The following is a 57,671-nucleotide window of genomic DNA, read 5'->3' as shown; positions in this document are numbered from 1 at the left end:
CGAATCGGCATAACGTTCATCAACGTTGATCTTCACATGCAATATCACGCATCAAGTGGCCCAAAATTTTTCGTCATTTTTCGGATAATTCAAATTGAATTTCATTTCAAAAAATCAAGTTATCTCAAAATTCCTATCAGACTATGGCGCTTTGCTTTTATTGCTAAGCATAGTCGGTACATGGTTGACTGTTGATTTTTATCAGGAGCGCGAGCAAATTATCGAAGAGTCAAAGAAGCTTGCAATCAACAAGAGTCAGTTGGTTGGCAGTTCTGTCGGTGAGTTGTTTCTTGTCACAGATTACGTGCTGCGCGACATCATTGGCAGACTCGATGTCGTTAAAGATTTGCAGTTAACTAGCAAGGATAATGAAAGAAATATTCGCCTGACCGCAATTCTTTCGGAGAAACTCGAAACGGTCACAGGCCTCAGGGATTTCGCGGTATTGGATCGTGATTGCCGCATTGTGGCGACTGCAAAATCACCTTTCATCGGCGTTAACACCGGCCAACATTTTTGTGGAGGTGTGAAGGTGAGTCCGGGGCAAAGTACTCATATAAAGTATTTATCCGCTGAACAATCGATTTCAGGTCGGTCTGCTGTGTTGATGTCGCGTATCCTGGGGTCTGCCGACGGGGTCTTTCTTGGCGGTGTTGTGGCGGTGGTCGATCTGGCATTGGCACAAAAATGGATTGAAGCAATACATACCGAAGCAAATGATGTACTCGCCATTATGGATGCGGATGGCCTGCTGCTGGCAAACAAGCCGGCACAACCCGATGCGATAGGGAAACCTGTTCCCGTGCCAATGGCGCAGTTTTTTTACAGCCGGATTAATGACCCCACTTCATTCATCAATAATTCCCCCTACGATGGTCGCCGACGAATTACCGGGGTGAGTAAAGTGGAGCGCTTTCCGTTCATCACGATTGTTGGCTTTGACTATGACCGTGTGTTGAAGGCTTGGCGTTACAGAATGTGGCAGTTTGCCACTGGATTTCTGCTCTTGTGTATTTTCGCTGTAATCGCTTTGCGCGCGCATCACGAGGCATTGTGTCAACGCGAGAGAATGCGAAAACTTGCCACCACAGATGCACTAACGAATATTGCAAACCGTCGTCACATCATGGATATCGGGAACAGAGAATTTACCCGGGCGAGACGTTATACGCATTCGCTTTCAGTATTGATGCTGGATATTGATAAATTTAAGTTTATTAATGATCGTTGGGGGCATCCGGTTGGTGACCGGGTAATAAAAGAGTTGGCAAACTTGCTGACTATTACCGCCAGAGATCAAGATGTCAGCGGACGTTTGGGGGGCGAGGAATTTACGGTGATACTGCCGCATACTGATACAAGTGGCGCGAAAATCATTGCCGAACGCTTGCGTGTCGTCGTCGCTGAAGCGCAGGGCGTAAATCTGGATGACAATACCATTGTCCGTTTTACAGCCAGTATTGGCGTCGCTACATTGAATGTTGAAGATACATCTTTTGATATGTTATTGCAGCGGGCTGACAGGGCTTTATACAAAGCAAAAGAAAATGGGCGTAATCGCGTAGAAAGCGATAACTGATTTTGTTTCACTGGATGAGCTGATCGTGGCAACGGGTAGGTAAGTCGGTTTTGCTTTGTCCGTGGTGTTTTTGTTTATCAAACAGAGGAGAGGGTGTAGGATGCTGCACGTCGCCTGATGATTGCTTGCCATTGGCTGCAATCGGCATAACACGGTGTTGACAACACGTCGGTTTACCATGAAAACATTCAGCGTTTATTCCATCATAAAACAACTCGTCTTTTTTAGTTTTGCGGCCACTTTAAGCTCATGTGCCAGTTGGCATTCGGCAGATATCGCTGCGCTGCAAACGGAAAATGACGTGCTTGCCAAGCTGGGCAATCCTACCCATGTGTATCAGGATGGGCAAACCCATTTACTTGAGTACATGCGTGGTCGCAGAGCGCAGGCGACGCACATGGTCAGAGTTGCTGCCGACGGCAAAGTGCTTTCGTATGAACAAGTGCTGACAGACCAGAAGTTTGCCGAAATCAAACCGGGCGTATCTGATAAGGCGGCTGTGTTGAGAATGCTGGGCGCACCGTATGAAAATGTGTATTACTCCAGAGTCGGGCTGGAAGCGTGGTCGTATCCATACAAGGAAAGTGGTGTGTGGAATTCACTGATGGCAGTCTATTTCGATCACTCTGGCATTGTGCGCAAACTGGAAAATGGCTCAGATCCTGTGTTCGAGCCGCGTGAACACCGGCGTTTCTGATGGCGTTTGGTCAGCGGCAGTATTAAGCGGGGCCGCGTCATCCGCATGTGTATCGACTTTAATCGACGGTAAGCGTGCCGGATCGTTCAGTAAGCAAACGGCTTAGTTCGTCGGCTGGTAACGGATGGCTGAGTAGGTAGCCTTGCACTTCATCGCATCCATATTCGTTCAGACAGGCCAGTTGTTCTTTGGTTTCAACACCCTCGGCGATGACCGTCAGTTGCAGGTTGTGTCCGAGCTGAATGATGGTCTTGACAATGGCCGCACCATCGGCACTGGTCAGCATATCGCGCACAAACGACTGATCAATTTTCAGCTTATCGACGGCCAACTGCTTCAGGTAAGAGAGACTGGAGTAGCCAGTTCCAAAGTCATCGATCGATAATTTGACACCCAGATTTTTTAATCCGTGCAGGATGTTTATGGTGGCGCCGACATCTTGCAATAAAATCGATTCCGTCAGTTCCAGTTCAAGTTGATGCGGTGGCAAGCCAGACTTTGTGAGTGCATTGGCAACCACATCCAGAATTTTGCCACGTTTGAACTGTAATGCCGACAGATTGACCGCGACGACCGGAGCGTCAGGATAGTCGCGTAACCAACTGGCGGCCTGACGGCATGCTTCGTTCAGTACCCATTCGCCGATAGGCACGATGTGACCACTGCGCTCTGCCAGGCTGATGAATTTGCCTGGCGAAATTAAGCCATCCACCGGATGTTGCCAGCGCAGCAGCGCTTCTGCACCGATGATTTTTCCGCTATGAATGTCGGACTGTGGCTGATAATGAATGCGGAATTCCTGATTGCGTAATGCATGTACCAATCCACCGGTCAGCCTGATCTGTTCTGTCAGGCCAGAATTCATCTCATGCGAGAAAAAGCAATAGGTGTTACGTCCAGCTTCTTTGGCGCTGTCGACAGCTGCATGGGTATGTTTGAGCAGCGTGTCGAAATCTTTCCCATCTTCAGGATATAAGCCGATACCGATAGAGCATGAAATATTCAGCGTATTGCCGTCGATATCAACAGGATCGATAAAAATATCGCTGATGGTATTCGCCATTCCAGCCACGCCGATTGCATCGCGTTTGCCAGTCAGAAGAACGACAAACTCATCGCCGCTCAGCCTGCTGATGGTAGCGGTTTCTGGTACGCACTGACGCAGTCGTTCCACGACTTTAATCAACACACGATCTCCGGTTGCGTAGCCGAGGCTGTCGTTGATGTGTTTAAAGTGATCAAGATCGAGATACAGCAGCGAGACCATTGTGTTTTCATTGTCAGCGATCATTGCCGCATGTTCGAAACGGTCTTGCAGCAGTGTCCGGTTTGGCAGGTGTGTCAAGGAGTCGAAGTTGGCCAGGAAATCCAGTTTCAACTTGGCTTCGGCGTGCGCGGCGCGGGTACGCAAGTTGATAATGCCAAACGCGAGATCGTTCGCGAGTTCCATCAGCAGCCTGATTTCTTCTGCATCGAAAGCGTTTGCTTCGCTGGAGTAGAGGGTGAGGGCGCCAATGGTATGTTCGTTATGAATCAACGGTAAACCTATGCTTGACCGGTAGCCGCGTTGTATCGCTGCCGTGCGCCATGGCCGCATTCTTTCGTCGGTTAATACATTTTGAATTGTCGTCGGTTCACCGGTTCTGATCGCAGAACCGACCGGCCCGCTGCCGAGTGCGTTGCCGCCCCAGGAAATATTGATGCCATCGAGATAGCCATTCTCGTAACCAGACTGTGCCACAGGCTTCACAGTCCGTGCATCGTCATATTCAGCATATCCGACCCACGCCATCAGATAGCCGCCACTTTCGACGCACAAGCGACTGATTTCATTGAGCAAGGTATGCTCGTCTTCAGCCCGTACGAGCGCCATGTTACAGTCGCTGAGCAAGCGCAAATCGCGATTGAGCCGTTTCAATGCCAGTTCGCTGAGTTTGCTGGCGGTGACGTCCTGCACTGTGCCGATTAAGTGCAGGACGTGTCCATCTTCCTGATAAAAAGGTTTACCACGCTCGTTGACGTATTTTATCTGCCCGTCTTTTAATAGTAAGCGACGGGTAATTTCATACGCGGTCTTGTTTTCAATGGCGTCGTTGTAACGGCGACTGAGCAAGACCCGGTCATCGGGGTGCGTCGCATCGACGAAAGAATGAGCTGAAGGCGTAAAAGTGTCGGGAGTCACTTCGTAAATACGGTACACCTCGTCGGACCAGATCACTTCGCCGGTGCTCCGGTTGATATCCCAGTTACCAATCTGCGCAAGTTGCTGGGCAATTTTCAGATTCACCTCGCTCTGACGCAGTTCTGCTTGCGCTGATTGGTGCTGATCTGTGATTTGTTTTAATTTGCTTTGCATTTCTGCCAGGCGGGCAAGCACGGAACCTTGCAGGCTTTCAGTCACAGCCAATGGTTTGCTGAAGTCGCCGTTGCCGATACGTGTAATCTCTTCATGGACCTCGCTAACCGAGCCGCCCATAATGACCCTGAGGGCGCGTGAGGTGCGGTAGAGCATCAGTAGTGATAGCACTGCCAGACCAATAAAGAGAATCCTGATTAACAATGCACGATGTTCTGCGTTGCTGACTGCGTTATTGGTTCGCGCTGTCATCAAACCATAAAAATCATCGATGGGCTTCATGATCGCTGCTTTAGCGTTCAGGTAAGCAAAATCGTGCAACATCTGACTTGCTTTTTCTTTGCCATTCTCAGATTGGCGCAATTGCATTGCTTCTCGTTCAGTTTGTGTCAAACGGTCTGAAAAAACCTTCGCTTTTGACAAAACACTGAGTTCTTGCTCGGTAAAACCTGCTTCTCGCATCAATTCCAGAAGTGGCTTCGTCTGTTTGCTTTCCGCTGTCGGTGGTGTTCCTGTCGCGAGCACCAGATCCCAATAGATGCCCCCATAGTTCACTGGTCTTGGTTTTTTACCATCACGGATATCCAGTATGTCCTGATAGTACTGCGACTGCCGGCGATCACCAGAAACAACATAAAGTTGCGCCATGCGTGTCAGGTCATCAGAAGACTGACGTAACTCATCGGCCAGAAGAAATGAGTTCAGTCGCTGTTCGTTCGCTGCATCGATTGTTTTTTCTGCGATGACGGACAGAGTGAACGTGCAGACCAAGATGACCAGTAACGACAGTGTGTACCAGATGTGGCGTTTAAACGAATTTGAATTGACAGTGGATGGCATAGGCAATCAGTTGATGTCGATTCGATAAAAAACTCAGGATTCGATGAAAATTTGATACCGGAAGGTTGTCGTAAATTTACGTTAAGTAGGAATAGTAGTGGAATCAGAGGGTAAAAAACTAAGGTACGGATATTTTTTTGCTGGAAGCCGGAGTCATGATAAATGATGGGGGGAAATCATTAATATTAATTTAATAATTTCAACTTTGCTCAATCCCGGGGTTTTTTATTTATTTCAGGGACGACGTAGTTGTGAAGTGATTTTGCAGGAAATATGCAGAAACTTCATTTCTGATGTGCGATTGCGGAGGGGGCGTGGATAAAAAAATAGCCCGCATTAGCGGGCTTAAATCCAAACCTTGACGGTGTTGGAGGAGACAGATGTAACTATACTGCACTGCAATAAATACGTAAAATCAAATATTTAGATAATAATCATTCATAAAATGCATAACTACCTGGTTCACGTTACTTTTCAGGCTGGTATGACAATCGATTGCGTCCGTTTGCCAGAATGAAAGCCGGCCGGTGGCGGTGCGAAGCGAAGTGCTCGTCCGCAATGAGCAATTCATTCTGATCAACGCTGTCAAAAATGATCAGAATCGCTTGTTTTCCTGCAAACAAAGAAATAAAGAAATGCTTGATTGCAAGTCAGGTTTTCTTTTAATGTGTAAAGCAAGACCATCATTTGGCGTATTGGCTTAATTTTAAGGATTTATCATGCTCGGCGTTACTGATTACGGCTCGTTTGTCATCGCATTTATTGTGTTACTGATTATTCCCGGGCCTGGTAATCTGGCGTTGATCACCTCGACCAGCAAAGGTGGTATCAAAGGCGGTCTGGCGGCAACGCTTGGTGTGATATTTGGCGATCAGGTCTTGCTCTGGATGGCAGTGGCTGGTGTTGCTGCAGTGCTGCATTCGTATCCGGCTGCTTTTCAGGCCGTGCAGTGGTTAGGTGCGGCGTACTTGATCTGGCTGGGATGCAAGATGTTGCTAGCCAAACCGGGTGTCGCGCCGGTGTTAAACATCAAGCCTCATCATTACATGCAACAGGCGCTGATGATTACCTTGCTCAATCCCAAAGCCATCGTGTTTTATATGGCTTTTTTCCCCTTATTTGTGGATCCGGTGCGCCATCAGGGGCTTATCACGTTTGGGTTTATGGCCACGACCATCGCGATTCTGACGTTCATTTATGGTTTGATTGCGGTGTTGCTGACACATTTTCTGGCGGAGCGCCTGCGTGCTAATCCTACAGTGACCCGTGTATTGGAAAAACTGGCAGGTTTATCACTGATCGGTTTTGGCCTGAAACTTGTTTCTTCGCGTTAGACTTTGTGTCTGCGTAAAAAAGCCTGCGAGATGCGGGCTTTTTTTATGCGGAAAATTTAGCCGCTTTTACTGAAATTTATTCCAGCGCAACATGCGTTCATCGGACGCTTCTTTCAGCAAGTGACGGGCGCTGAGTTTATCGGGATCGTGGTGCTTTTTATCCCCTTCCAGTTCCATCGCAAGAGCTTGTATCGCCGGAGGAAAATCGCCTTCCGCTGAGCGTTCCAGCCATGTCCTGGCTTGTACGGGATCTTTGGCGATGCCGTCGCCATCGGCGTAGGCATTCGACAGCAGGAACATTGCCTGGGCATTGCCCTGATCGCTGGCGACTTTTAACCAGTGCACCGATTTTTGCAGATCAAGCGGTGTGCCTTCGCCGTATTTTGCCATGCGTGCCAGCATGAAACTTGCCTTGGCATTGTTTTTCGTTGCTGCTGCTTCGTACCATTTCCATGCAACCTCCAGGTTTTGGGGAAGTCCAAGTTTGGCTTTGTAGTTCGCTTCAGCAAACGCGAATTGCGCTTCGGTATCGCCAGCTTTTGCTGCTTTTTCCATCCATTGCGCTGCTTCTGCCTGTTTGTCCTGTTGTACTGCAAGGGCTAAGCCGAGTTCTCTTTGTGCTGTGACTATTCCCTGATTCGCCCATACTCTGAGAGTTTTAATGGAATCCGGGTGTTGCGCTTGTATCGCGTGCATGCCTGTCGATTCAATTTCCGCGGTGCCGGGATGGGTGTTGACGCCAGGTGTGCAAGCAATGAAAAGGCAGGTGGTGCAGGTGAGGGCAGCACGGGTGATGATGTTTTTCATGGTATTCATATTATAAAAACCTGCCCCTGTTGCCAGGAGCAGGTTTACCGCTGAAATAACTACTTACAACTTTTTAATGCGGATTGCCTTGCGATTATTTGCTCAGGTCAATGGCATATTTGGCGAAACCGTTGGCATCGAGTGCGCCTTCGGATTTCACCAGGCTCAGGCCAGAATTGCCGGCGATGGCCAGTTTGCCAGGTGCTGAACGCAGAATGACGGGACCAGCAGTCGTGGCTTTAACGAAACTCCAGCTTTTGCCCGAGCCATTTTTTGCCAGAGTCAGTTTGCCTTGTTTTTTCACGTAATCGCTGACCACGGCCTGATTTGCGTCAGGTGATTTGATGATGGTTTTGCTACCGTCAATACCCGGGACATTACCACCGCCTGCTGCACGATAGTCGTTAGTGGCTACGATGAAATCATCAGTGTCGGCAATAGGCTTACCTGCGTATGTCAGATTCACGATGCGGCTGCCAACGGCTTTCGTTACATCAATCTGATAGGTCAGCGCATTGTTTTCGGCATAGAACACATCGTAGTTATAGATGGTTCCATACGATGGCACCAGATCTTGCTCTGTGGTCAGGGCTGGATTGATTTGCGCGAACTGTTTTGCGACGGTTTCCAGCCATGCTTTCAGATCTGAACCTTTGATCTTGACTGCCTGGATATTATTGTTGCCGTACAGGTAAAGGTCGCCAGGATTACGCACTTGTAAGCCGACTGGTGCTGTTGATGTCGCGGTTGGTGCGACATCGGTAAAGTCTGTCGCACCATTGCGGCCAGCCTTAAACGGCGCGCTGCAGGAGATGACAGGGATCGTTTTGTAGCTGGCGATGGTCGCGTCAGTTGAGTTGGTAATGAAATTTTTGACGTAATCGATTTGTGCCTGATTCACGATTTGAATCGCACTGACGTCGCCGACCAAAGCAAAATAGGCAGACATTTCAAAGTCGGTTGTCGTTCCCAGAGGCTGAGTTGCGTAAGACAATGCCGCTTTATGCTCAGTATCGACCAGCGGAGCAACAGATGCATCGGCATCAACGATCGTGGTGCCATCTTTGTATTTAAAGCCGCGCGCTTCGACGTTTGTCTGATCTTTTTGTACTACCCATTTACCACCTTGGTATTTCAATACCATCTGGATGATACCGAGGCGACGTCCCCAGCTTTGCGCCATCACGGTAGGTACGCCATTAACCAGACCTTTGACGGTATCCACTTGACTTGCTGGCAGCGCAGCTAAGGACGCATCGATCGCAGGGCCGTTGGTTTCTTTGGCTTTTGGGAAGATCAGATGAGAGTGGCCTACCATCAGAGCATCAATGCCGGTGTTGGTCAGATGCAGGCTGGCATTTTCCATTTTTGGGCTATAGGCTGAAGCATCCAGACCGCCGTGAGATAAAGCGACAACCAGATCAGCACCTTTTGTGCGCATTTCAGGAATGTATTTGTTCGCTGTTTCGACCGCACCATTTACCATGACTTTACCCGCCAGGTATTTTTGATCCCAGTCCATGATCTGCGGTGGAACAAAGCCCATGATGCCGACATTCAGCGTAACACTCAGCGGTGAGCCGTCTGGTGTCGTTGCATTGAATTTTTTAGGAATGATGGAGTAAGGATTGAAGATCGGTTTTTGGCTACTGATACCAACCACGTTGGCGAGAACCACAGGGAAGCTTGGTGCGCCGCAGTTGACTGGTTTTGTAACGTCACTCAGACCAAAATCTGTGTTGGTGATCTGGCTGAGGAAATTCAAACCATAGTTGAATTCGTGATTACCGACACCGGCACCATCATATTTCAGCGCGTTCATCACTTTATGGATGGCCATCGTGCCACTGCAAGGAACTGGTGAGGCCACAGCTTGATAATCACCGAGCAATGTACCCTGAATCACGTCACCATCGTCCAGCAATACGGTATTTGGATTTTCTGCGCGTGCCGAATTGATCAGCGCGGCAGTCCGCTCAAGACCGAGGCTGGTATCCGCTTTTAAACCGTAGTAGTCATAACTCAGAATGTTTTGATGTAAATCGGTCGTTTCAAGTAACGCGACTTTTAAAACAGTTCCCTCAGGAATCACGCTGACAGTATTTGAGCTGGTGCCGCAGGCTGTTAAGGCTAATGCTGTAAGCGGCGGTAGCCAATGGATTGTTTTCATGTTGTCTTTCTCAATTTTAGGTTCAGAAACGGTTGCCAGCGATTGCGCAATCGATTGCTAATTTCATTAAAAAATATAAATTTTTATTCTTTGTCTTCATTCCCAAAAGACCTGAGGATTATCAGTGGTGAATATGTCAATGATATGACAGTGCAATATTTTCTTTTTATTAATGCACAGTTGTTTCTGAAAATTAAGTAAAAACGTGTTCTGATTCGGTCTGTTTTCGCGCTGTCCAGACGTGAGCAGGTGTTTGGAAATATAATTCGGTTCTGCAAACAAGATGTTGTTAAAGCGTTTTGCTTTAATGGTGTTGTCTTGAAGTAATTCCTTATTCAGTTTCTGACCAATCACATGCCAACCTTCTTCGTGTTTTCTGTTTCCGCATTTCAGTTACGATTTTCACAGTTCAAAAAATACACAGCGCTCTTTGCCTCGGTGTCCGCATTGAGTCTGATGAGTGCTTGTATGAGTACGCAGCCATCGGTGGTGCCGACGCCAGTGACGGCGATTCCTGTTGCTAAGGTAAACCGGCCGGTCAGAATAGGTCTGGCGCTGGGTGGTGGCGCGGCGCGCGGGTTTGCCCATATTGGCGTTATTAAAGCGCTGGAATCGCAGGGGATACAGGCCGACATCGTGGTTGGTACCAGCGCTGGCAGTGTTGTCGGGGCGATGTACGCTGCCGGTAATAATGGTTTTGCGCTGCAGAAGATGGCACTGGAAATGGACGAGGCAACGATTTCTGACTGGTCTTTACCCTTGTTTGCCAAATCCAGCGGTGTGCTGAAAGGGGATGCTTTACAAGCCTATGTGAATCGCATGGTGCATCAGACGCCGATTGAAAAACTTAAAAAGCCGTTTGGTGCGGTGGCGACCGATCTGTCCAGCGGGCAAGCCGTTTTATTTCAGCGCGGGAATACTGGCACGGCGGTGCGCGCATCGTCTGCGGTGCCCGCGGTGTTTCAACCAGTACGCATCAATGACCGGCAGTATGTTGATGGTGGTTTAGTGGCTCCTGTGCCGGTACGTTTTGCCAGAGATATGGGGGCCGATCTGGTGATTGCCGTCAATATCTCTCAACAACCTGAAGCGCAAAACGGCAACAGTACAATCGACATTTTGTTGCAGACAGTGACGATCATGGGGCAGAGTATTAATCAGTTCGAGCTGAAACAGGCGGATGTTGTGATTCGCCCTGAACTGCCAAGCATGAAGGGCAGTGATTTTGCTGGTCGTAATCTGGCGATATTGGCGGGTGAGCGGGCTGCGATGGCAGTGATGCCTGAATTGAAGCAAAAATTAAAGGCGATGCAGGAACGCTGATTAAAAAGGTATTGACCGGTAAATATACTCCCGGGGAGTATTTTACAAAGCCTGGTGTTGACGCTGACGCCAGGCTTTTTTATTTGAAAATCAGGGGGAGTATATGCAGGGAGTTGAAATGCTAACTATTGCTTGGTGTCGTTGTCGTTAATGCGGCGGGCGCCGTTGAAACGATTTTTCCAGTAGGCAATATCCATGCTTTCAATCCGCACCTGACCACCAGCGGAAGGGGAGTGTATAAATTTATTGTCCCCGAGGTAGATGCCGACGTGGGAAAAGCCGCGGCGCAGCGTGTTGTAAAACACCAGATCACCAGGCTGAAGATCTTTCTGATCGATATTTTCGCCAACGCGACTGATTTCTGCGGCGGTACGGGGCAGGTTGGCACCTAAGGCATCTTTGAATACCAGGCGTACAAAGCCGCTGCAATCGAGACCGTTTTCCGGCGTGCTGCCACCACGTTTGTAGCGTATGCCCATGAAGTCCATCGCTTTCATGGTCAGATCAGAGGCGCGTTGTTTGATTTCTTGCAGTTTGCTGAACGCAGTTGATGATTCTGGGAAGGGATTGTCGCTTGCCTGAGCCTGATGGCAGACGGATAGTTGCAATGCTGCTGCGACGAGCACTAATGTGGCATTTCTTTTTAGTCTGGAAACGTTTATTAGCATCTTGACACTTATTGAAGAAAACTGGTCAACTTTAAGCGAAGTCTTCAATAATGTAAACCTTTGGGGTGTCATTTCATGGATTGCCCCTTTTTAGAAGTGAAAATTGAAAAACACTTTTTACTCCAATGAAATTAGGCATCGCGTACAATCCCCGCTCTACTAAATACGGAGCTGACTATGCAAACCAAACCTATTCTGACGCTGGATGATGTCAAAAAAATCGCGGCAGCAGCCGAGGCAGAAGCCAAAGCAAATAACTGGGCGGTGGTGATCGCGATTGTTGACGATGGCGGGCATCTGATGTGGCTGCAGCGACTGGATGGCGTGGCGCCTGTTTCTGCACACATTGCTCCAGCCAAGGCAGCGACGGCGGCATTAGGTAAGCGTGAGTCTAAGATTTATGAAGACCTGATCAATAACGGACGCTATTCGTTCCTCAGCGCACCGCTGATTGAGGGGATGCTCGAAGGTGGTGTGCCTATTTTTGTTGATGGCCATTGCGTTGGTGCTGTTGGTGTTTCCGGCGTGAAGTCTCAAGAAGATGCGCAAATTGCCAAAGCAGGGATTGCCGCCTTAGGTTTGTAAGTGTTTATCTTCCCGTGTTTTTATTCATGGATGCTTAGTGGGTAAGTTGAAACACGGGAATTCAGGGGTTTGCAAGGGTTTATGATTTGCCTGAGAGGTGGTTTTGAGCTATAATTCGAGGGTTTAACTAATTCGAAATCTCGCCGTAGCGCCTACCCAAATTCTCATCGCTCCATTCTTATTGACAGGCCGCTCGTTACGTTCGGCATGAGATAACGCAACTTGGGGCGTCGCAGCGGCGGTAACAATACAGGAGTTGCCCTTGCTGCCCATTCCGCAGTCCCTTCTTCGTTCCGGTCAGGACACCGCCATACTTGCTCTTGCCGATGGAACTATTTTCACTGGATATTCTATTGGCGCTGCCGGTCATACTCTTGGTGAAGTTGTTTTCAACACTTCCATGACTGGCTATCAGGAAATCCTTACCGATCCCAGTTACAGTTCTCAAATTGTCACCCTGACGTATCCGCATATTGGTAACACCGGTGTTAATCCTGAAGACGTTGAGTCAGACAAAATCCATGCCGCTGGTCTGATTATTAAAGATTTACCGCAACTGGTTTCCAATTTCCGTTCCGAACAATCCCTTTCTGCTTACCTCCAGTCTCAAAACATCGTTGCTATTGCCGGTATTGATACCCGCAAGCTGACACGTATCTTGCGTGAAAAAGGTGCGCAGGGTGGTGCGATTCTGGTAGGAACTGATGCTGAAAAAGCGATCGCGCTGGCGAAATCGTTCCCAGGTCTGTCTGGCATGGATCTGGCGAAAGTCGTTTCTGCCAAGCAGGCTTATGATTGGACTGAAGCAGAGTGGGTGCTGGGTCAGGGTTATGGCCAGTTGAAAGATCCGAAGTTTCATGTGGTTGCTTTCGACTTTGGCGTCAAGCGCAATATTCTGCGCATGCTGGCAGAACGCGGCTGCAAGGTTACCGTATTGCCAGCGCAATCCACGGCTGCTGAAGTGCTGGCGCTGAATCCTGACGGCGTGTTTTTGTCGAATGGTCCTGGTGACCCTGAGCCTTGCGATTATGCAATTGCTGCTGCCAAAGAGTTGATCGAGAAGGGCATTCCGACCTTTGGTATTTGCCTGGGTCATCAAATCATGGCGCTCGCCTCCGGTGCGAAGACTTTGAAAATGAAATTCGGCCATCATGGTGCCAACCACCCGGTGCAGGATCTGGATACCAAACAGGTATTGATCACGTCACAGAATCATGGTTTTGCCGTTGATGCCGCCTCTTTGCCAGCAAATTGCCGTGTTACGCACGTGTCTTTGTTTGATGGTTCCCTGCAAGGCTTTGCGCGTACTGATAAACCAGCTTTCTGTTTCCAGGGGCATCCTGAGGCGTCTCCGGGACCGCATGATATTGCGTACCTGTTTGATCGCTTTATCACATTGATGACCACGGCAAAGACAGGAGAATAATAAAAATGCCAAAACGTAACGACATAAAAAGTATTTTGATTATCGGCGCTGGCCCTATCATCATCGGTCAGGCTTGCGAATTCGATTATTCCGGTGCACAGGCTTGCAAGGCTTTGCGCGAAGAGGGTTATAAAGTCATTCTGGTTAACAGTAATCCTGCCACCATCATGACTGATCCGGAAATGGCCGATGTGACTTACATCGAACCTATTACCTGGCAAGTGGTTGAACGCATCATCGCTAAAGAAAAACCGGATGCGATCCTGCCGACCATGGGTGGTCAGACCGCACTGAATTGCGCGCTGGACTTATGGCGTAATGGCGTGCTCGACAAGTATAAAGTCGAACTGATCGGCGCAACTCCTGAGGCGATCGATAAAGCGGAAGATCGACTGAAATTCAAAAATGCGATGACCAAAATTGGTCTTGGTTCAGCACGTTCCGGCGTCGCACACTCGATGGAAGAAGCTTGGGCAGTGCAAAAGGATGTCGGCTTTCCGGTCATTATCCGTCCTTCGTTCACGATGGGTGGTACGGGTGGTGGCATCGCCTACAATCCGGAAGAATTCGAGACTATCTGCAAACGCGGTCTGGAAGCGTCGCCTACCAATGAATTGCTGATCGAGGAATCGCTGATAGGCTGGAAAGAGTATGAGATGGAAGTCGTGCGCGACAAGGCCGACAACTGCATCATCGTCTGCTCCATCGAAAATCTGGACCCTATGGGTGTGCATACCGGCGACTCCATTACTGTGGCGCCAGCGCAGACACTGACCGATAAAGAATACCAGATCATGCGTAATGCCTCGTTGGCGGTGTTGCGTGAAATCGGTGTGGATACTGGTGGCTCCAACGTCCAGTTCTCGGTTAATCCGGCTGATGGCCGCATGATCGTTATTGAGATGAATCCGCGTGTATCCCGTTCATCTGCATTGGCATCCAAGGCAACTGGTTTCCCTATCGCGAAAATCGCGGCCAAATTGGCAGTCGGTTTTACGCTCGATGAGTTGCGCAATGAAATTACTGGTGGTGCTACGCCAGCTTCTTTCGAGCCTTCGATTGATTACGTCGTCACCAAAATTCCACGTTTCGCATTTGAAAAATTCCCGCAGGCAGATAATCGCCTGACGACACAGATGAAATCTGTCGGTGAAGTGATGGCGATCGGTCGCACCTTCCAGGAATCGTTCCAGAAAGCGTTGCGCGGCTTGGAGGTCGGCGTCGATGGCATGAATGAAAAAACCCAGGATCGTGAGACTCTTGAAAAAGAACTTGGTGAGCCTGGTCCAGACCGTATCTGGTATGTTGGTGATGCTTTTGCCCAGGGTTTTACTATGGAAGAAGTGCATCAGCTGACGCATATCGACCCATGGTTCCTGGTGCAGATTAAGGATATCGTCGACATCGAATTATGGCTGGACGAACAGTCACTCGACAGCGTTGATAAAGCCCTGATGCTGCAACTGAAGCAAAAAGGTTTCTCTGACCGTCGCCTGGCAAAACTGCTGAAAACAACCGATACTGCGATTCGTGAAAAACGCCGTGCTCTGGGTGTGCGTCCAGTGTATAAGCGCGTTGATACTTGCGCCGGTGAGTTCGCCACGAATACCGCCTACATGTATTCGACTTATGAAGAAGAGTGCGAATCGAATCCGACTGATAAGAAGAAAATCATGGTGCTGGGCGGTGGCCCTAACCGTATCGGTCAGGGTATTGAATTCGATTATTGCTGCGTCCACGCTGCATTTGCGATGCGCGAAGATGGCTATGAAACCATCATGGTCAACTGCAATCCTGAAACAGTTTCGACAGACTATGACACGTCTGACCGTCTGTATTTTGAGCCGTTGACGCTGGAAGATGTACTGGAAATCGTCGACAAAGAAAAGCCAGTTGGCGTGATCGTGCAATACGGTGGTCAGACACCTTTGAAGCTGGCACTGGATTTGGAAGCGAATGGCGTTCCTATCGTCGGCACCTCGCCTGACATGATTGACGCTGCTGAAGATCGCGAACGTTTCCAGAAAATGCTGCAGGAATTGGGCTTGCGTCAGCCGCCTAATCGTACTGCGCGTACTGAGGCTGATGCGCTGGCGCTGGCACAGGAAATTGGTTACCCACTGGTGGTGCGTCCATCGTATGTGTTGGGTGGTCGTGCGATGGAAATCGTGCATGAACAACGTGATCTTGAGCGTTACATGCGTGAAGCCGTAAAAGTATCACACGACTCTCCGGTATTGCTGGATCGCTTCCTGAACGATGCAATCGAAGTTGACGTTGATTGCTTATCTGATGGTCAGCGTACATTCATCGGTGGTGTGATGGAGCATATCGAACAGGCTGGTGTGCATTCCGGTGACTCTGCGTGCTCCTTACCACCATATTCTCTGTCGCAAGAAACTATTGCTGAACTCAAACGTCAGACTGCGCTGATGGCCAAGGGCTTGAATGTCGTCGGCTTGATGAATGTGCAGTTTGCGATCCAAAAACAAGACGGTAAGGATGTTGTTTTCGTTCTTGAGGTGAATCCACGTGCTTCCCGCACTGTTCCTTACGTATCTAAATCAACAGGCTTGCAACTGGCGAAAATCGCTGCGCGTTGCATGGTCGGTCAGTCTCTGGATTCTCAGGGCATCGGCGCTGAAGTTGTGCCGCCATACTTCAGTGTTAAAGAAGCCGTATTCCCATTCGTGAAATTCCCGGGTGTTGATACTATTCTTGGCCCAGAAATGAAGTCGACTGGTGAAGTCATGGGTGTTGGTAAAACATTTGGTGAAGCTTTTGTAAAATCCCAGTTGGGTGCCGGTGTTAAGTTGCCTACCTCAGGCAAGGTTTTCCTCAGCGTGAAAAATAGCGATAAGCCGCGTGCAGTAAAAGTAGCAAAAGACCTGGTTGAGCTTGGTTTCTCTGTTGTCGCCACTCGTGGTACTGCTGCTGCGATTGCTGCTGAGGGTGTTGCAGTTTCCATCGTCAATAAAGTGGTTGAAGGGCGGCCGCACGTTGTTGATATGATCAAAAACAATGAAATTGCGATGGTCATTAACACAGTTGAAGAAAAACGGAATGCGATTACTGATTCACGTGCGATTCGTACCTCAGCACTGATTGCGCGTGCGACGACGTTCACAACGATTGCGGGCGCTGAAGCTGCAGTCGAAGGGATGCATCATTTGAATGAATTGCATGTTTATGATTTACAAGGTTTGCATAAGACCTTAAACTGATAAAAATTACAGTGTTGGGGCTCTGTGTTCTAATACTGCATCTTCGATACAGAGGTCACAAAAGATATCGCTTACGTGATGTCGGATGTGGCCTCTGTATTTTTACTTTTAAAAGTGTGAACGATATGAGTACAGTACCTATTACCAAGTTCGGTGCAGAGTTGTTGAAGCAAGAGTTACACAACCTGAAGACAAAAGAGCGCCCAGATGTGATTAACGCAATTGCGGAAGCGCGGGCGCAAGGGGACTTGTCTGAAAATGCCGAGTACGATGCTGCCAAAGAACGTCAGGCTTTTATTGAAGGTAGGATTGCTGAGTTGGAAGGTAAGCTGGGATCAGCGCAAATTATTGACCCGTCTACTTTGGATGCAGAGGGGCGCGTCGTCTTTGGTGCGACCGTACATCTGGAAGATCTTGAAACAGAACAGAAGGTCAGTTATCAGATCGTCGGAGAAGATGAGGCCGATATTAAATTAAGTAAAGTATCAATTACATCACCGATAGCCCGTGCTTTGATTGGTAAGTATTCTGGTGATGTCGTTGGCGTACAGGCGCCAGCGGGTGTACGTGAGTACGAAATTTTAGAAGTCAATTATATCTGATGGTCTTACCCGGTCTCATGCATGACCGGGTTATCTCTGCAGGGTAGATAATCCACCCTGTGCCATCATTTACCTAAGGCTGATTTTTTCGCGCTGGCTTGACGAGGTTTTGCACGTTTAACATTGCCACCTTGGGTGACGCGCTCATTACCCTTTACCATTACTTTTGAAACCGTTGGTTTTTTTGTGCCGCTTGGGCTAGGTTTGACGATAGTTACTTCACGTAAGCCTCTGCCCTTTTTAACCAGCTTGGTCTCTTTTACGCCTTCTAATTTAGGGCGGTAAATAACCAGCAACTTGCCTATGTGTTGGATAGGTGCAGCATTCAGTTCTGTGCAAATCGTATCGTACATTGCGCTACGTGCTTCGCGGTCATCACCGAAAACGCGTACTTTGATTAAGCCATGTGCATTCAGTCCTGCATCAATTTCTTTCAGAACTGCTGGTGACAGTCCGGCGTCGCCGATCAAGACGATAGGTTTTAGTCCGTGAGCTTCGGATCGGAGTTCGCTTCTTTCGGCGGGTGTAAGTTTTAACATAAATTTTCCTTGTGCATTTTATTTTTGGTGCACGATAAATACATCGCCTGGCTCAGCCAGGCTAAACACAGTTTCTTTTAAAAGCAGTATTTTACGCGAATGGCTAAGAATAAATTCAATCAAAATTGGGTTCACGATCATATTAATGATCCTTATGTGAAACTTGCACAAAAAGAGGGCTATCGCGCGCGTGCCGTTTATAAGCTAAAAGAAATAGATGAGGCTGAAAAACTGATTCGTCCTGGCCAGGTTGTCGTCGACTTAGGTGCGACTCCGGGAAGTTGGTCGCAATATGTGAGAAATAAACTCGCCGGAAAAGATGGTGGCGGCATTAATGGGGAAATCTTCGCGCTTGATCTGCTGCCGATGGAGCCTATCGCTGATGTCCAGTTCATACAAGGCGACTTCCGGGAGGATGACGTGCTGGATCAGTTGGAGAGCAGGTTGGTTGGCAGGAAAGTTGATTTGGTTTTATCGGATATGGCGCCAAATTTATCTGGTAATTCAACTGTGGATGCCGCCAGGGTTGAGTACATCATCGAATTAGCGGTCGCTTTCGCTAAGGCGCATCTGAAGCCCGGCGGTTCTTTGCTGGTCAAATGTTTTCATGGACCCAGTTACAATAATATTGTGAATATATTCAAGGACGAGTTTAAGGTTGTCATGAATAAAAAACCGAAGGCAAGTAAAGATAAATCTTCCGAAATATTTTTGTTGGGAAAAGGCTTAAAGCATCCTGATTGAGTATTTTCCTCTTGATAATCCTCAATATCGCCAGCATATGCTGGCTAGCAAGCTCTACCTATTGGGGGTAGAATGACTGATTACAGTGTCAAATGGCGTATGTTGCGTCCAAGGAGTTCTCGTGAATAATATGTTTTCAAAAGCAGCTATATGGGTAGTAGTCGCCTTAGTGCTTTTCACACTTTTCAAGCAGTTTGAGGGGAAAAGTATCGGTGCTGGTATGGCTTCTGTGCCTTATTCCGAGTTTTTGGAAGAGGTCAAAGCAAAGCATATTAAAGAGGCGACAATTGACGATGCTAATCGCACAGTCACCGCTGTCACTACAGATGGAAAGAAAATCAAATCCCAATTAACGATTTTTGATCGCGGTTTGGTTGGTGATCTGGTCAATAATGGCATTAAATTTGATAACAAACCGCCAGAGGAGCAATCTTTCCTCTCGCAAGTGTTCATCTCCTGGTTCCCTATGCTTTTGTTGATTGGTGTATGGATTTTTTTCATGCGTCAGATGCAGGGCGGCGGCAAGGGGGGGGCATTTTCCTTTGGTAAGTCAAAAGCACGTATGCTTGACGACACAAATAACAATGTGACGTTCAGTGATGTTGCTGGCTGTGATGAGGCTAAAGAAGAAGTCACTGAAGTTGTTGATTTCCTGCGCGATCCCACAAAATTTCAGAAGTTAGGTGGACGTATTCCGCGTGGCATTCTGATGGTGGGACCTCCAGGTACTGGTAAGACCTTATTAGCTCGCGCGATTGCTGGCGAAGCTAAGGTGCCATTCTTTACCATTTCTGGTTCTGATTTCGTCGAAATGTTTGTCGGTGTAGGTGCGTCACGTGTTCGCGATATGTTTGAAAATGCGAAGAAACATGCGCCTTGCATTATCTTTATTGATGAAATTGATGCTGTTGGTCGTCATCGCGGTGCTGGCATGGGCGGTGGTAATGATGAGCGTGAACAAACCCTGAACCAGATGCTCGTTGAGATGGACGGTTTTGAGGCAAATTCCGGTGTGATTGTGATTGCTGCAACCAACCGCGCTGACGTACTCGACAAGGCTTTATTGCGTCCGGGTCGCTTTGATCGTCAGGTTTCTGTTGGCTTGCCGGATATTCGTGGTCGCGAACAAATTTTGAATGTTCACATGCGTAAGGTGCCTATCAGTAGTGATGTAAAGGCAGATATCCTTGCACGTGGTACCCCAGGTATGTCCGGCGCTGATCTTGCAAATCTGGTCAATGAAGCGGCGTTGTTTGCTGCGCGCCGGAACAAGCGTCTGGTTGAAATGATCGACTTTGAAGACGCTAAAGATAAGATTTTCATGGGGCCAGAGCGTAAGTCTATGGTGATGCGTGAAGATGAACGTCGGAACACCGCCTATCATGAATCTGGACATGCAGTTGTTGCTAAGCTCATGCCGAAAGCCGATCCTGTCCATAAAGTAACGATTATGCCGCGCGGGTTTGCATTGGGTTTGACCTGGCAGTTACCAGAACATGATCAGATCAGCGGCTATAAAGATAAAATGCTGGAAGAAATCTCTATATTGTTCGGTGGTCGTATTGCTGAGGAGATTTTTGTTGGTCAGATGTCGACTGGGGCTTCTAACGATTTTTCACGTGCGACTAAGCTGGCGCGTTCGATGGTGACTCGTTTTGGTATGTCTGACAGCATGGGGGTGATGGTATATGAAGACAGCCAGCAGGAAGGTTATTTCGGCGGCTCTTCTAAAACTATTTCCGAAGCTACCCAGCAAAAAGTAGATGCTGAAATTCGTTCTATTCTTGATACACAATATGCTCTGGCGCGTAAGTTGTTAGAGGAAAATAGAGAAAAGGTCGAAATGATGACCAAAGCTTTGCTGGACTGGGAAACGATTGATGCTGATCAGGTGAATGACATCATGAATGGTCTTGAGCCGCGCCCACCTAAGATCGGTCAGTCTGCTGGTCGTTCGTCTTCGGATAGTACATCGGGAGGTGTTTCTCCTAACGCGGCGGCACCTGCCTGACCTATTGAGTTTTAACGCTATCCAATTAAAAAGGTGAGGAGAAATCCTCGCCTTTATTTTTATGAACAAATTTTTTCAGTGCGGACGTTATCGTTTTCCGCTTCAGGGTAATAAAGTAAAGCCGTTGGTGATGGGGATATTAAATATCACTCCCGACTCGTTTTCTGATGGTGGACGCTATTTATCTTTAGACGGTGCGCTTTCTCGTGCGGAACAGATGATCAATGATGGCGTTGATATCATTGATATCGGAGGCGAATCAACCCGTCCGGGTTCGGCTCCTCTGTCTTTGGATGAAGAGTTAAGTAGAGTGATGCCCGCTATTTTTGCATTACGCGATTGTGGTAAGCCCTTATCTATCGATACGTATAAACCTGAAGTGATGCGTGAAGCATTGCTTGCCGGTGCAGACATGATCAATGACATCAAGGGCTTTAATTCACACGATGCTATTAACGCAGTTGCAGGTACGGATGCAGGCTTATGTGTGATGCACATGCAGAATTTGCCGGCGAATATGCAAAGTCGCCCTGATTATCATGACGTAGTCACGGACGTAGAAGGTTTTTTAAGGCATCGTGTTGATGCTTTATTGAGCGCCGGAATAAAGCCAGAAAATATTTGTATTGATCCGGGTTTTGGTTTTGGTAAAACGCTGGAACATAACAGTACATTGTTCCGGAGTATTGACGAAATACAGACCAAGCTGGGTTTACCTATGTTGGTCGGCATCTCACGTAAAACGGTGATTGGGGAAATTACCGGAAGACCAGTTGAGCGCCGCCTCGCTGGTAGTCTTGCCGCTGCAATCGCTGCCGCAGATCGTGGTGCAAAAATTGTCCGCGTTCATGACGTTCAGGAAACAGTTGATGCTTTCAATGTGTGGCAGGTATTAGGTAAATAAAAAGCATGTCAGATATTCTGTCTGGATATTTTTAAGTAACTCCCGCAAATAAAATAAATAAAATGGCTAGAAAATTTTTTGGTACGGATGGCATTCGTGGCAAAGTCGGTGTCGCACCGATTACACCTGATTTTGTTATGCGTCTTGGTTACGCTGCGGGTAAAGTACTTGCTCAAAGTGGTTCTGAGTCACGACCGACGGTTTTGATCGGCAAAGATACGCGTATTTCGGGGTATATGCTGGAGGCGTCTCTCGAAGCTGGATTTGCTGCTGCAGGTGTGGACGTCATGCTTTCTGGTCCTATGCCCACACCGGCGATCGCTTATCTGACAAGGGCTTTGCGTTTGTCGGCAGGGGTGGTTATCTCGGCGTCACACAATCCTTTTGACGATAATGGAATTAAGTTTTTCTCTGCCGAGGGAAACAAGTTGCCCGACGATGTTGAATTAGCGATTGAAGCCGAGCTTGAGAAGCCAATGCAAAGTGTCAGTTCTGAATATCTTGGTAAGGCACGACGCTTACGCGATGCGAATGGCCGTTATATTGAGTTTTGTAAAAGTACGTTTCCATCAGAACTTGATTTGCGCGGATTGAAGATCGTTGTAGATTGCGCCCATGGCGCTGCGTATGATATTGCACCCCATGTATTCCACGAATTAGGGGCGGAAGTTCTCGCTATTGGTAATGCGCCGAATGGTTTGAATATCAATGATAAAGTGGGCGCGACCGCGCCTGAGGCGCTGGCTATTGCTGTCAGAGCAAATCATGCTGATCTGGGGATTGCTCTGGATGGTGACGCGGATCGCCTGGTCATGGTGGATAGACATGGAGTAATTTACGATGGTGATCAGTTATTGTATTTAATGGTATTGGACAGGCTGGCAGTTGGCCCTGTCGCTGGTGCTGTCGGCACATTAATGACTAACATGGCGGTGGAGATTGCCTTCAAAGAGCTGGGGGTCGGTTTCACCAGAGCAAAGGTCGGAGATCGCTATGTGCTTGAGCAAATGCGAGAGCGTGGCTGGATACTTGGTGGCGAAGGGTCCGGACATTTATTGTGCCTGGATAAACATTCAACAGGCGACGGTATTGTGTCTGCGTTGCAGGTGTTATCAGCATTGCGTCGCACCGGAAAAAATCTGGACCAATGTTTTGATAAACTCAAATTATTTCCACAGGTATTATTGAATGTCCGTGTCAGTCCCGGATTCGACTGGCAAAAAAATTCAGCATTGGTTCAGGAAAAAATAAAAGTGGAAGCAGAGTTGGCAGGACGTGGGCGTGTATTGATTCGGGCGTCCGGTACTGAGCCCGTTATACGTGTCATGGTGGAGGCCGATGACAATGAATTGGCCACGACTTGCGCACGCCGCTTAGCGGCTTGTGTCGATAAAATCTGAATGAATTTTGATTTTAGTTGTGCTGGTATTCTTGAAACTGTGGCTGATACCATGTAGTATTCAGCCTTCAGTTTTTATCTCTTCTGATGAAGACATAAGTAAGGCTGTCCATAGCTCAGTTGGATAGAGCACGAGCCTTCTAAGCTCGGGGTCGCAGGTTCGATTCCTGCTGGGCAGGCCAGAACTCCCGCATATTTTCCATTCGCTTCGGTAATTCTTTTGCTCGTATAAGCCTCCGTTTGATTGCTGTTGGAAGCAATCTTCATTTGTAAAAGCTCGTTTCGGAATTCATAATTTATTTGACGATCGTGCTGCACCTTCCTCGGTGCAGTTATTGCCGATGATAAACGAAGATCTCCAATCACAGACCGTCAGTTCTTCAGAGCACCAGTCCACAGCCTTTGAGCAGCATACTCACTGCAACGAATAGCACAAGCCATGCAAATAACAGTCGTATTGTTGCCTGATTGAGGCGTTTGGCGATTTGCAGTCCACCCAATAAACCAAATGTGCTACCTATCGTGAATGGCAATGCGACTGGCCACGGCAGACTGCCATGAAGTGCGGCTGAAGATACGCCGCTGATTGAGACTAGTGTGATCACGGCCAATGAGGTTGCCTGAATACTGCGTATATCGAGATGAGAGTGCCGTATCAGCGACGGGATGATGATAAATCCACCACCGACCCCTACTAAGCCACTCAAATATCCAGAAATAAAACCGGTTCCCGCGATCGCTCTTGCGCAACGCATGGTCCAGTGAAAACGTTGATTGTCCGCGTTTAAACTGCATGCGACATCTTGTTCATTGCGTGAGATTTGTTTACTGCGGAATGATCGGAAAGAAATCAGCAATAAAATACATGCAAAGAGAATCAACAGCGGTTGATTAGGTATTCGCTGTGCTGAAAAAACGCCGACTGGGGCCGCCAGCATGCCGGAAATACCCATTAACACTGCAGCACGGTAGCGGACTATGCCCTTGCGCAAACCAGTGATGCTGCCGAGAGCAGCCGCAAAGCCAACGGCCATCAAACCGACGGGTGCGGCTTGTTGTACCGATAAATGGAGGCCGTAAACAAGCAGTGGAATAGAGAGCATGCCACCACCGGCGCCAGTCAGCGCCAAAACAAAACCGACGACGGTGCCCAGAATGATGGTGATAAAACTCAAGTCCATAGTTGCTGTTGTTGCGTTTTACAACGCATTGATTGGTAACTTCAGATAGCTGACGCCGTTACTTTCAACGGGCGGTAATTGCCCTGCGCGTATATTTACCTGCACTGAAGGCAAAATCAGGTTAGGCATATCCAAGGTTTTATCACGTGCTTCACGCATAGTGATAAACGTGAGCTGTGAAATACCATCGTGAACATGAATATTGTTTTTACGCTCCGCTTCTACTGTTGTTACCCACATTGGAGAGCGGTTTTTTGGTGGATAGTCGTGGCACAGATGCAGGCGGGTATCGGCTGGAAGTTGAAAAATCTTTTGTATCGACTGATAAAGTATTGCCGCATTTCCACCGGGAAAGTCGCAACGAGCAGTGCCATAGTCTGGCATAAATAATGTGTCGCCGATAAAGGCATCTTTCCCAGTCAGGTACGTCACACAAGCTGGGGTGTGCCCCGGTGTATGTATGACGCGCACGGTTAATTCTCCGATCTGAAATTCCTCGCCATCGTGAAACAGATGATCGAATTCCTTTCCTTGCGCACTAATGTCCTCAGCATTGAATATCTTTTTGAAAACACGCTGAACATCGCAAATGTGAGCGCCGATGGCGATTTTCCCACCGAGTTTCTTTTTCAGATAGGGTGCTGCCGATAAGTGGTCCGCATGCGCATGTGTTTCAAGCAGCCAGTCAACAGTCAACCCCGCTGCTTTCGCATACTGAATCAATTTATCTGCGTTAAGAGTAGAAGTTCGTCCTGACTTAGCATCAAAATCTAAAACACTGTCGACGATTGCTGCTTTTTTTGTCAGTGGATCTGTGATGATATGCGTGACTGTACTCGTCGCTGCATCAAAAAAGGAATCTATGATCGCTTCGTTCATATATTTTCTTTAGCGGCAAATCGTTACTCAAATGTTGGCAGTGCGGGGGAAACAATGCTTTTGCCTGACTGTATCCAGGCATCAAAACCGCCAGCAATCGATTTTACTTGTAAGTAGCCCATCTCATGTAAAGTGCTCGCTGCTAAAGCCGCGCGTCCGCTGGTTTTACAATAGACAACAATATTCAGATTGCGTGCCGACAGCTCAGGGCTGCCGCTCAGTTTAAACTCAAGTAAGCCGCGCGGAATATTGACTGCACCTTGCAAATGACCGGCTGCGTATTCATCCGGCTCGCGGACATCGAGCAGAATATCAGCTTCTTTTATTGCATGTTCAGCATCGGCGATGGATATTTCCTGTATCTGAGATTTTGCTGCGGCAACGAGGTCATGTGCTGTTTTCATATACTTTTTCTTTTAAGAATGATTAGTGGTGTCAACATGCCAGGCTTATTTCATCAAGTCTGGATGCATTATTCTGGATAAAAGCAGGCCACACATGACGAATCTTCGTATCACTACAACTGCCGCAAGGGTAGTGATGGCCTATCGAAATCTTGTAATGGCCTGATATCACATCATCAACGCAATTACTTTGTTTTGCAGGTACTGATGCCAAATGGCAAGTACGCTGGGCAAACACGGAAAATGCCTGTCAGCAGCGGAACAACGCCCAGCCATCCCCATGCACCGATATACCCGGCAAAGTGCGCACCTAATAAAAGTGCGCCAATAAGAATTCTGACTACCCGGTCTGCGGATCCTACGTTTATTTTCAACATGATTTACTCCTTATTTGTTTTTTAGAAAAATCAGAAACACTATAGAACTATTTCAACTATCGCGAATGAACAATTAAATAGTTTTTGCTATACATTGATCTATTTAAAACAGCTTAGGTCAATTTGACTTACCTGACAGCGCCGCAGCTTGCTCTGTCAACTGGGAAGCGACGTTATGGCACACCAGATCACATAGCGCGTAGATGGAAGGATCTGCGATCTTGTAGTACACAGAAGTTTTACGGCTTTCTCTTGTAATAATTCCATGATTTGCTAAGTTTGAAAGATGGCGGGACACATTCGCCTGAGAACAAGAGCAAATGATTGCCAGTTCTCCTACATTTTTTTCACTCGCTCTCAACGCATTCAGTATTCGTAGGCGAGTTGGTTCTGCGAGCACAGAAAAATACTGAGCAATTTGCGTTAACGCCTGATCCGGTAAGCCCTTCAACAAGGAGCATATTTTTTCATTATTGCTCATTACCATGCTCATTTTAAATAAATGGCAAATATTTAAAACTGTATTTGCGTAACTGCGCAAATAAGTATATAATTAATTCGTGCTTAATGCAATTACTAATATTTTTTTGAATGAGGAAATTGAATCATGACGAGAAAATCATGGATTTATGCTTCCCTTTTGCTTGCTCTGACAGGTATGACTGCACCGGTTCTGGTAGTCGCAGGGAATCTCACGACAGTGCCTGTGCGCTCAACGAATGACGCAGTCAGTTTTGTCGCCGATGGTTTGGTGGAGGCCGTCAGGCAAACTGGTATTGCTGCGCAAATCTCCGGTGCAATTGTTGATCTTCCTGTCAAGGCTGGCGATACCGTGAAAGCAGGGCAAGTGCTCGTCCGCATGGATGCAAGAGCCGCGAACCAAGAGGCGAAGGCGAGCCGGGCCCAAGTAGATGCGGCGCGCGCCAGTTTAGTTGTTGCTCAAAAAGACTATGAACGGCAAAAACAACTCTTTACTAAAAACTACATTAGTCAGGCTCAGTTAGATCGCGCCGAATCTCAATTTCAGACCGCCAGTGCGCAGGCCAATGCTCTGATCGCCCAAGCGGGTGCTTTACAAACGCAGTCTGGATTTTATGTGTTGGCCGCGCCGTATGCGGGTGTTGTTTCTGATGTCCCCGTGATGTTGGGGGATATGGCAATGCCTGGTCGTTTGTTGATGACAGTGTATGACCCCGTTGCGATGCGCGTTACCGCAACCGTTCCCCAGGAACGTGTTGCAGAGATTGCTGCTGAACAAAAAATTATTGTAGAAATTCCCGGCATGCCTGCTTCTCAGCGTTTGACTCCTGCAAACAAAGTCACTGTTTTGCCGATGGTGGATGCGGCAACGCACACGGTACAGGTCAGACTGGAATTGCCGCAAAAAATATCGGGCTTAAGTCCGGGAATGTTTGCTCGCGTCAGCCTGAAAAGTAAGCCTGTGAACAGTGATGCGAATCGCTTATATGTCCCGTTGAAGTCAGTGTTTCGTCGTGCTGAGCTGAGCGCTGTCTATGTCGTCAATGCGCAAGGAAAGCCCTTACTGCGGCAGGTAAAGTTAGGTCCGGTGACAGGAACCGAGCAAGAGATACTCAGTGGCGTATCGGCAGGTGAACAAGTCGCAGCAGATCCGCTTGCTGCAGCGCGTATTGCAGCCTCCCGCTAAGGAGTTTCAGATGAATAAAATCTTGGGAATATCCGGGCGCATCGCGGCGTTTTTTCAGACCGCGCAGATCACGCCGTTGCTGGCTTTAGTGGCGTTTCTGCTGGGTTTGTTCGCCGTAATGGTGACGCCGCGGGAAGAAGAGCCGCAAATCAATGTGACGATGGCGAATGTACTGATTCCTTTTCCAGGCGCGTCAGTTAAAGACGTCGAGCAGATGGTGGCTATCCCGGCAGAACAAGTGTTAAGCCAGATCGAAAATGTCGAGCATGTGACATCGGTCTCACGTCCTGGTTTGGCGATTATGACTGTTCAGTTTGAGGTCGGCGTTCCGCGTACAGATGCTTTAGTGCGCTTGTATAACACGGTACACAGCAACCGGGATTGGTTGCCTGCCAATCTGGGCACATCTGAGCCATTGATAAAGCCCAAAGGCATTGACGATGTTCCTATCGTTTCCCTGACTCTCTGGAGCAAAAATCAGCAAACCGGCGCGTTTGATATCGAACGTGTTGCACATAGTATTGAAGCGGATTTAAAGCGTGTTAAAGGAACGCGAGAAGTCATGAGCGTAGGCGGACCCGGGCGGGCGATCAATGTAGAACTGGATCCTGCAAAGCTTTCTGCCAACGGTTTGACAGTCGCCGATTTGCGGGACAGTTTACAGTCGGCCAATTCCGGTATGCCGGGTGGTGAACTGGTTGCAGGTAATCGGTCGATTCAAGTCGATGCAGGAGAATTTTTACGCGATGCAAAGAGCATTGGTGAACTGGTAGTCGGCGTAAAGGCTGGCAAGCCTGTGTATTTACAAGATGTCGCCAAAATTGAAGACGGGGCTTTACCCGCTGCAAAATTTGTATGGCACGGCGTCGCTGGTAAGGATGCCGCTGAATATCCGGCTGTCACAATCGCGATCACAAAAAAGCCGGGCCAAAATGCTGTCGATGTTGCGACTGCCGTAATTGCGCGAGCCGAAATCTTGCGTAATACCATTATCCCTGCGGACGTTGAAATGACGACTACGCGGAACTATGGGCAGACCGCAGACGATAAAGCAAAAAAATTAATTCAAAAATTATTGTTCGCTACCGCTTCCGTCGTTGCTTTGGTCTTTCTTGCTCTGGGACGTCGTGAGGCCGCGATCGTCGGTACGGCGGTCATTCTGACGCTGACGGTCACCTTGTTCGCCTCATGGGCATGGGGATTTACTCTGAACAGGGTATCTCTGTTTGCCCTGATTTTCTCTATCGGGATACTGGTGGATGATGCGATCGTGGTCGTTGAGAACATCCACCGTCATCAGGCATTATTCCCCGGGAAGACTTTGCAGGAAATCATTCCAGGGGCAGTCGATGAAGTGGGTGGGCCGACCATTCTGGCGACGCTGACCGTGATTGCTGCGTTGTTGCCGATGGCCTTTGTTACTGGCTTGATGGGCCCTTACATGAGTCCGATACCGATCAATGCGAGTATGGGGATGTTGCTGTCTTTGGCGATTGCCTTTGTCGTCACGCCCTGGCTGGCAAGATTGTGGATGAAAGAGGGATATCACGGTGGTGACGGTATTGCGGCAAAACTGGCACCACTATTCAGTAAAGCCTTCAGGCCGTTTCTTGAGGAAAAAACCGGCGCAAGTAACCGACGTAAATTAGGTCTTGGCGTTGCGATTCTGATTGCTCTTTCAGTCCTGCTGCCGATACTGGGTTTCGTGCAATTAAAGATGCTGCCTTTCGATAATAAATCCGAATTTCAGATTGTCGTGGATATGCCTGCGGGCACACCAGCAGAAAAAACGGCGGCAGTATTGCACGAGCTCGGATCGTATTTACAAACAGTACCGGAAGTCACCGATTATCAAGCCTATGCGGGTACGGCTGCACCGATTAATTTTAATGGGCTGGTGCGCCAATACTATTTACGTGCAGCCAGTGAGCTAGGCGATATTCAGGTTAATCTCGCTGATAAACATCATCGCACTGAAAAAAGTCATGTCATCGCAACCCGCGTCAGACCTGCGTTGCAGGAAATTGGCAAGCGTTATTCTGCGAACGTAAAAATAATCGAAGTGCCGCCTGGTCCGCCTGTGCTGGCGCCGATTGTCGCTGAAATTTACGGCCCCAGTGACGAGGGACGTAGACAAGTCGCGAAGTCTGTTCGTACTATCTTTGAAAAGACGAAAGGAGTGGTCGATGTTGATGACACGAGTATCGTTGACGCCCCGCGAAAAATCATTCTGATCGACAAACGCAAGGCGTCGCAGCTCGGTGTTTCGCAAACGGCGATCGTGACCACGCTGCGTGCTGGTCTCGCTGGTGACGTAGCAAGCTATCTTCACGATGAAAGTAAATATCCTGTATCAGTCAATCTGCATTTGCCTGTCAGCGATCAGGGCAATATTGATCAGTTGCTCTCATTAGGTGTGAAAAATGCACAGGGCAATATTGTTCCGATACGCGAACTGGTGACGATCTCCGATACGGTAAGAGAGCAGCCCGTCTATCATAAAGATGGGGCAGCCGTGAATTATGTGACTGGTGACATGGCCGGAGCCGTCGATAGCCCGCTGTACGGCATGTTCGCGATGCGTTCTGACATTGCTAAAGTGCAGACACCAGGCGGTGGCGCGATAGATGAGTACTTTATCAGTACCCCAGCAGACACTTATCGCGGCTTCAGCCTGAAGTGGGATGGTGAATGGCAGGTGACTTATGAGACTTTCCGTGATATGGGCGCAGCCTATGCTGTCGGACTGGTGTTGATTTACCTATTGGTGGTCGCGCAATTCGGCTCTTATCTGACGCCGCTGATTATCATGGCGCCGATTCCTCTCACCATCATCGGCGTGATGCCAGGACATGCGCTGCTTGGTGCGCAATATACAGCGACCAGCATGATAGGGATGATCGCTTTAGCTGGCATCATCGTGCGCAATTCCATCCTGCTGGTTGATTTTATTCATGTTCAGGTGGCAACCGGAATGACGTTTAAAGAGGCGGTGGTAAGTTCCGCAATTACCCGGGCTCAGCCGATTGCTCTGACCGGTTTGGCCGCCATGATGGGGGCATTTTTTATTCTTGATGATCCTATTTTTAACGGGCTCGCCATCTCTCTGATCTTCGGTATTTTTGTTTCAACATTGCTGACCCTCGTGATTATTCCATTGCTGTATTTCACGGCGTATCAGCATCAATATCCATCGCAAACTCAATCACAGTAAGGAGCTTCTTATGAACAGCTGGCAAGTAGTACGCGTTATTGCAGGTTTTTTCATCCTGTTAAGTCTGGCGTTGGGAATTCCCGGCAGTCCTATTTTCGTTAATCAGTGGTGGCTGGCTTTTACAGCATTTGTCGGTATTAACTTATTTCAGAGCGGCCTGACCAAATGGTGTCTGATGGAAAGCATCGTTCGCAAACTTGGCATCAAAGCAGGTAACTGAACACGCGATCACATTGATCAGATAAGGAGATTGTCATGCACCTGGTTTGCCCTGTATGCGGTGCTACGAATCGTGTTGCAGATGAACGCTTATTTCAGCATCCAGTCTGCGGCAAGTGCGGTGCAGATCTGATGGCGACTGAACCTGTGCCAATCAGTGAGCAGGCTTTGGTTAAGTTCATCGAAAAGACGGAGTTACCGGTATTGATTGATTTCTGGGCAGAGTGGTGTGGCCCCTGCCGGGCGATGGCACCACAATTTGCTGAAGCGGCGAGAAATGCGCCAGATATTCGTTTTATAAAAGTTGATAGCGATGCGGCACCGATGGCCAGTCAACGCTATGGCATTCGTAGTATTCCGACTTTGCTACTGATGTATCAGGGGCGGGAAATCGGACGGCAGAGCGGAGTGATGCCCGCTTCGCAAATAGTTGCATGGGTGCGCAGCATATTACCGAAGAAGTAATCAGCGCAAATTGATGAACGATACACAGGAGGAGACACCATGGCACATATCGTTATATTGGGAGCGGGCACCGGCGGCATGCCGGCCGCTTATGAGTTGCGCGAAAAACTGGATACGTCGCATCGCGTTACCGTGATAAACGCAGTTGATTATTTTCAGTTCGTACCTTCAAATCCCTGGGTGGCTGTTGGTTGGCGTCAGCGCGAGGCGATTACATTTCAGATTCGTCCCTATCTTGAAAAGAAAGGCATAGAATTTATTGCACAAGCTGTTGTGCGTATTGATCCAGAAAAAGATTCATTGACTGTGAATGATGGCACTGTTGTTGAATATGATTTTTTAGTGATTACTACCGGGCCAAAGTTGGCATTTGATGAAGTGCCAGGCGCGGGTCCAGTGAATGGATTTACTCAGTCTATTTGTTCTGTCGATCACGCAGAACATGCTTACCAGGCATATCAGAAATTTTTAGAAGATCCCGGGCACGCGATTATTGGTGCGATGCCGGGTGCATCGTGTTTCGGTCCTGCCTATGAATTTGCATTTATTTTCAATAAGGATCTGAAGAAGCGCAAATTGCGCAATAAAGTTCCGATGACCTACGTGACAAGTGAACCTTATATCGGACATCTCGGACTTGGTGGTGTGGGTGACTCCAAGTCGATGTTGGAAAGCGAGTTCCGTCATCACGATATTAAGTGGATTTGTAATGCAAAGACTACTCGCGTTGAGGATGGAAAAATGTTTGTCAGCGAGATGGACGACATGGGCAATCTCAAAAAAGAGCATGAGCTACCGTTTAAATACAGCATGATGTTGCCGGCGTTTCGCGGTGTTGATCCAGTTGCTGCTGTTGAAGGTTTATGTAATCCCCGTGGTTTCGTTCTCATCGATGAAAATCAGCGAAGTAAAAAGTACCGGAATATTTTTTCTGCAGGTGTCTGTGTTGCGATACCACCGGTAGAAGTCACACCTGTTCCTACAGGTGCGCCCAAAACGGGATACATGATAGAAAGCATGATTACCGCGATTGTCCATAATATCGAAGCTAATCTGGCTGGTACACCGGCGACTGCCAAAGGCTCATGGAACGCGATCTGTCTTGCTGATATGGGAGATACCGGAGCGGCTTTCGTTGCTTTGCCGCAGATACCCCCGCGGAATGTAGCCTGGTTTAAAAAGGGACAATGGGTGCATTTGGCCAAAATCGCTTTTGAAAAATATTTTCTGCATAAAATGAAAGCAGGAACCTCTGAGCCGATTTATGAAAAGTATGTCTTGAAGCTTTTAGGCATAGAACGTTTGGATAAATAAAATAGGTAAAACAATGAGTTTGTTAGGAAAATTAATTGGAGCATTTGCCGGAACCGAGCAGGAATTACCGGCAAATGCGATATTGATCGACGTCCGTTCTTCAGGTGAATATCAAGCCGGATACATAGCTGGTGCTGTTTCTTTACCATTGGGGGAGGTAGGTGACCGTATTCACAGTGTTGTGCCAGACAAGGACGCACCCGTCATCGTCTATTGCCAGTCGGGTGCCCGTTCTGCCTCTGCAAAAAACATCCTGTCGAACATAGGCTATACCAATGTCGCCAATGGCGGCGGGGTTGGCAGTCTGGCGCTCCGTTTACAAAAGCAAATTTGCCGTTTGTAATCCACCATGACAACACAAATAACTGCCCGCCGATTCAGCAATCCTGAGGAAACCTGGAGCAAACGATTTTCTTGCGATGAATATATTTTTGGAACTGAAGCCAATCATTTCCTGATTCACTGCTAAGACGCGCTCCATTCCGGTATGCGTGCGCTGGTTGTTGCAGACGGGGAAGGGCGTAATAGCGTCTGGCTGGCAGAGCAAGGTTTGATCACAACAGCGTTTGATATTTCACCTGTCGGCGTGAATAAAGCAAGGAAGTTGGCGCAACAAAAAAATGTTGACGTGAATTTTGTCGTTGCTGACTGTGATCACTTTGATTGTGCACCAGCGCATTACGATACTGTTGTTGCGATTTTCGTCCAGTTCGCTGATCCGGAAATGAGAGCTCGAATATGATCCGTGCACTAAAACCGGGTGGTGTTCTGGTTCTTCAGGGATACAGCCCAGCGCAGCTTGAATACAAGACCGGCGGCCCTCAGGATATTGCCCACCTTTACACAGAAGAATTACTGCGTGATTCTTTTTCTTCGCTGGATATTCGCGAATTGCGTTTTTACGAAGAAGTATTGAATGAAGGAACGCAACATGCCGGTAGATCAGCTTTGGTTGGTATGCTGGCTTATAAACCTGAATAAAACAGACTGTTTAAGCAGATGTTGATTGACGCAGAGAATCCAACCATAAATCGCAGTCAACTATAACTGTGGTTATGGCAAGTTTCCGCTGCAGAAGCCGGAAACTTGCTAAATTCAGACGAACTTACGCTTTCTTCGCCCAGGCTGCACACCAGCCTTTGCCATTAACCAGTTTGTTACCCATGGCACCGCAGGCACCCCAGCTGTCAGTTGCTTTACCTTGATACAACATGCAGTTAGAGCAGGTTTTTCCAGCCGCATAGGCAGGGAATTTTTTAGCATCGACTTTCGTCGCATCGTTTTTATAGCCCAATGCAGTTGCGGCAGCATCAGTTTCTGCGATTTTTTGTGCTTGCGCCTGTGTGAGTCCGCTGGCTGAAATTGTCAGTGCAACGACTGGAATAGTTTTGAAAATGAATTGGCGACGTGACGTCATGGCAATGTCCTTTGGCTGGTTCATAGAAAATAAAATTGAAACTACTTTTCTAAGTCTATGCTTTCTATCAAAGTCAGATGTGAGTTGTATCAATAAAAGATTGAAATTTGTTTTTCTTATGCTTTTATTTTTAACTTTTTATCTGAAACATGGTGTCCGGTGAGTCAATCTTTACGTCAATTTCAGATCATCAGTTTTTAGCTTTTTCTTTAAAAATCCCGACAGCACGCTCGCCCGCATGGCGTAAAACGATATGACTGAATTTCGCTGGGACAATTAATGTTTTGCCTTCAGAATCAAAGTTAAATTTTGATTCTGTACCGGCTGAATCAATAGAAAATATTTCAGGTGTCAAAGTAGCGGTTTTTAACTTTATCAAGACATCTTCATTGACTTGACTGACTTCGACAGGATACAGATTGCTATCTGCATCACCTTCGATTTTGTAGACGAAGTTTTCATGTTCTCTGACTGCTTTCTGACATGCTGAGGTAAAAGCCAGCATGCAAGCCAAAGCAATAATTTTCAGTATTTTCTTCAATTGTTTACTCCGCTATCTGTCGTTTAAATTTTACTACTCTAATCCATCGTGGCGAAACAGATGAAATCTGAGCTCGTTTTTATTTTTCCTGAAGAACCTGAACAAATGTTGAAATTTTTCCTTCACTACATTTTTCCGGGATTATTTCAATTTCATCCCCTGCTTTGACTTCGGTATCTTTAGGAACTTCGGTGATCGTCGTGACAAATTTTCTTATGTGGCGATAATGAACTTTAACGAAATGCCGATTTTTAATGTCATCGTCGGTCAAAGAATCAAGACATGGCAGTATGGCGTCTTCGGGAGGTTTTGTGCTGATAATTGACAGTACCCAGGCACGGCGGGCGCCTTGATCCCAATGTATATCCGTTGCGAGTGCAGGGCTGAATATTCCAGCCATGCAGAAAAAGAAAATGAACAGCTGGCGGCTTATGTGTTTATTCATGATCGATTTTTGCCAGATGCAGCTGGGCTAACAATTGTTGAGTCTCGGATTTGCTTATCGTTGAAATATGTTCATTCCTTTGATTAAAGTAAATGCCGAGATTCACTTTGTAAAAATAGGCTACTCCGGCTTTAAACTCCCGTTCTATCTGATCACCGCCGAATGTCGCTGAGCCTAACTGATGTTTGCCAGGTGAAACTTCAAATGCGATGAAGGTATCTGGAGCAAGAGTTGTAATTTGTTTCTGATCGAGACTGACCCTGGTGGGCAATTGTGCAGCGACGAATCCTGTGCGAATGAGATACAGTTTTGCCTTTTCTGCTGTGGGTAAATGCAATTCCTTTGCTTGCTTTTCGTTGGCATCGTCAGCCATAGGAACGGAGATGCATTCGCGCCACGAACCAAATATCTTGCATGAGGCGGTTTTATTTGCACTATGTACCGGCAAGATGGATGCACAATACAGGCAGATAAATACGCTGAAAGAATGGAGCAGGGATATCTTCATTTAATTTACTCTTCCTCTCGTGCTTTATCTTTGAAGAGGGAATAGCTCAGCGGCAACAACAGTAAAGTGAAAATAGTTGCCGTAATAATTCCCCCAACAATCACAACCGCAAATGGTCGCTGTGTTTCCGAGCCGATTCCGTGTGATAGTGCGGCAGGCAATAACCCCAGGCCTGCCATCAAGGCTGTCATCAGAATAGGGCGCAAACGCGCAACGGCGCCTTCAATCGCGCTAGGGAAAGCAATATCTTTCTTTCTTTCAAAATCAAGAATTTGTTCCAGCATGATGACGCCGTTTTGCACAGAAATACCCGCAACGGCAATAAAGCCAACCGCAGCGGATACTGAAAAGTGCAAGCCTGCGACCGCGAGGCCAGCGATGCCACCGACCATGGTAAATGGCACCATGACCAGTACAAGTAAGGCCATTCTGATTGATCTGAACGCCCAGAATAGCAAGGCGAAAATCAGGAAAATAGTCACTGGAACAATGATTACCAGACGTTTCACTGCACGCTGTTGATTTTCAAACTGACCGCCCCAGGTCACAAAATAACCAGGAGGTAAATTCACTTGTTCACTGACTTTCTTTTGTGCTTCGGCGACAAAACTACCCTGATCTCTGCCCAGTAAGTTTGCTTTCACAGAGGCATTACGACCGCCAGCTTCACGGCTGATGCGACCGGCACCTTGTTTCAGAAATATTCTGGCAAGATCAGCCAGATCTATGGTTCCGGCTCCGTTCGGCAAATTGACTTGTAGGGCGCCTATGCTATCAATGGAGTTGCGATAAGCTGCTTTCAGTCGAACGGTAATATCAAACCGTTTATCACCCTCAAAAAAAGTATTCACTGGATAATCCGCGAGTGCCGTCTGAATCGCGTTATTCACATCGACGACATTAATACCTAATCGCGCAATTTTTTCGCGATCTATCACGATGTTGAGTTCAGTTTGCCCGCCGATTTTGACAGCATCGACATCAGCCGCACCTTCTATGCCGCGTAAGATGTTGGCAATCTGCTCGCTTTTCTGCGTCAGCACATCAAGATCCGGACCGAAGATTTTGATCGCGATTTCTCCTTTGACGCCGGATAAAGACTCTTCAACACTGTCTTGGATCACCTGCGAAAAATTGGTTGGGACGCCAGGTAAGACGCCGATTTTGGCAGTCATATTGGCAATCAGACTCTCTTTATCTTTAAATTTCCATTCACTGTGCGGTTTCAGTTCGGCGAGAATTTCCATGTTGTTCGGGCCTTTAGGGTCCGTGCCATCATCCGGTCTGCCAACGTGAGCCACAACGGATTTCACTTCCGGATAGCTAAGTAAAATCGAACGCACCTGACGCTCAATGTCTTTGGTTTTTTCTAAAGCAGTGGATGGCGGCAGGCTGATGGTCAGCCAGATATTTCCCTCATCCAGTTTAGGAAGAAATTCGCTGCCCAACTGGGGAGCGAGACCCAATGTAATGATAAGAATCAATGTCGATACAAAAATGACGCCATGTTTTTTCTTTGTCGCAGACTGCAGCAATTCCCGATAGAACTGTTGCGCTTTCTCCATCCACTGACTATGTCGCTCAGCAAGGCTGTGCTTTTTCATTGTCAGAGTCAATAAAGTAGGAATCAGGGTGATCGTCAGAATCAAGGCGCCGAGCATGGCAAAACTTAAGGTCAGCGCGACTGGCGAGAATATTTTTCCTTCCACCCGTTGAAACGTGAAGATGGGAATGAACGCCAGAATAATGATGGCTTTGGCGAACAGGATGGGATGGCCCATTTCAACGACGGTATCTTTGAGAACATGTTTTCGCCATAGAAACAGATTTCCATGTTCTTCATTATGCTTGAGCGCCAGCCTCACCATTAATGCTTCGACCAACACGACAGCGCTATCGATAATTATGCCGAAATCAACAGCGCCCAGTGAGATCAGATTGGCCGGAATCCCTCGCAGATCAAGCATGATAAAGGCGCACATCAGCGATAAGGGAATCACCGTGACGACAATCAGGGCCGCGCGCCAGTTGCGCAGAAATACGATCAGAATCGCGACGACCAACACAGCACCGACGACCAGATTCTCAAAGACTGTCATGATCGTGTGGTGCAATAAATCAGTGCGATCATAAATCGGGCGTATTTTCACGCCTTGAGGTAACTTGGCATTAACGATCTCGATTTTTTTCTTTAATTCTTCAATGATTTTCGCTGCATTACCGCCTTTGGTCATCTGTACGATACCCAGTACATAGCTGTCACCCTGGTTATACGAGACGATTCCAGAGCGGGGATGATGCGTGATTTCTACGTCTGCCACATCGGATATCAACACAGTTTTTCCATTCTTTGCATTGATAATGACGCGACCGATGTCTTCTTTCTTTTCAAACAGACCCTGACCACGGACGACTAAAGCTTCATCGCCACGGCGTATCGTGCCGCCACCGACATTGCTGCTATTGTTGGTCAGTGCCTGACTGACCTGATCGAGTGTGACACCGTAACGTTTTAAGGCATTCGGATCGACCTGTACCTGATATTCTTTGACCGTGCCGCCAAAACTGACCACATCGGCGACGCCAGATACAATCCGCAATTCGGGACGTATCGTCCAGTCTTGCAAACTGCGCGCATCATTTTCAGACATGTCCTTGGGAACTTCCAGCACGTACCGGTAAATTTCACCGACGGCGGTCGTCAGCGGTGCAATTGTTGCCTGTACGCCTGTGGGCAGTGTGACGCCTTGCAGTCTTTCGAGTACCTGTTGGCGCGCGAAATAGTCATCGGTGCCATCTTTAAATGTGATGGTCACTACCGACAGGCCTGTAATTGAAACTGAGCGCAATTGCGTCTGCCCGGGAACGCCGCTCATTTCGCGTTCTATCGGCAATGTCACTGCACGTTCAACTTCTTCGGCCGCCTGTCCCTGGAATTGCGTGACTATCTGTACTTGTACGTCCTGCACATCTGGAAACGCTTCAATCGGCAAATTGCTCATAGCGCGATAGCCGAAGAAAATTAAGGCGACCGTCAGGACTAAAACAAAAACGCGCTGCGTCAGAACAAAATCAACGAATTTATTGAGCATGTGATGCAACCTCTGCGTTGAGTAACAGCGCTCCTTCTTCGACGATGCGTTGCTTGTTGTTCAGTGCAGCATTCGATGCCACATCGGCATAACTGACATCACGGTCTTTGCGCACAATGTTGACTTTTTGCTTTTGAAACTCACCTTCGCGTTTTTCCAGAAAAACATAGTTATAGAGACCTTCAACGATCAGGGCGGCATTCGGTATACGAAATGCTTTCTTGTCGCTATCGGCCAGAAACGACACGCGGGCAAACATTTCCGGACGGAGTTTCCCGTCTTTGTTATTTAATATCCCCCTGATTTGTATCCGCCGTGTGGTCGGATCAAGCGCTAAACCAACACGATCAACAAGTGCATCAAAAATCTGATCGGGATAGGCGTCAAATTCCAGCTGAATCTTTTGTCCGTTCTTGATGTTGCCTATATACCGTTCAGGGACATCAACGAGCACCCACAATCGGTTTAAATCCGTTATCGTCAACAATGGAGCCGTGGCATCGGGGCGTACTTCCAAGCCTGGGTTAATTTGCTTATCTGTCACCAGCCCGCTGATCGGGGCTTTCAGAACGAATTTTCCATTTTCGCTGCCTTGCGCATTCAGGTTGCGCATACGCAAACCGGCGCGTTTTGTTTCTGCTGCAGCCTGCAGATAATCAGCTTCGGCAGATTCAACATCCTTACGCGCAATCACTTCTTGCTCGAGTAACTTTTGCGCCCGATCCAGATTTAATTTTTTACGCTGTTGATCTGCTTTGGCTTTTACGAAGTCGGCGTCTGCCGTTGCCATATCCGGCGAGTCCAGTATCAGAAGCGGAGTATCTTTCTTAACGTAATCGCCAATCTCGACGGTGGAGCGGATAACGCGCCCAGCGACAGGCGAGCTGACGCGGCTCGTCACGTTTTCGTCGTAAGCGAGTTTGCCGTTCATCGTGTCCGCTATGGGCAAGCTGACTTCGCTGATGGTTGCTAATTTGATTGAAGCAAGTTGCGGTGCATTTGCCGGGTAGCTTATTTTTCCGATTTCCGCTTTTGCTGTCTGCGGAGTGTCTGTCTTTTTCTCAGTCGCTGTGACTAGTTTTGCGGAGTAGATTACAGTGATGCCAGCGAAAGCGAGCGCGATAAGTACAACGGGGATTTGACGTAATTTCATTTATGTTCCAATTCTTCCAGGCTGATACGCAGTGTCATGCTGGCTTTCGCCAGATCAGCTTTGGCGTTGATCGTATCTAACTCGATTGACCTATAAGTGCGGCGCGCATCCAATACATCCATGACGGGGACGGCGCCATTTTTAAAGGCGAATTCAGTCGCCTCTGCTGATTTACGAGCCGCCGGAAGTAATTCGTTTTGAAACCGCGCCAGCAGTGTTTTTGATGTTTGCAGTGATTCAAACTGCAGGTTCAATTCGTTGCGTGCGGCATCGATGGTTTTTGCTAAGTTTTCTTGCGCTGCATCGACGGCGACTTCCGCAGCGCGGATTTCTCCCTGAAATTCGTAGCGACTGAACAAGGGAATTTGTATGGAAATACCATAGCTATTTCCGGAACCCAGTTGATTGGCAGGGCTGGTTGGATAATGCTCGAACTGCAGGCCAACAGTGACATCGCGTGTCCTTGCTGCGAGGGCTAGTTTCCGTGCTGCCAGCGCAGCGTCCAGTCGGGCTTTTGCCGCCGCAACGTCCATGCGTTTCTGAATTAATTCGTCGGACAAAACGCTTGCAGGCAACGCATCTTCAGTGTGCCAGTCATCCACGACCTGTATCGACATGAACGGTGCTTTGATTCCTATGAGTAAGGCCAGCGCACTTTGAGCACGTTTAAGTTCACTGGCTGACTGCAGCAGATCATTTTCTGCGCGCAACGCATCCACACGTACCCGGGCAACATCGGCACCGGCAATATCCCCTGATTTTTTGCGCTTATCCGCCGCGTTTAAGGTCGCCTGATAAGAATCAGAATTTTCTTTACTGATACGTAGTTTGTGTTGCGTTGCCGCCAGATCAAAATAAGCAGCACCGATCATTTGTTTTAATTGACGCTCTGTGTCGTTAAAGTCCAGCCGACTGGCCCTTTCAAGATGCGTCGCAGCTTCAAGCCGTAATTCACGCTTGCCACCGCGTTCGACAAGCTGATCAATTCTGAGGGTGCTATCGACGGTTTTATTTTTCAGCGAACCTGGACCTATACCTAGTCTGGGATTGATCCCGCTGGTTTGAATTGTCAGATTTGGGTTGGGGGCTGCGCCAGCGATTGTCGTTGCCGCCTCTGCATTGGCGACATTGGCTTTTCCAAGCTTCAAATCATGGTTGTATTGACGTGCTAACTGAATTGCACGTTCCAGACTGAGTGGCGATAAGACCGCTTCCGGAATGTTTCCGGAAATGTCGGTATTGTTATTTGCCTTGTTTGATTGGTTCTGAACTGGTTCAATGAGTGACTGAGCATAGCTATGTATTGCTGAGCTACATGCTACGGCAATGGCTATCCTGACAACCCAATTAAACTTTGCCAGTGTAGGGCAAGGTTTAGTCATTTTTATCCTGCATGATGGGAGTAATACGTTGCCCCATTATGCAAATGCAAACTGTCAAAAACATGACAGTAAGCTGACAAAATCCTGACAAGTAAAAATATAACCGTTATTCTTTAACCGTCATTCATTATCGAGAATTGTCGGAAAGTGAACCGAAAAAATGGTACCTCCTGCTTCGGCGTCACTGATCGTGATTTGCGCATTATGATCTTTGACAATGTCGGCAACGATTGCCAGTCCGATACCATTCCCTTTGACACGTTCACCTGTTCCTTCGTAGATGCGATAGTGACGGTGAAAAATCAATTCTCTCTCTGCCTCAGGTATGCCCGGGCCGTTATCTTCAACGGAAAAAATTACTTGTTCGCCTTCGGTAAAGGTGTTGACCGTGACGACCCCACCCTCTGGGGTATAACTGATCGCGTTATCGATCAGGTTTTCTATCAGATCGCGCAGTAAGAAAGCTTCGCCGGAAATGCGCGTCGGAGCAAGCTCAAAACCTAAGTCGATATTTTTTTTATCAGCCGCGCCCAGAAAATGAGGAATGCAATCAGTCACAATCATATCGAGCGATACGGGCTCTAGTCGTTTTCGTTCAAATTTACTTGGTTCTGCTCTTGCGAGTGAAAGCAGCTGATTTGTTTGCCGTATCATCCGTTCGGTTGAAATCATCATTAACGAGATGGATCTGGCTGTTGTTGTCTCGCTCGCATATTTGTCCTGTAGCCATTCGATTTGCGCTTTTAATCCAGCTAAAGGCGTGCGTAACTGATGCGCAATATTGGCCAGAAACTCTTGTTGGGCATTGGAACCGATTTCTATTTTTTTGAGCAAACGGTTAATGGCCGTTACCACAGCACCAAGTTCCAGCGCGTTCTCTTCAACCGGGATCGCTGACAACGCATCAAAATCGCGTTGATTCAGATCCGCCTGTATTTTCTTCAGTGGTAACAAACCTTTTGTTACCGCGATCCACACCACGCCCAGAAGTAAAAAGGTTAAAGCTCCTTCGATAAATATTAACGCTGTCAGTATTCTGGTGCGGATCGCATTACGCTTTTTTAACGTCTCGCCAGCATAAATGACGACATCCTGATCGCCGGCTGAAAATTTAATATTAATGATACGGATCTCTTCTCCGCGCATTTTGCCGTTTGAAAAATGAGGTTCGTCGAGATTCTCCGGCTGAGCCAGAGTCGGAAAGTCGGAATCGCCAGCCAGCGTCTGATTGTTTTGATTGCGGATCGCAAAATAGATGGTGTTGATATGATCAACCCTTAGTACCTGCTCTACAGAAGAGGGCAAATCTACGCTGATGCCAGCTTCTGTTTTATTTAAGCGAGTCGCCAGTGCCCAGCACGTATCAGCCAGACTTTGGTCAAACGCAAGTTGAGCCGGCTCCCAAGCAAGCCAGTACACAAGACCGCCGCCGATGAAATTCACTAATAAAAGGGGAATGATTAACCATCCTAATAGACTGCGACGAATGCTTGGCTGTCCGGAACTCATCAGTTTCACTTTTCCTCTTCCAGCATATAGCCAAAGCCACGAATTGTGCGGATCATCACCTTAGCGTTGTTGAGCTTTAAGCGTATCCGTGAGACATAGACTTCAATTGCGTTGAGCGAAATATCTCCGTCGTGCAGCAAGATGGCATCGATGATCTGCTGTTTGGACACGACACGGTTTTCATTTTTAAGTAGATATTCAAGTATTGTCCATTCCCTGGCAGATAAATCGATGACCTGACCATCAACTGCAGCCCGCTTCGTTTGTGAGTCAAGATGAAGCAGACCAAGCCGGATTCCGACAGAAGCAGGGGATGATCGTCGGACCAAGGCCTTTAAACGTGCGACTAATTCCAACGTCGAAAAAGGTTTGACGAGATAATCATCCGCTCCCATTTCAAAGCCTTTGACGCGATCCAGGATCGCATCTCTTGCAGTTAACATCAGGACGGGAAAATTATTCCGCTGAATTTTCCGTATGTGATGCAGTACATCAAAACCATCCATATCCGGCAGGCCGATATCCAAAATCATGACCGAGATTTTTTGTTCCTGAGAGATAAAACAGGCATCTTTACCATTGCGGGCGACGTCCACCAACATGCCATGCTCGCGCAACATCTGAGAGATGCCTTCTGCCAGCACCGGATCGTCTTCGACTAAAAGAATATGCATAAATGAAAAGGAAGAATGATTGGCGATTGAGGACGCTTACTGTTTCGGAACATTATTGCATGTGCGCTGACATAGAGCCGCTCTTAAATACGCTTCAGGCTGCGAAGATGGAAGCGCGGCATCGTCGTAGTACTGTTTTGTCGCGCGGACGATGATCTGAGTGCTAAGCTGAGTTATAAAATGCGTTATGTTGAATTATAATACTGACATGAAACTTGGAATAATCAATCGACACTGGTATGAAAAGAGCATCTGGATCGCATGTCTTGCGATCTTTTTGAATGCGCTGCTGCCGTCATTGGATTATGCCGTTTCAAAAGCAATCTCCCCACAAGAGATGGTAGAAATATGCTCTGCTGCCGGAACAAAATTTCTTCCGGTCGAGCAAGTTCTGCTCAGTAAGTCTTCTCCCGATACTACGCATCACCAGTTTAAACAATGTTCATTTTGTGTGACGCATGCCGGAACATTTGCGTTGCCGGTTGATCTGTCTGTGCAGTGGATGGTGCCCGTTGGTCACGCCTTGCTGCCTTTCCTGTTTTACCATTCCCCTAAGCTTTTATTTTCCTGGCTACATGCGCATCCGCGCGCTCCTCCTGTTATCGGCTGATTGATTGGCTGATTGTCTTCGCGACTATTATTGAATTCTTTGTCATTCGAACAGATGTCATTCTGTTTCGATCCGTTTGCACATTCATTCTGTCGCCATGACACATCAGCATTGTTTGTACGCTGCTGATTCTGATGCTGAATGCATTCCGGCGTACATCTTTTCTACCTGATACGCAATTTACGAAAGACAGCCGAATTTGTTTGCGCTGAAGCGGGCAACATCTGCTGTACTCGTAAGTTAAAACCCGTCTTACCTTTTCAGGTCAACGGGTGAGCATTATTGTGACCAAGGATATTTATGTCTTTCTGTACATCGTCTGCTAACCGTTTAATTCATCAAGCTCATTCAGAGCGATTTTCCCTTCCTGTTTTAAGAACTTGTGCGCTTGTTATTGCAAGTTTATTTGCTCCTGCCGGCATTACCTCCGCCTCGGCGGAAACTATAGGCAATAGCGGCGGCGGCCTCAATGATTCAGCAATGGAAATTGGTAAAGTCGAAATCAGCGGCCAAAAAATTGGCCCGATAGCGGCAAAAAGTGTCCTCAGTTCCGTCGATATTCTTGGTTCCGATCTGATACAGACCCAACAGGTAGTGAATACGTGGGAGCTCTTCAGCAAAGCACCTGGTGTGATGATGACCCAGTTCAGGCAAGGGAGTGAATCAGGCAAGCTGTCTTTCCGCGGCTTCAATGGTGAAGGTGAAGTGAACGCGGTCAAGCTGCTGATCGATGGTGTGCCGAGTAATGATAATGGCGGCGGCATGCAACTGCTGGACATGTTATTTCCGTTAGAAATCAGATCGATTGAAGTCGTACGTGGAACGAATGATCCACGTTATGGACTGCACAATATCGCCGGAAATGCGAACATCGTTACTCGTAGCGGTGGCAACTACAACGACGCGCGGGTGACTTACGGTAGCTTTGACACAAAAGAAATTCAGCTCGCAAAAGGATGGGAAAGCAATAACTGGTCGCAGAATTATTTTGCCGGTTATCTGAAATCAGCCGGATATCGTGATAACGCGACCTTTGAAAAATCCACCGTTGGTGGCAAATGGTTTTACACCACTGATGATGCTCGTATGCGATTTGGCATCATTGCGCGTCATACAGAAAGTAATGGAGATGAAGCCGGTTACCTGACGGCAGCAGATGCTTATACTCGTCCGACGATATCGTATCCTTATGCGCAGTCTGAAGGTGGCAATCGTCAGATGAATCAATTAAGTGTGCATATTGACGCTGATCCTACAGATAAAACATCGCTGGCGACAAAGGTGTATCTGAATCAGATAAAAGATCAGCGCTGGTTACGCTATTCCAGTACAACATCGCAACAGGAACGTGTTATCGATGAAACGCATGTCGGTATCCTGAATTCTGTGACGTATCGCCCAGGTCTTGCATTAACAGATTGGTTGAAAGATCTGGCGATTGAGGCGGGCGTCAATGCCGAACATCAGGATGATAAAAGTCCGCGTTACAGTACGTCGAACAAGGTAAGGGTGACGACGACCCGAGATCAAAAATTTACGCTGAATAATTACGGGGCATATATACAGGCCGCCATTCAGGCAACGGATACCTTAAAAATTATTCCTGCGTATCGCGTGGATAAATTTGATGGCAGTTTTAATGACGTATCCAAAAATGTGCACTACGGTATTCAGGATTATGGGGTGATCAGACAACCCAAACTGAGCATCGTATACTCGCCATTGCACTCAGCCAGTGTCTATGGCAATTGGGGGCGGACATTCCAGATTGGAGCGGGTGCTGCAGCATACAAATCGAATAAAAATGATTTGCGCCCGTCGATTAATGATGGCTGGGAAGCTGGCGTTAAACTGGTACCAGTCGATTGGATAAATGGCCGTTTCTCTGTTTGGGAACAAAGTGCATCGGATGAAGTAAAACGCCGTTTGAATGATCCCTCCGGCGATTCTGAAAACGTCGGCAGTACCAGGCGCAGCGGTATAGACCTGCAGGTAAATATCCGTCCTGACCAATACAGCAGCGCATGGATTTCCTATTCACGCCAACGTTCAAAAATTGTCGTGCCAGACCCAACTGCACCGATAACAGCGGGTAAGGAAATTGACCACGTACCCGGATATATATTTTCCGCTGGCTATGATGTTCAGGTGACGCCAGCATTGCAGTTATCCGTATCAGGTAATGGGCAGGGCGATTATTATCTGACCACGGCGAACACTGGAAGTAAATATGGTGCGTACGCGTTGTTTAATGTCGGTGCTAAATACAAATTCACCTCATCGGTAGAGTTGGAATTCCAGGTGAAAAATCTGGCTAATCGTTACTACGAATATGTGTGGATTAATGATCAGACACGTCATTCTCCTGGTGACGGCCGGGCATTCTATCTTTCTGCCAATATGAAGTTTTAAGTGAAATAGTCTGCCTGATCAGTGTTTTTCTATACGGTGATCGGGCAGATCTGATAGCTGCTAACTAATTTTAATAGATACCGCATGAATACATTTTTTTCTGCAACGCGACCTGTCGATATTTACCGGGCGGCATGGCGTTGGCATTTTTACGCAGGCTTACTGGTGTTGCCGTTCATGCTGATATTGGCGGTAACGGGAGCTATCTATTTATTCCACACCGAGATTGATGATTATATTTATCGCGACATCAAGATCGTTAATGCGACGGCCGGATCGCCGCATTCACATGAACATATTGTGCAGACGGCGTTAGCGGCCTATCCAGGTCAGGCCTTGCGCTATGTTCCTCCTGCCAGTGAATCTGGCTCTGCTGAGGTGGATATTAAAGGTGACGGTGGTGATGTGATGGCCATCTTCGTTGATCCCTATCGCGGTACGGTGTTAGGGCGTATGCCGAATCGGAGTACGGTATCCTGGACAATACGGCGACTGCACAGCCTGGCATATTTTGGCCCGATCGCCAATGGCATGATTGAAGTGGCTGCAGGGTGGTGTATTTTGCTGGTGATCACTGGCACCTATTTGTGGTGGCCGCGGCAAAACACATCATCACTGGATGGCGTACTCAAGGTACGTGGTGTGTCGTCTCAGCGTGTATTTTGGCGTGATGTACACGCTGTTACTGGAATTGTTGCCGGACTGTTTATTCTTTTCCTCGCCGTCACTGGCATGCCGTGGTCGATAGTGTGGGGCGACAAAGTGAATCAGTGGGCCAATGGCAGCAACTTTGGTTATCCCGCTGGCGTGCGCGTCAGCGTACCCATGTCGGATGAGCATATCAATCATGTTACCCCTGTTGCATGGTCGCTGGAGCAGGCGAAAACACCTGTTTCTGCTACTCATGTTCATCCTGCAAGCGATGCAGCTCTGCATACTCAGATCAGTCTTGATAAAGTGGTTTCTATTTTTGATCAACTGGGTCTTGCGAAAACCTATGCGATCAATTTACCAGTCACTGCGACTGGTGTGTTCACCGGTTCTGTCTATCCAAACGACCTTGCAAAGCAAAGAGTCGTTCATCTTGACCAGTTCTCCGGACAGGTGTTACTTGATATGAGTTTTGCCGATTACGGTCCGGTTGGTAAAGGGCTGGAGTGGGGCATCAATGTTCATCTGGGGCAGGAATTTGGTCTGGCGAATCAACTGCTGATGCTGGCGGTTTGTTGTGCCATCGTGCTGATCTGTATTTCGTCTGCTGTGATGTGGTGGAAGCGGCGTCCCGCAGGGACGATAGGAATTCCACCGTTACCAGCCAATCGCCACGCGTTAAAAGTTGTTTTTATATTGCTGATGGTGGGCGGTATCATTTTTCCTCTGGTGGGCATTTCTATGTTGTTGATGTTGGTGCTGGACTATGTATTCGTTATCCGACGCAATACCGTAGATTGATTTCTTCTGATTTGCTGAATGCCTGTATGCGCCAGATCAAATAATCCTTCATTTGAGCGCGTACACTATCCTATGGATTTACTTTTTATTTCATTTTTTATGCGAAATCGTCGACGCAGTAAGGGTTTTAGCTGGATCGCCATTCTGGCGATTCTGTTGAATTCTCTGATGCCGTTGGCTTCGCAGGCCATCAGTCATTCATCGGCTAAAAGCAGTATTCAAGCGGGTGAATGGAAAGAAATCTGTGCATCGAATGGATTGAGCTGGATTTTATTTTCCCCTGCCGGGGCCGTACTCGAAAAAACGAGCGTCAAGCCCGCCGATGTCTCTGATACTTTGCATTTCGAGCATTGTGCTTATTGTCTGACGAATGCAGCGACATTCGCTTTACCTCCTGTTCCTGAATTTACTTTCCCTGTCACGATCAGTGAAAGTCAGTTTTTCTCTTTTCAAACGCTGGCTGTCGCAAAAAAAATTGCGTGGCTGGTACCTTCCGTTCGCGCACCTCCCGCCGTCTTCTGATTCCAGATGATGTTCTGTTTCACGACATTGGTTTTCTGATGTTGTGGAGCACTACCGTCATCTTCAGACAGAAGTAATGCCTCCAGACTTCCATGATGCGCCTGCCAACAATATTGGCTCTCGTCGTGGTTGTGGCAGGTAGCTTACTTCCGATTTTTATCTCATTTCCGGAGACAGGCTATGTCTTTGCAAAATACAGCAGGAGTATCAAAGACTGATACTCCTGTGACACCGCATCGTCCGTTGCAATTCAAATTAAAGCGGGAAATTATTTTGGTGTTGCTGTTCAAGCTGGTACTGCTTTTTTCAATTAAAGCTGCTTTTTTTCCACAACGTTTGCCAGCAGATGCAGCGGCGCACGGTATGGAGGAGCGTATGTTGCGAGCAACTAAAGATCAGCAAAGCAGAGCAGGCGATCTCAACGGAAATGAAACAGATGCAAAGGAAAAGCAATGATTTCAGAATCTTTGGTGGATTTGTCGCGGCTACAGTTCGCTGCCACCGCCTTATACCATTTTTTATTTGTCCCCCTGACGCTGGGTTTGTCCTTGTTGCTCGCCATTATGGAGACCGTCTATGTGTTGACGGGCAAAACAATTTATCGTGACATGACCAAATTCTGGGGAAAATTATTCGGTATTAATTTCGCGCTTGGTGTGACCACCGGGTTGACGATGGAATTTCAATTCGGTACCAACTGGGCTTATTACTCGCATTACGTCGGTGATATTTTTGGTGCGCCGTTGGCGATAGAAGGCTTGCTGGCTTTCTTTCTGGAATCCACTTTCGTCGGGCTGTTCTTTTTTGGATGGGACAGGTTGAGTAAGGTCGGCCATCTCAGCGTCACTTACCTGACTGCGATCGGATCAAATTTGTCTGCATTACTGATATTGATTGCGAATGGCTGGATGCAGAATCCTGTCGGTGCCGAGTTTAATCCTGTGACCCTGCGCATGGAGTTAAGCAGTTTCACCGACGTGATTTTTAATCCTGTAGCGCAAGCAAAATTTGTGCATACCATCAGCGCTGGTTACGTCACGGGGTCCATATTTGTTTTGTCCATCAGCAGTTGGTATCTGCTTAAGAAGAGAGACACCGCATTTGCATTGCGTTCATTTCGCATTGCTGCTGCCTTTGGATTGGCATCGGTCTTATCGGTCATTGTGCTTGGAGATGAGTCTGGTTATACCGCTGCTGAAACCCAGGAAACAAAAATGGCAGCGATGGAAGGTATGTGGAAAACGGAAGAGGCTCCAGCGGGCCTGACGCTGTTTGGTATTCCTGATGAAGTCAATAAAACGAATCATGCAGAGATACGCATACCTTATGTTCTGGGGCTGATCGGCACTCGCAGCGTCGACAAGGTCATTCCCGGTATTGATGCCTTGGAGGTGAAGATTGCGAGTCGCATCGAGCGTGGCATCGTCGCTGTTACTGCGTTGGAGGCTTTGCGCAAAGATCCCAAAAATGCTGAAAAGCTGGCTTACTTTAAAGCGGTGCAGGCAGATCTGGGTTATGGCTTACTGTTAAAAAAATATATCTCTGACGTACGTCTGGCAACTCCGGAAATGAAAGCCCAAGCCTTGCGCGATGCTTTCCCTAAAGTGACGCCTATGTTCTGGACTTTCCGCATCATGGTTGCTGTTGCTTTTGCCATGCTGGCGCTGATTGCGGTGGCGTTCTGGTCGGCGGCACGGAATCGCATAGAGTCTCGTCCATGGTTGTTGAAATGGGCCGTATGGAGTGTGCCGTTGCCGTGGATTGCCTGCGAAATGGGATGGTTTGTTGCTGAGTACGGGCGCCAGCCCTGGACAGTGCAGGGGATGTTGCCGACGCATTTGTCGACATCGGCATTAAGCGGAAACGATGTGCTGTTTTCACTTGGCGGCTTCTTGCTGTTCTATACCCTGCTGCTAATCGCCGAGGTGTATCTGATGCTGAAATACGTGCGCCTTGGTCCTTCAAGTCTCGGTACCGGGAAATATGCTCTGGAATCAGCCAACCCTGACGCTGGCGCTAATGGTGTGAATGCGCCCGTCTATGCGGCCGCTTTGTCTTCAAAAGAGGTGTGACATGCTTGACTACACATTACTTAAATTAATCTGGTGGTTGCTGGTGTGCGTGCTGTTGATCGGCTTTGCCATTATGGACGGGCATGACATGGGTGTCGGCACACTGCTGCCGTTCGTCGGTCGCAATGATGATGAACGTCGTGTCATTATCAATACGGTAGGGCCACATTGGGATGGTAATCAGGTCTGGTTTATTACTGCCGGTGGTGCGATCTTTGCGGCATGGCCACTGGTCTATGCAACAGCATTTTCCGGGTTTTATTTTGCCCTGATGGCCGTATTGTGGGCCATGTTTTTCCGTCCTGTCGGTTTTGATTATCGCAGCAAGGTAGCCGATCCGCGCTGGCGTACGGCCTGGGATTGGGGCTTGTTTGTCGGTGGTGCAGTGCCTTCACTGGTATTTGGAGTGGCGATAGGAAATGTCATTAAAGGTGTTCCATTTCACTTTGAAGACAATATGCTTCCTGTTTATACCGGCAGTTTCTGGGCATTGTTTACGCCATTCACATTACTGTGCGGCGTTGCCAGTCTGACGCTGCTGGTATTTCACGGCGCGAACTATCTGCAATTACGCACCGAACAACAAATTGCGCAGCACGCCCGTCGCGTCAGTATGGTCAGTGCCTTAGTGCTTGCATTGGTATTGACGGTGGCGGGTGTCATAGTTTCCGGGATGGAAGGTTACCGGATCACCTCAGACATACTCGTTGGTGAAGGCATTTCACCGTTGACAAAAACGGTGTTGCATCAGACAGGCGTATGGTGGAGTAACTATGAACGTTATCCGCTGATCTTTTTGCTGGTCGGCCTTGCCTATGCGGGAATTGCACTTGGATTGATCGCAACGCTGGCACGCCGTGGCGGTATCGCTTTTATCGGCAGTGGTATTGCTTGTGCCGGCATTATTCTGATGGCAGGCTCCGCGATTTTCCCATTTGTACTGCCATCCAGTTCACATCCTGATCACAGTCTGACGGTTTGGGATTGCGTCTCCAGTCAGCGTACGCTGAACATTATGTTTTGGGTTGCACTGGTGATGACGCCAATTGTCGTCGGCTACACCAGTTGGGCCTACCGCGTCATGCGTGGAAAAGTCACGGTTGCCAATATTCAGGCGAATAGCAAGTCGCTGTATTAAGCGCACTCAGAAAGGAATCATTATGTGGTATTTCAGTTGGATGTTGGGAACGTCGATGGCGGTATTACTGGCAGTCGTTAATGCTTTGTGGTTCGAGGCGCAAAGTGTCAGGGATCACGAAGATGACGATAAATAATTCGCACAAATACATCATTTGTTAATTTTACGGAGATCTTATGCAATCCAGCATAATGAACAGATCTGAGCGGTATTTGCTGCCGCGTCAGGTCTTAACAATGAATGAGTTAAACGCCTTATGGCGTATAGAATCTGGCACGGTACGTATCAATAGTGTGGATGAGTCAGACGAAAGCAAAATCAATTTTGTGCGATTGGCGTTACCCGGCGATTTGCTGGGTGTCGAGTGTTTTTCAGGGGTGAGCGAAACACTGCAAGTCCGGGCAATTACGCCGGTAAAATTGCAGTCGGTCGATGTCGCTGATGATAAGGCAATGACGGCCTTACTGATGAAAACGATTGCGACTAATCATATTCGCTGCCGTCAGGTTGTCAGTCTGAGAACCGGTACGGTGGACGAACGTGTCAAACGCTTGCTGCAGATGCTGAGGCCCGATGCCAATCAGGTATTCAGCGAATTTGCCGCAGATGCGTTGCCCAGCTTGGGAAATATGGCGGAGATTGTGCATTCGACCCGAGAAACAGTCTGCCGGGTTCTGACCAGCTTACGCGAGGCGAATTCTCTGAAGAATGAGAATCGCAATCAAATGAAACGAACTGGACCCACGCATCGCCTTCGTCGTATGGCGGGAGAGACTGCACTTTCGCATTAAGAGTTATTTATGTCGTAGCAAAGCCTGATCTGTAAAGATCAGGCTTTTTTATTTGATGTTTTTTAAAAGCGTAGATTTAAAAAGCAGGAAGAGCTTAAGGCGATAGTGAGGCTTCACGTAGTCCATGAAATGGAACCGTGGCGGTTCGATCACTATGCGTTGTTTGTCAGCTTGGGCACGCTAGTCTCTGTCAATGACAGTGTTGCTATTTCTGTCGGTTTTCCGAAGAAATAGCCTTGTAATTCGTCGACACCAAGCGTCATTAATTTTTCACGTTGCTGGGCGGACTCTACACCTTCCGCTATTACTTTCAATCCAAATTTTTTGGCAATCAGTAGCGCACCTTCAACAACCGCCAGAGATTTTTCATCTGCTGACATGACGAAGCTCTTATCGATTTTGATGGCATCGATCGGGAACTCGTGCAAACGTGACAGCGACGAATAGCCAGTACCAAAATCATCGAGGTGTATTTCTACTCCCATCTCATGCAAAGCAAGCAGGCTGATCAGGGCCTGCTGCATATTCTGTTCATCGAAAACACTTTCGGTAACCTCAATCACCAGACGATCGGCATCAAGCCCTGTATTTTTCAGGATAGCTTGTACTTCATTGGCAAACGATGTTTGTATTAACTGCCGGATCGATGTGTTCACTGCGACTTTTGGAGCAATGTGATCATCGTTTTTGTCTTGCCAGGCTTTGGCTGCAGAACATGCTTGCTGGAGTACCCATTTACCGATGTTGATAATATGATCGGACTCCTCCGCCAGAGGAATAAACTCATCGGGAGAAACGGGGCCGATTTCAGCACACGTCCATCGAAGTAAAGCTTCCAACGCAACAACTTCTGTTGATTTTGCCGCGACAATAGGTTGAAAAAGCAGTTTCAAAGAACCGTCTTTGTGCACATTTGCCAGTGCAATCGATAGCGCCAGCCGGCGCCGCTGAATATCTGCCAGTACCTCAGAATAAAATACAATCCTGCCACGACCTAAACGTTTGGCTTCTGACGCAGCCATATCTGCGCAGCTCACCGCGTCAGCAATGTTGGTCAGTTTTTCTCCGCATTTTTCAAAGACGCCAATACTGGCTCCGATATGTAATTGGCGACCATTGATCTGGTAAGGTTGCGACAACATTACCTGCAGATAGTGGCAAGCAGGATGTACGTCTTTTGCAGAGAACGTTTCGCAGATAAAGTGCACTGCAAATTCGTCACCTCCCCAGCGACAAACTGAGTGATGGCAGGCGCCACATTCGGCTGCCAGCTCATCCACTAATTCTTTCAGGCGATGTGCTACCGCTTGTAACAACAGATCGCCCCAGTCATGGCCTAATCCGTCGTTAATATGTTTAAAGCGGTCAAGGTCAATGAACAGAAATAACTGGTGATGTATTACTGGCTTAGGCTGATAAGATTGCTCCGCTAATCCACGTCGGTTTAACAGGGATGTCAACAGATCGTGATTTGCCAGGTATTGCAATTCCTTGGTTCTGTCTTCAACGGTTTGTTCCAGCTCTGAATTAATGTTGCTGATTTCTGTATTTTTAACGGATAGCTGAGAGATCAGATCTTCGTTGCTTCTTGCCAGATGCAAGGAATGCTCGAGTAGCCTGAAATTATTCTGATGGCTGCTCATCATGACCCAAGCAAAAATAAATCCCAGTATTGCAAGAACGGACAAGCTCGGGTCGTCCATTAACAACATTCGTAAGGATGCCGGGACAATCAGTAGCGCGATATAAATTTTGCCTGTGATTTTTAACGATGCCAGCGTGCCGGTCGCGCCTCCTGCAAGGGCGGAAATAATAATCAGTATGGCGAATTTATCTTTTGCCTGAAATTCAGGAATTCCTATCCAGGCAACGATCATCCAGTTGATAGCAGCACTTAAAATTGACAAGTGAAGCAGGACTATCTGATGCCTTGGTATGGCTTGCGCTGAGTGCTGTTTGATGGAATGGCAGCAATACACATAAATACCATACCGCGCAGCGGAAACACCCAGAGAAATGACAACCCAGAGCCAGAACCAGTGCGAGTGCGTATGGCCGACAATTAAAGTGGCTCCGAGAATAGCAGCGGTGTTAACAACCAGACCTCGTGGGTGATTACGCAGAGTTTCATGCCATATCTGAGTCCTGTGCTGCAACATAGTCTTCCATTACACGGTCGGGTAATCTTCCATGATATTAAAAGGCCTTCGCTTGCACTGTTACTTTTTGTTAATGCTTAACGGTGTTTGACAATTAGCGGGGCGGTCAGACGGGTCTGTCAAGACGTGATTTGAAAGGCCTTAGTAAATGTGAGTGGCCGGATCAGCAGGCGTCGCCTTTGCTTAACTGCCTTTATTCACTGCCTTTAGTTTCCATCCAGTCCGTATTTTTTTATCTTGTCGTGCAGTGTTGTTTTTGCGACGCCCAGTGCTTCTGCCGTGCGGGCGAGGCTGCGGTGGCGGTGCAGGGCATCGGCGATCAGTGCTCGTTCGAACGCATCGACGGTCTCGGCTAATGATATTGCGCCGTCTGTTTGTGGCTGGCCAAAAGGTGGTGAGCCGCTCTCTATCCCGAGAACGCAGCGGTCAGCAACGTTCCGGAGTTCGCGGATGTTTCCCGGCCAGCCGTAACCGACTAATTGGCGAATGCGGTTGGCTGTTGTCTCCGGCACCGCGCGTTGATGGCGTGCTGCGCCCAGCAGCAGGAAATGTTCGAAAAGCAGAGGTATGTCTTCACGCCGCTCGCGTAGTGGCGGCAGGTCCAGTGTGGCGACGCTAAGGCGGTAATACAGATCGTTACGGAAAGCGCCAGTGGCGGCCAGTTCGACTAAGTCTGTTTTGGTCGCGGCAATGACGCGGCAGTCAATCGCAATCGGTGTGTTCGAGCCCAGACGTTCCAGAGTGCGTTCCTGCAGTACGCGAAGCAATTTGATTTGCATGGCGAGCGGCATGCTCTCGATTTCATCAAGGAACAGCGTGCCGCCGCTGGCGTGCTCAATTTTACCGATACGTTTTTTTGCAGCACCGGTATATGCGCCAGCTTCGTGGCCGAAAATTTCGCTGTCAAATAAGGTTTCCGGTAGCCCGCCACAGTTGATGGCGACGAAGTTACCGTGTCGGCGCGAGCTGGCTTCATGCAGGCAACGGGCGACGAGTTCTTTACCAGTCCCGGTTTCACCGTGAATCAGCACATCTGCTGCGCTGTCGGCGAGGCGGGCGACCATGTCGCGGATTTTTTGCATTGATGGCGCGCGGCCTATCATTTTTCCTTCGAGCAGGTCGCGTTGGTCGAGTTGACGCCGCAGATCGCGCACTTCCAGTACAAGGCGACGTTTTTCCAGCGCCCGGCGCACGACCTCGACCAGATATTCCGGAGCGAAAGGTTTCTGGATGAAATCGTGTGCGCCATCTTTCATCGCTTGCACGGCCATTAAGATGTCACCATGTCCGGTGATCAGAACTACTGGCAATTCCGGATCAATGTTGAGCGTCTCACGCAGGAAGCTCATGCCATCCATTTTTGGTAGCCGGATGTCGCTGACGACGACACCGCGAAAGTCACGACCCAGCCGGCGGCGTGCCTGCTCCGCGCTGCTGACACATTCGACGGCAATGCCTTCGAGTTGCAACGCTTGTTCGCAACCAAGTGCGACGTCTGGGTCATCCTCGATGATCAGTACTTTCAGAACTTCACTCATGTTGCCCAGCCTTGTGTATGAGAGGGATTTCTAATGTGAACAGAGCACCGCCTTCGGGATGGTTGGTACCGGTCAGGGTGCCACCGAAATCGCGAATAATGTCGGCAGAGATCGTCAGTCCCAGGCCCAGTCCGCCACCGGCCTGTTTCGTGGTGAAAAACGCTTCGAACAAATGGCTCAGAGCCGTGTCGTCCAGCCCTGGTCCGTGGTCGCGCACCGTCAGGCGTGCTTGTTGGCCGATTGATTCACAGCCAAGCTCAATAACGGGCGCGGGTTGACCTTCCATGGCATCAAGTGCGTTACCGATCAGATTGATTAATACTTGCTCCAGTCGGTTGACATCGCACAGCGCGACTGGCTCGGGCAGTGGACAGTAGCGGCGAACCTCGGCATTGGCCTGAATCAAGCGCTGCTCTAGCAGTGCCAACGAATTGTCCAGGGCATTACATAGCGGAACCGCCTGTAACTGACCACTGGACTTGCGGGCAAAGGTACGCAGTTGGCCGGTAATCAGACCCATGCGATCCGTCAGTTGGGCAATTCTTTCGAGATTAGTGCGAACAGTATTGAGATCGCCGCGATCCAGGAAGCGCACGCCATTGCCCGAGAGTGTGCGTAGGGCAGCCAGTGGTTGGTTAAGTTCATGCGCGATGCCGGTCGATAGCTGCCCGATTACCGCCAGCTTGCCGGCTTGCACCAGTTCATCCTGTGCGGCACGCAATGTGCGCTCGGCGCGTATGCGTTCCGTAATTTCGTCCTGTAACTGGAGATTGGTTGCGGACAGGTCAGCAGTGCGTTCATTTACCTTGCGCTCCAGCTCGTCATGCGCTTGTTGCAGCGCTTCGCGGGCAGCCAGCCTATCCTTCAGATGACGACGTCGTTCATTGGCCATCAGACCAAACATAAAGAGTAGTGCGGTGACGACAACTGCAACGGCGGCACGGCTTTGCGCAATATCATCGACCTGTTTCAGATGCGAAAGTACGGTCAGCGTCCAGGGTGTACCGGGCAATGGTCGTGATTGCGCCAGAAAACGCCCAGCCACTGGATAGACCGAGGCGATCTCAGGACTATCCTTCGCAATGCTGACCAGTCTTGCGCCGTGATCGAGTTCGCGCAACTCTTTCAAGCCCAACGGTTTCAGGGCGCGCCGATTGTATTGCTGCGTCTGATCGAAGGCTGTACGGGTCTTTTCTTCCAATGGACGCAGAGTCGTGAATTTCCAGTTGGCGACCGAACCGAGGATGACGACGCCATTTTCATCACTGACCATGGCAGGGGTTTCGACGGTAGTCCATGATTTTTCAAGTTGTTCTAGGCTGACTTTGA

Annotated in this window: 51 protein-coding genes and 1 tRNA gene (1 of these 52 cut by a window edge); 30 read left to right on the top strand and 22 right to left on the bottom strand. The window is 48.2% G+C overall.

Going from position 1 to position 57,671, the window contains the following annotated elements; all coding sequences use genetic code 11:
• The first annotated feature begins 184 nt into the window (after positions 1-184).
• On the top strand, positions 185-1,579 hold the full coding sequence (locus tag H8K38_RS14045) for a GGDEF domain-containing protein (protein ID WP_255422985.1): 1,395 nt from the start codon (positions 185-187) through the stop codon (positions 1,577-1,579).
• 178 nt (positions 1,580-1,757) lie between these two features.
• A complete protein-coding gene (locus tag H8K38_RS14040) occupies positions 1,758-2,276 on the top strand; it encodes a hypothetical protein (RefSeq protein WP_222610861.1) in 519 nt (172 codons plus the stop codon).
• Positions 2,277-2,334: 58 nt separating this feature from the next.
• On the opposite strand, the gene H8K38_RS14035 is transcribed toward H8K38_RS14040, so the two are convergent.
• On the bottom strand, positions 2,335-5,472 hold the full coding sequence (locus H8K38_RS14035; protein WP_186885457.1) for an EAL domain-containing protein: 3,138 nt from the start codon (positions 5,470-5,472) through the stop codon (positions 2,335-2,337).
• A gap of 719 nt (positions 5,473-6,191) precedes the next feature.
• Between H8K38_RS14035 and H8K38_RS14030 the strand changes: the two genes are divergently transcribed.
• A complete protein-coding gene (locus tag H8K38_RS14030; protein ID WP_186885456.1) occupies positions 6,192-6,806 on the top strand; it encodes a LysE family translocator in 615 nt (204 codons plus the stop codon).
• Between the two features lie 66 nt (positions 6,807-6,872).
• On the opposite strand, the gene H8K38_RS14025 is transcribed toward H8K38_RS14030, so the two are convergent.
• Together H8K38_RS14025 and H8K38_RS14020 are read right to left on the bottom strand one after the other, a co-directional pair.
• Positions 6,873-7,622: a tetratricopeptide repeat protein gene (locus H8K38_RS14025; protein WP_186885455.1), complete on the bottom strand. Its 750-nt coding sequence runs from the start codon at positions 7,620-7,622 to the stop codon at positions 6,873-6,875.
• Positions 7,623-7,707: 85 nt separating this feature from the next.
• Complete coding sequence (locus tag H8K38_RS14020; RefSeq protein ID WP_186885454.1) at positions 7,708-9,783, bottom strand: bifunctional 2',3'-cyclic-nucleotide 2'-phosphodiesterase/3'-nucleotidase; 2,076 nt, start codon at positions 9,781-9,783, stop codon at positions 7,708-7,710.
• Positions 9,784-10,251: 468 nt separating this feature from the next.
• Here H8K38_RS14020 and H8K38_RS14015 point away from each other — a divergent pair, with 468 nt between their 5' ends.
• Entirely contained in the window at positions 10,252-11,106 is an 855-nt protein-coding gene (locus H8K38_RS14015) for a patatin-like phospholipase family protein (RefSeq protein WP_186885453.1), read from the top strand.
• 125 nt (positions 11,107-11,231) lie between these two features.
• Here H8K38_RS14015 and H8K38_RS14010 read toward each other — a convergent pair whose 3' ends face one another.
• Entirely contained in the window at positions 11,232-11,774 is a 543-nt protein-coding gene (locus H8K38_RS14010) for a C40 family peptidase (protein ID WP_186885452.1), read from the bottom strand.
• A gap of 177 nt (positions 11,775-11,951) precedes the next feature.
• Here H8K38_RS14010 and H8K38_RS14005 point away from each other — a divergent pair, with 177 nt between their 5' ends.
• The 4 genes from H8K38_RS14005 to greA all read left to right on the top strand — a co-directional run bounded on the left by H8K38_RS14005 (position 11,952) and on the right by greA (position 17,611).
• Positions 11,952-12,359, top strand: a complete 408-nt coding sequence (locus H8K38_RS14005) for a heme-binding protein (RefSeq protein ID WP_186885451.1) — start codon at positions 11,952-11,954, stop codon at positions 12,357-12,359.
• 271 nt (positions 12,360-12,630) lie between these two features.
• Positions 12,631-13,785 carry a glutamine-hydrolyzing carbamoyl-phosphate synthase small subunit gene (gene carA / locus H8K38_RS14000; RefSeq protein ID WP_186885627.1) on the top strand — a complete coding sequence of 385 codons (1,155 nt, stop codon included), beginning with the start codon at positions 12,631-12,633 and terminating at the stop codon, positions 13,783-13,785.
• Positions 13,786-13,790: 5 nt separating this feature from the next.
• A complete protein-coding gene (gene carB / locus H8K38_RS13995) occupies positions 13,791-17,009 on the top strand; it encodes a carbamoyl-phosphate synthase large subunit (RefSeq protein WP_186885450.1) in 3,219 nt (1,072 codons plus the stop codon).
• 125 nt (positions 17,010-17,134) lie between these two features.
• Positions 17,135-17,611, top strand: coding sequence for a transcription elongation factor GreA (greA, locus tag H8K38_RS13990; RefSeq protein WP_186885449.1), 477 nt, complete (start codon positions 17,135-17,137; stop codon positions 17,609-17,611).
• Positions 17,612-17,676: 65 nt separating this feature from the next.
• Here greA and H8K38_RS13985 read toward each other — a convergent pair whose 3' ends face one another.
• The gene (locus H8K38_RS13985; protein ID WP_186885448.1) at positions 17,677-18,150 is read right to left on the bottom strand and encodes a YhbY family RNA-binding protein; all 474 of its coding nucleotides are present in this window, start codon (positions 18,148-18,150) and stop codon (positions 17,677-17,679) included.
• Between the two features lie 99 nt (positions 18,151-18,249).
• Here H8K38_RS13985 and H8K38_RS13980 point away from each other — a divergent pair, with 99 nt between their 5' ends.
• The 5 genes from H8K38_RS13980 to H8K38_RS13960 all read left to right on the top strand — a co-directional run bounded on the left by H8K38_RS13980 (position 18,250) and on the right by H8K38_RS13960 (position 23,390).
• Positions 18,250-18,894 carry an RlmE family RNA methyltransferase gene (locus H8K38_RS13980; RefSeq protein WP_186885447.1) on the top strand — a complete coding sequence of 215 codons (645 nt, stop codon included), beginning with the start codon at positions 18,250-18,252 and terminating at the stop codon, positions 18,892-18,894.
• Positions 18,895-19,015: 121 nt separating this feature from the next.
• Entirely contained in the window at positions 19,016-20,905 is a 1,890-nt protein-coding gene (gene ftsH, locus H8K38_RS13975) for an ATP-dependent zinc metalloprotease FtsH (RefSeq protein WP_186885446.1), read from the top strand.
• A 61-nt stretch (positions 20,906-20,966) separates the two neighbouring features.
• Positions 20,967-21,809 (top strand): dihydropteroate synthase, encoded by an 843-nt coding sequence (gene folP, locus H8K38_RS13970; RefSeq protein WP_186885445.1) that lies wholly within the window; start codon positions 20,967-20,969, stop codon positions 21,807-21,809.
• 62 nt (positions 21,810-21,871) lie between these two features.
• Positions 21,872-23,209, top strand: a complete 1,338-nt coding sequence (gene glmM / locus H8K38_RS13965) for a phosphoglucosamine mutase (protein WP_186885444.1) — start codon at positions 21,872-21,874, stop codon at positions 23,207-23,209.
• A gap of 104 nt (positions 23,210-23,313) precedes the next feature.
• Positions 23,314-23,390 (top strand) — tRNA-Arg (locus H8K38_RS13960).
• Between the two features lie 198 nt (positions 23,391-23,588).
• Here H8K38_RS13960 and H8K38_RS13955 read toward each other — a convergent pair.
• The 5 genes from H8K38_RS13955 to H8K38_RS13935 all read right to left on the bottom strand — a co-directional run bounded on the left by H8K38_RS13955 (position 23,589) and on the right by H8K38_RS13935 (position 26,530).
• Entirely contained in the window at positions 23,589-24,389 is an 801-nt protein-coding gene (locus H8K38_RS13955) for a sulfite exporter TauE/SafE family protein (protein ID WP_186885443.1), read from the bottom strand.
• 18 nt (positions 24,390-24,407) lie between these two features.
• Positions 24,408-25,268: an MBL fold metallo-hydrolase gene (locus tag H8K38_RS13950; RefSeq protein ID WP_186885442.1), complete on the bottom strand. Its 861-nt coding sequence runs from the start codon at positions 25,266-25,268 to the stop codon at positions 24,408-24,410.
• A gap of 23 nt (positions 25,269-25,291) precedes the next feature.
• Complete coding sequence (locus H8K38_RS13945; protein ID WP_186885441.1) at positions 25,292-25,672, bottom strand: rhodanese-like domain-containing protein; 381 nt, start codon at positions 25,670-25,672, stop codon at positions 25,292-25,294.
• Between the two features lie 185 nt (positions 25,673-25,857).
• Entirely contained in the window at positions 25,858-26,049 is a 192-nt protein-coding gene (locus H8K38_RS13940; RefSeq protein WP_370527155.1) for a DUF2892 domain-containing protein, read from the bottom strand.
• 118 nt (positions 26,050-26,167) lie between these two features.
• Positions 26,168-26,530, bottom strand: a complete 363-nt coding sequence (locus tag H8K38_RS13935; protein WP_223826863.1) for a helix-turn-helix transcriptional regulator — start codon at positions 26,528-26,530, stop codon at positions 26,168-26,170.
• A gap of 126 nt (positions 26,531-26,656) precedes the next feature.
• Between H8K38_RS13935 and H8K38_RS13930 the strand changes: the two genes are divergently transcribed.
• The 8 genes from H8K38_RS13930 (at position 26,657) to H8K38_RS18525 (ending at position 33,908) form a co-directional block, all read left to right on the top strand.
• On the top strand, positions 26,657-27,715 hold the full coding sequence (locus H8K38_RS13930; RefSeq protein ID WP_186885440.1) for an efflux RND transporter periplasmic adaptor subunit: 1,059 nt from the start codon (positions 26,657-26,659) through the stop codon (positions 27,713-27,715).
• Between the two features lie 10 nt (positions 27,716-27,725).
• Complete coding sequence (locus H8K38_RS13925; RefSeq protein WP_186885439.1) at positions 27,726-30,929, top strand: efflux RND transporter permease subunit; 3,204 nt, start codon at positions 27,726-27,728, stop codon at positions 30,927-30,929.
• A gap of 10 nt (positions 30,930-30,939) precedes the next feature.
• Positions 30,940-31,149 carry a DUF2892 domain-containing protein gene (locus tag H8K38_RS13920; RefSeq protein WP_186885438.1) on the top strand — a complete coding sequence of 70 codons (210 nt, stop codon included), beginning with the start codon at positions 30,940-30,942 and terminating at the stop codon, positions 31,147-31,149.
• 35 nt (positions 31,150-31,184) lie between these two features.
• On the top strand, positions 31,185-31,613 hold the full coding sequence (trxC, locus tag H8K38_RS13915) for a thioredoxin TrxC (protein WP_186885437.1): 429 nt from the start codon (positions 31,185-31,187) through the stop codon (positions 31,611-31,613).
• 39 nt (positions 31,614-31,652) lie between these two features.
• Complete coding sequence (locus tag H8K38_RS13910) at positions 31,653-32,927, top strand: NAD(P)/FAD-dependent oxidoreductase (protein WP_186885436.1); 1,275 nt, start codon at positions 31,653-31,655, stop codon at positions 32,925-32,927.
• 13 nt (positions 32,928-32,940) lie between these two features.
• Positions 32,941-33,270, top strand: a complete 330-nt coding sequence (locus H8K38_RS13905) for a rhodanese-like domain-containing protein (RefSeq protein ID WP_186885435.1) — start codon at positions 32,941-32,943, stop codon at positions 33,268-33,270.
• A 144-nt stretch (positions 33,271-33,414) separates the two neighbouring features.
• Positions 33,415-33,669: a bifunctional 2-polyprenyl-6-hydroxyphenol methylase/3-demethylubiquinol 3-O-methyltransferase UbiG gene (locus H8K38_RS18530; protein WP_255422984.1), complete on the top strand. Its 255-nt coding sequence runs from the start codon at positions 33,415-33,417 to the stop codon at positions 33,667-33,669.
• Positions 33,666-33,908 carry a hypothetical protein gene (locus H8K38_RS18525; protein WP_255422983.1) on the top strand — a complete coding sequence of 81 codons (243 nt, stop codon included), beginning with the start codon at positions 33,666-33,668 and terminating at the stop codon, positions 33,906-33,908. The genes H8K38_RS18530 and H8K38_RS18525 overlap by 4 nt, the downstream gene beginning before the upstream one ends.
• A gap of 124 nt (positions 33,909-34,032) precedes the next feature.
• Here H8K38_RS18525 and H8K38_RS13895 read toward each other — a convergent pair whose 3' ends face one another.
• The 9 genes from H8K38_RS13895 to H8K38_RS13855 all read right to left on the bottom strand — a co-directional run bounded on the left by H8K38_RS13895 (position 34,033) and on the right by H8K38_RS13855 (position 43,648).
• Complete coding sequence (locus tag H8K38_RS13895; protein WP_186885434.1) at positions 34,033-34,344, bottom strand: high-potential iron-sulfur protein; 312 nt, start codon at positions 34,342-34,344, stop codon at positions 34,033-34,035.
• A gap of 190 nt (positions 34,345-34,534) precedes the next feature.
• Positions 34,535-34,885 carry a TrbG/VirB9 family P-type conjugative transfer protein gene (locus H8K38_RS13890; RefSeq protein WP_186885433.1) on the bottom strand — a complete coding sequence of 117 codons (351 nt, stop codon included), beginning with the start codon at positions 34,883-34,885 and terminating at the stop codon, positions 34,535-34,537.
• Positions 34,886-34,964: 79 nt separating this feature from the next.
• On the bottom strand, positions 34,965-35,330 hold the full coding sequence (locus H8K38_RS13885) for a hypothetical protein (protein ID WP_186885432.1): 366 nt from the start codon (positions 35,328-35,330) through the stop codon (positions 34,965-34,967).
• Complete coding sequence (locus H8K38_RS13880; protein WP_186885431.1) at positions 35,323-35,838, bottom strand: hypothetical protein; 516 nt, start codon at positions 35,836-35,838, stop codon at positions 35,323-35,325. The genes H8K38_RS13885 and H8K38_RS13880 overlap by 8 nt, the downstream gene beginning before the upstream one ends.
• 5 nt (positions 35,839-35,843) lie before the next feature.
• Positions 35,844-38,930 carry an efflux RND transporter permease subunit gene (locus H8K38_RS13875; protein ID WP_186885430.1) on the bottom strand — a complete coding sequence of 1,029 codons (3,087 nt, stop codon included), beginning with the start codon at positions 38,928-38,930 and terminating at the stop codon, positions 35,844-35,846.
• A complete protein-coding gene (locus H8K38_RS13870; RefSeq protein ID WP_186885429.1) occupies positions 38,920-40,083 on the bottom strand; it encodes an efflux RND transporter periplasmic adaptor subunit in 1,164 nt (387 codons plus the stop codon). The genes H8K38_RS13875 and H8K38_RS13870 overlap by 11 nt, the downstream gene beginning before the upstream one ends.
• Positions 40,080-41,465 carry a TolC family protein gene (locus H8K38_RS13865; protein ID WP_186885428.1) on the bottom strand — a complete coding sequence of 462 codons (1,386 nt, stop codon included), beginning with the start codon at positions 41,463-41,465 and terminating at the stop codon, positions 40,080-40,082. The genes H8K38_RS13870 and H8K38_RS13865 overlap by 4 nt, the downstream gene beginning before the upstream one ends.
• A gap of 120 nt (positions 41,466-41,585) precedes the next feature.
• A complete protein-coding gene (locus H8K38_RS13860; RefSeq protein ID WP_186885427.1) occupies positions 41,586-42,974 on the bottom strand; it encodes a sensor histidine kinase in 1,389 nt (462 codons plus the stop codon).
• Positions 42,975-42,979: 5 nt separating this feature from the next.
• Positions 42,980-43,648: a response regulator transcription factor gene (locus H8K38_RS13855; RefSeq protein WP_186885426.1), complete on the bottom strand. Its 669-nt coding sequence runs from the start codon at positions 43,646-43,648 to the stop codon at positions 42,980-42,982.
• A 187-nt stretch (positions 43,649-43,835) separates the two neighbouring features.
• On the opposite strand from H8K38_RS13855, the gene H8K38_RS13850 reads away from it, so the two are divergent.
• The 9 genes from H8K38_RS13850 to H8K38_RS13810 all read left to right on the top strand — a co-directional run bounded on the left by H8K38_RS13850 (position 43,836) and on the right by H8K38_RS13810 (position 52,645).
• Complete coding sequence (locus H8K38_RS13850) at positions 43,836-44,258, top strand: DUF2946 domain-containing protein (RefSeq protein ID WP_186885425.1); 423 nt, start codon at positions 43,836-43,838, stop codon at positions 44,256-44,258.
• 480 nt (positions 44,259-44,738) lie between these two features.
• On the top strand, positions 44,739-46,670 hold the full coding sequence (locus H8K38_RS13845) for a TonB-dependent receptor (protein ID WP_255422982.1): 1,932 nt from the start codon (positions 44,739-44,741) through the stop codon (positions 46,668-46,670).
• Between the two features lie 84 nt (positions 46,671-46,754).
• On the top strand, positions 46,755-48,122 hold the full coding sequence (locus H8K38_RS13840) for a PepSY domain-containing protein (RefSeq protein ID WP_186885423.1): 1,368 nt from the start codon (positions 46,755-46,757) through the stop codon (positions 48,120-48,122).
• A gap of 99 nt (positions 48,123-48,221) precedes the next feature.
• The gene (locus H8K38_RS13835; RefSeq protein WP_186885422.1) at positions 48,222-48,644 is read left to right on the top strand and encodes a DUF2946 domain-containing protein; all 423 of its coding nucleotides are present in this window, start codon (positions 48,222-48,224) and stop codon (positions 48,642-48,644) included.
• A gap of 180 nt (positions 48,645-48,824) precedes the next feature.
• Complete coding sequence (gene cydP, locus H8K38_RS13830) at positions 48,825-49,100, top strand: cytochrome oxidase putative small subunit CydP (protein WP_186885421.1); 276 nt, start codon at positions 48,825-48,827, stop codon at positions 49,098-49,100.
• The gene (locus H8K38_RS13825; RefSeq protein ID WP_186885420.1) at positions 49,097-50,716 is read left to right on the top strand and encodes a cytochrome ubiquinol oxidase subunit I; all 1,620 of its coding nucleotides are present in this window, start codon (positions 49,097-49,099) and stop codon (positions 50,714-50,716) included. Before cydP ends, H8K38_RS13825 begins: the two co-directional genes overlap by 4 nt.
• Before the next feature lies 1 nt (position 50,717).
• Entirely contained in the window at positions 50,718-51,854 is a 1,137-nt protein-coding gene (cydB, locus tag H8K38_RS13820) for a cytochrome d ubiquinol oxidase subunit II (protein WP_186885419.1), read from the top strand.
• A 22-nt stretch (positions 51,855-51,876) separates the two neighbouring features.
• On the top strand, positions 51,877-51,990 hold the full coding sequence (gene cydX / locus H8K38_RS13815) for a cytochrome bd-I oxidase subunit CydX (RefSeq protein WP_186885418.1): 114 nt from the start codon (positions 51,877-51,879) through the stop codon (positions 51,988-51,990).
• Between the two features lie 40 nt (positions 51,991-52,030).
• Positions 52,031-52,645 carry a Crp/Fnr family transcriptional regulator gene (locus H8K38_RS13810; RefSeq protein WP_186885417.1) on the top strand — a complete coding sequence of 205 codons (615 nt, stop codon included), beginning with the start codon at positions 52,031-52,033 and terminating at the stop codon, positions 52,643-52,645.
• A 152-nt stretch (positions 52,646-52,797) separates the two neighbouring features.
• On the opposite strand, the gene H8K38_RS13805 is transcribed toward H8K38_RS13810, so the two are convergent.
• From H8K38_RS13805 to H8K38_RS13795, 3 genes are all read right to left on the bottom strand, one after another.
• Positions 52,798-54,804, bottom strand: a complete 2,007-nt coding sequence (locus H8K38_RS13805) for a bifunctional diguanylate cyclase/phosphodiesterase (RefSeq protein WP_186885416.1) — start codon at positions 54,802-54,804, stop codon at positions 52,798-52,800.
• 206 nt (positions 54,805-55,010) lie between these two features.
• Entirely contained in the window at positions 55,011-56,342 is a 1,332-nt protein-coding gene (locus tag H8K38_RS13800) for a sigma-54 dependent transcriptional regulator (protein ID WP_186885415.1), read from the bottom strand.
• Positions 56,335-57,671 carry the 3' portion of an ATP-binding protein gene (locus H8K38_RS13795; protein ID WP_186885414.1) on the bottom strand. Its footprint extends 544 nt past the window's final position, so only the last 1,337 of its 1,881 coding nucleotides appear in the window; its start codon lies beyond the right edge, outside the window — the gene reads right to left on this strand; it ends in the stop codon at positions 56,335-56,337. Before H8K38_RS13795 ends, H8K38_RS13800 begins: the two co-directional genes overlap by 8 nt.

Origin of the sequence: Undibacterium sp. FT79W (assembly GCF_014284215.1) — a bacterium.
GTDB classification, from domain to species: domain Bacteria; phylum Pseudomonadota; class Gammaproteobacteria; order Burkholderiales; family Burkholderiaceae_D; genus Undibacterium; species Undibacterium aquatile.
Note: the sequence above shows the minus strand (reverse complement) of the source record. Positions and strands in the feature narration are given on the sequence as shown.

What these genes read in the sequence shown, in the direction of transcription:
- H8K38_RS14040 (WP_222610861.1), top strand. Translation starts at nt 1,758, where the DNA reads ATGAAAACATTCAGCGTTTATTCCATCATAAAACAACTCGTCTTTTTT.
- H8K38_RS14035 (WP_186885457.1), bottom strand. Translation starts at nt 5,472, where the DNA reads ATGCCATCCACTGTCAATTCAAATTCGTTTAAACGCCACATCTGGTAC.
- H8K38_RS14030 (WP_186885456.1), top strand. Translation starts at nt 6,192, where the DNA reads ATGCTCGGCGTTACTGATTACGGCTCGTTTGTCATCGCATTTATTGTG.
- H8K38_RS14025 (WP_186885455.1), bottom strand. Translation starts at nt 7,622, where the DNA reads ATGAATACCATGAAAAACATCATCACCCGTGCTGCCCTCACCTGCACC.
- H8K38_RS14020 (WP_186885454.1), bottom strand. Translation starts at nt 9,783, where the DNA reads ATGAAAACAATCCATTGGCTACCGCCGCTTACAGCATTAGCCTTAACA.
- H8K38_RS14015 (WP_186885453.1), top strand. Translation starts at nt 10,252, where the DNA reads ATGAGTACGCAGCCATCGGTGGTGCCGACGCCAGTGACGGCGATTCCT.
- H8K38_RS14010 (WP_186885452.1), bottom strand. Translation starts at nt 11,774, where the DNA reads ATGCTAATAAACGTTTCCAGACTAAAAAGAAATGCCACATTAGTGCTC.
- H8K38_RS14005 (WP_186885451.1), top strand. Translation starts at nt 11,952, where the DNA reads ATGCAAACCAAACCTATTCTGACGCTGGATGATGTCAAAAAAATCGCG.
- carB (WP_186885450.1), top strand. Translation starts at nt 13,791, where the DNA reads ATGCCAAAACGTAACGACATAAAAAGTATTTTGATTATCGGCGCTGGC.
- greA (WP_186885449.1), top strand. Translation starts at nt 17,135, where the DNA reads ATGAGTACAGTACCTATTACCAAGTTCGGTGCAGAGTTGTTGAAGCAA.
- H8K38_RS13985 (WP_186885448.1), bottom strand. Translation starts at nt 18,150, where the DNA reads ATGTTAAAACTTACACCCGCCGAAAGAAGCGAACTCCGATCCGAAGCT.
- H8K38_RS13980 (WP_186885447.1), top strand. Translation starts at nt 18,250, where the DNA reads ATGGCTAAGAATAAATTCAATCAAAATTGGGTTCACGATCATATTAAT.
- folP (WP_186885445.1), top strand. Translation starts at nt 20,967, where the DNA reads ATGAACAAATTTTTTCAGTGCGGACGTTATCGTTTTCCGCTTCAGGGT.
- glmM (WP_186885444.1), top strand. Translation starts at nt 21,872, where the DNA reads ATGGCTAGAAAATTTTTTGGTACGGATGGCATTCGTGGCAAAGTCGGT.
- H8K38_RS13955 (WP_186885443.1), bottom strand. Translation starts at nt 24,389, where the DNA reads ATGGACTTGAGTTTTATCACCATCATTCTGGGCACCGTCGTCGGTTTT.
- H8K38_RS13950 (WP_186885442.1), bottom strand. Translation starts at nt 25,268, where the DNA reads ATGAACGAAGCGATCATAGATTCCTTTTTTGATGCAGCGACGAGTACA.
- H8K38_RS13945 (WP_186885441.1), bottom strand. Translation starts at nt 25,672, where the DNA reads ATGAAAACAGCACATGACCTCGTTGCCGCAGCAAAATCTCAGATACAG.
- H8K38_RS13940 (WP_370527155.1), bottom strand. Translation starts at nt 26,049, where the DNA reads ATGTTGAAAATAAACGTAGGATCCGCAGACCGGGTAGTCAGAATTCTT.
- H8K38_RS13935 (WP_223826863.1), bottom strand. Translation starts at nt 26,530, where the DNA reads ATGAGCAATAATGAAAAAATATGCTCCTTGTTGAAGGGCTTACCGGAT.
- H8K38_RS13930 (WP_186885440.1), top strand. Translation starts at nt 26,657, where the DNA reads ATGACGAGAAAATCATGGATTTATGCTTCCCTTTTGCTTGCTCTGACA.
- H8K38_RS13925 (WP_186885439.1), top strand. Translation starts at nt 27,726, where the DNA reads ATGAATAAAATCTTGGGAATATCCGGGCGCATCGCGGCGTTTTTTCAG.
- H8K38_RS13920 (WP_186885438.1), top strand. Translation starts at nt 30,940, where the DNA reads ATGAACAGCTGGCAAGTAGTACGCGTTATTGCAGGTTTTTTCATCCTG.
- trxC (WP_186885437.1), top strand. Translation starts at nt 31,185, where the DNA reads ATGCACCTGGTTTGCCCTGTATGCGGTGCTACGAATCGTGTTGCAGAT.
- H8K38_RS13910 (WP_186885436.1), top strand. Translation starts at nt 31,653, where the DNA reads ATGGCACATATCGTTATATTGGGAGCGGGCACCGGCGGCATGCCGGCC.
- H8K38_RS13905 (WP_186885435.1), top strand. Translation starts at nt 32,941, where the DNA reads ATGAGTTTGTTAGGAAAATTAATTGGAGCATTTGCCGGAACCGAGCAG.
- H8K38_RS18530 (WP_255422984.1), top strand. Translation starts at nt 33,415, where the DNA reads ATGCGTGCGCTGGTTGTTGCAGACGGGGAAGGGCGTAATAGCGTCTGG.
- H8K38_RS18525 (WP_255422983.1), top strand. Translation starts at nt 33,666, where the DNA reads ATGATCCGTGCACTAAAACCGGGTGGTGTTCTGGTTCTTCAGGGATAC.
- H8K38_RS13895 (WP_186885434.1), bottom strand. Translation starts at nt 34,344, where the DNA reads ATGACGTCACGTCGCCAATTCATTTTCAAAACTATTCCAGTCGTTGCA.
- H8K38_RS13885 (WP_186885432.1), bottom strand. Translation starts at nt 35,330, where the DNA reads ATGAATAAACACATAAGCCGCCAGCTGTTCATTTTCTTTTTCTGCATG.
- H8K38_RS13880 (WP_186885431.1), bottom strand. Translation starts at nt 35,838, where the DNA reads ATGAAGATATCCCTGCTCCATTCTTTCAGCGTATTTATCTGCCTGTAT.
- H8K38_RS13875 (WP_186885430.1), bottom strand. Translation starts at nt 38,930, where the DNA reads ATGCTCAATAAATTCGTTGATTTTGTTCTGACGCAGCGCGTTTTTGTT.
- H8K38_RS13870 (WP_186885429.1), bottom strand. Translation starts at nt 40,083, where the DNA reads ATGAAATTACGTCAAATCCCCGTTGTACTTATCGCGCTCGCTTTCGCT.
- H8K38_RS13865 (WP_186885428.1), bottom strand. Translation starts at nt 41,465, where the DNA reads ATGACTAAACCTTGCCCTACACTGGCAAAGTTTAATTGGGTTGTCAGG.
- H8K38_RS13860 (WP_186885427.1), bottom strand. Translation starts at nt 42,974, where the DNA reads ATGAGTTCCGGACAGCCAAGCATTCGTCGCAGTCTATTAGGATGGTTA.
- H8K38_RS13855 (WP_186885426.1), bottom strand. Translation starts at nt 43,648, where the DNA reads ATGCATATTCTTTTAGTCGAAGACGATCCGGTGCTGGCAGAAGGCATC.
- H8K38_RS13850 (WP_186885425.1), top strand. Translation starts at nt 43,836, where the DNA reads ATGTTGAATTATAATACTGACATGAAACTTGGAATAATCAATCGACAC.
- H8K38_RS13845 (WP_255422982.1), top strand. Translation starts at nt 44,739, where the DNA reads ATGGAAATTGGTAAAGTCGAAATCAGCGGCCAAAAAATTGGCCCGATA.
- H8K38_RS13840 (WP_186885423.1), top strand. Translation starts at nt 46,755, where the DNA reads ATGAATACATTTTTTTCTGCAACGCGACCTGTCGATATTTACCGGGCG.
- H8K38_RS13835 (WP_186885422.1), top strand. Translation starts at nt 48,222, where the DNA reads ATGCGAAATCGTCGACGCAGTAAGGGTTTTAGCTGGATCGCCATTCTG.
- cydP (WP_186885421.1), top strand. Translation starts at nt 48,825, where the DNA reads ATGTCTTTGCAAAATACAGCAGGAGTATCAAAGACTGATACTCCTGTG.
- H8K38_RS13825 (WP_186885420.1), top strand. Translation starts at nt 49,097, where the DNA reads ATGATTTCAGAATCTTTGGTGGATTTGTCGCGGCTACAGTTCGCTGCC.
- cydB (WP_186885419.1), top strand. Translation starts at nt 50,718, where the DNA reads ATGCTTGACTACACATTACTTAAATTAATCTGGTGGTTGCTGGTGTGC.
- cydX (WP_186885418.1), top strand. Translation starts at nt 51,877, where the DNA reads ATGTGGTATTTCAGTTGGATGTTGGGAACGTCGATGGCGGTATTACTG.
- H8K38_RS13810 (WP_186885417.1), top strand. Translation starts at nt 52,031, where the DNA reads ATGCAATCCAGCATAATGAACAGATCTGAGCGGTATTTGCTGCCGCGT.
- H8K38_RS13805 (WP_186885416.1), bottom strand. Translation starts at nt 54,804, where the DNA reads ATGTTGCAGCACAGGACTCAGATATGGCATGAAACTCTGCGTAATCAC.
- H8K38_RS13800 (WP_186885415.1), bottom strand. Translation starts at nt 56,342, where the DNA reads ATGAGTGAAGTTCTGAAAGTACTGATCATCGAGGATGACCCAGACGTC.